The organism is Streptomyces sp. NPDC033174 (assembly GCF_055577795.1).
This window is the reverse complement of sequence record NZ_JBVIPQ010000014.1, coordinates 53,828-110,269: the sequence shown is the minus strand read 5'-3', so window position 1 is coordinate 110,269 and position 56,442 is coordinate 53,828. Positions and strand designations below refer to the sequence as shown.

At 72.1% G+C, this 56,442-nt stretch carries 50 protein-coding genes, 1 pseudogene and 1 riboswitch (2 of these 52 only partly in view); of the genes and pseudogenes, 19 read left to right on the top strand and 32 right to left on the bottom strand.

Annotation, left to right across the window (positions count from 1 at the left end):
- From hypF to ACZ5VC_RS31670, 14 genes are all read right to left on the bottom strand, one after another.
- Positions 1-1,967, bottom strand: partial view of a carbamoyltransferase HypF gene (hypF, locus tag ACZ5VC_RS31735; protein WP_469123428.1) — the 5' portion only. It extends 418 nt beyond the left edge of the window; the window shows 1,967 of its 2,385 coding nt (coding positions 1-1,967); it begins with the start codon at positions 1,965-1,967; its stop codon lies beyond the left edge, outside the window.
- Positions 1,967-2,773, bottom strand: coding sequence for a hydrogenase nickel incorporation protein HypB (hypB, locus tag ACZ5VC_RS31730; protein ID WP_469123427.1), 807 nt, complete (start codon positions 2,771-2,773; stop codon positions 1,967-1,969). The genes hypF and hypB overlap by 1 nt, the downstream gene beginning before the upstream one ends.
- 2 nt (positions 2,774-2,775) lie before the next feature.
- Entirely contained in the window at positions 2,776-3,171 is a 396-nt protein-coding gene (gene hypA, locus ACZ5VC_RS31725; RefSeq protein WP_469123426.1) for a hydrogenase maturation nickel metallochaperone HypA, read from the bottom strand.
- A gap of 110 nt (positions 3,172-3,281) precedes the next feature.
- Positions 3,282-3,386, bottom strand: coding sequence for a DUF6893 family small protein (locus ACZ5VC_RS31720; RefSeq protein WP_469123425.1), 105 nt, complete (start codon positions 3,384-3,386; stop codon positions 3,282-3,284).
- Positions 3,383-3,919, bottom strand: a complete 537-nt coding sequence (locus ACZ5VC_RS31715) for a hydrogenase maturation protease (protein ID WP_469123424.1) — start codon at positions 3,917-3,919, stop codon at positions 3,383-3,385. The genes ACZ5VC_RS31720 and ACZ5VC_RS31715 overlap by 4 nt, the downstream gene beginning before the upstream one ends.
- The gene (locus tag ACZ5VC_RS31710; RefSeq protein WP_469123423.1) at positions 3,916-5,361 is read right to left on the bottom strand and encodes a hypothetical protein; all 1,446 of its coding nucleotides are present in this window, start codon (positions 5,359-5,361) and stop codon (positions 3,916-3,918) included. Before ACZ5VC_RS31710 ends, ACZ5VC_RS31715 begins: the two co-directional genes overlap by 4 nt.
- Positions 5,358-6,059, bottom strand: a complete 702-nt coding sequence (locus ACZ5VC_RS31705; protein WP_469123422.1) for a DUF6084 family protein — start codon at positions 6,057-6,059, stop codon at positions 5,358-5,360. The genes ACZ5VC_RS31710 and ACZ5VC_RS31705 overlap by 4 nt, the downstream gene beginning before the upstream one ends.
- Complete coding sequence (locus ACZ5VC_RS31700; protein WP_469123421.1) at positions 6,056-6,706, bottom strand: DUF5947 family protein; 651 nt, start codon at positions 6,704-6,706, stop codon at positions 6,056-6,058. Before ACZ5VC_RS31700 ends, ACZ5VC_RS31705 begins: the two co-directional genes overlap by 4 nt.
- Positions 6,703-7,233: a hypothetical protein gene (locus ACZ5VC_RS31695; protein ID WP_469123420.1), complete on the bottom strand. Its 531-nt coding sequence runs from the start codon at positions 7,231-7,233 to the stop codon at positions 6,703-6,705. The genes ACZ5VC_RS31700 and ACZ5VC_RS31695 overlap by 4 nt, the downstream gene beginning before the upstream one ends.
- The gene (locus tag ACZ5VC_RS31690) at positions 7,230-9,014 is read right to left on the bottom strand and encodes a nickel-dependent hydrogenase large subunit (protein ID WP_469123419.1); all 1,785 of its coding nucleotides are present in this window, start codon (positions 9,012-9,014) and stop codon (positions 7,230-7,232) included. Before ACZ5VC_RS31690 ends, ACZ5VC_RS31695 begins: the two co-directional genes overlap by 4 nt.
- A gap of 71 nt (positions 9,015-9,085) precedes the next feature.
- Positions 9,086-10,162: an NADH-quinone oxidoreductase subunit B family protein gene (locus ACZ5VC_RS31685; protein WP_469123418.1), complete on the bottom strand. Its 1,077-nt coding sequence runs from the start codon at positions 10,160-10,162 to the stop codon at positions 9,086-9,088.
- A gap of 127 nt (positions 10,163-10,289) precedes the next feature.
- The gene (locus ACZ5VC_RS31680; RefSeq protein ID WP_469123417.1) at positions 10,290-11,987 is read right to left on the bottom strand and encodes an enoyl-CoA hydratase-related protein; all 1,698 of its coding nucleotides are present in this window, start codon (positions 11,985-11,987) and stop codon (positions 10,290-10,292) included.
- Between the two features lie 371 nt (positions 11,988-12,358).
- Positions 12,359-13,882 carry an acetaldehyde dehydrogenase ExaC gene (exaC, locus tag ACZ5VC_RS31675; RefSeq protein ID WP_469123416.1) on the bottom strand — a complete coding sequence of 508 codons (1,524 nt, stop codon included), beginning with the start codon at positions 13,880-13,882 and terminating at the stop codon, positions 12,359-12,361.
- A 58-nt stretch (positions 13,883-13,940) separates the two neighbouring features.
- A complete protein-coding gene (locus tag ACZ5VC_RS31670) occupies positions 13,941-15,212 on the bottom strand; it encodes a GAF domain-containing protein (protein WP_469123415.1) in 1,272 nt (423 codons plus the stop codon).
- A 120-nt stretch (positions 15,213-15,332) separates the two neighbouring features.
- Positions 15,333-15,432, top strand: a riboswitch (ZMP/ZTP riboswitch).
- A 21-nt stretch (positions 15,433-15,453) separates the two neighbouring features.
- Here ACZ5VC_RS31670 and ACZ5VC_RS31665 point away from each other — a divergent pair.
- Positions 15,454-16,371: a bifunctional 5,10-methylenetetrahydrofolate dehydrogenase/5,10-methenyltetrahydrofolate cyclohydrolase gene (locus ACZ5VC_RS31665; protein WP_469123414.1), complete on the top strand. Its 918-nt coding sequence runs from the start codon at positions 15,454-15,456 to the stop codon at positions 16,369-16,371.
- A 151-nt stretch (positions 16,372-16,522) separates the two neighbouring features.
- Here ACZ5VC_RS31665 and ACZ5VC_RS31660 read toward each other — a convergent pair whose 3' ends face one another.
- Positions 16,523-17,875: an SWIM zinc finger family protein gene (locus ACZ5VC_RS31660; RefSeq protein ID WP_469123413.1), complete on the bottom strand. Its 1,353-nt coding sequence runs from the start codon at positions 17,873-17,875 to the stop codon at positions 16,523-16,525.
- Complete coding sequence (locus tag ACZ5VC_RS31655) at positions 17,872-20,811, bottom strand: DEAD/DEAH box helicase (protein ID WP_469123412.1); 2,940 nt, start codon at positions 20,809-20,811, stop codon at positions 17,872-17,874. Before ACZ5VC_RS31655 ends, ACZ5VC_RS31660 begins: the two co-directional genes overlap by 4 nt.
- A gap of 271 nt (positions 20,812-21,082) precedes the next feature.
- On the opposite strand from ACZ5VC_RS31655, the gene ACZ5VC_RS31650 reads away from it, so the two are divergent.
- The 3 genes from ACZ5VC_RS31650 (at position 21,083) to ACZ5VC_RS31640 (ending at position 23,170) form a co-directional block, all read left to right on the top strand.
- Entirely contained in the window at positions 21,083-22,156 is a 1,074-nt protein-coding gene (locus tag ACZ5VC_RS31650; protein WP_469123411.1) for a fatty acid desaturase family protein, read from the top strand.
- 98 nt (positions 22,157-22,254) lie between these two features.
- Complete coding sequence (locus tag ACZ5VC_RS31645; protein WP_468713370.1) at positions 22,255-22,437, top strand: hypothetical protein; 183 nt, start codon at positions 22,255-22,257, stop codon at positions 22,435-22,437.
- Positions 22,438-22,627: 190 nt separating this feature from the next.
- Positions 22,628-23,170, top strand: coding sequence for an MOSC domain-containing protein (locus ACZ5VC_RS31640; protein ID WP_469123410.1), 543 nt, complete (start codon positions 22,628-22,630; stop codon positions 23,168-23,170).
- A gap of 48 nt (positions 23,171-23,218) precedes the next feature.
- Here ACZ5VC_RS31640 and ACZ5VC_RS31635 read toward each other — a convergent pair whose 3' ends face one another.
- From ACZ5VC_RS31635 to ACZ5VC_RS31625, 3 genes are all read right to left on the bottom strand, one after another.
- On the bottom strand, positions 23,219-24,121 hold the full coding sequence (locus tag ACZ5VC_RS31635; protein WP_469123409.1) for a hypothetical protein: 903 nt from the start codon (positions 24,119-24,121) through the stop codon (positions 23,219-23,221).
- Positions 24,122-24,222: 101 nt separating this feature from the next.
- Complete coding sequence (locus ACZ5VC_RS31630; RefSeq protein ID WP_469123408.1) at positions 24,223-24,525, bottom strand: hypothetical protein; 303 nt, start codon at positions 24,523-24,525, stop codon at positions 24,223-24,225.
- 260 nt (positions 24,526-24,785) lie between these two features.
- On the bottom strand, positions 24,786-25,385 hold the full coding sequence (locus ACZ5VC_RS31625; protein WP_469123407.1) for a class I SAM-dependent methyltransferase: 600 nt from the start codon (positions 25,383-25,385) through the stop codon (positions 24,786-24,788).
- Between the two features lie 150 nt (positions 25,386-25,535).
- Between ACZ5VC_RS31625 and ACZ5VC_RS31620 the strand changes: the two genes are divergently transcribed.
- The 4 genes from ACZ5VC_RS31620 (at position 25,536) to ACZ5VC_RS31605 (ending at position 30,141) form a co-directional block, all read left to right on the top strand.
- Entirely contained in the window at positions 25,536-26,378 is an 843-nt protein-coding gene (locus ACZ5VC_RS31620; protein WP_469123406.1) for an MHYT domain-containing protein, read from the top strand.
- 62 nt (positions 26,379-26,440) lie between these two features.
- Positions 26,441-29,284 (top strand): sensor histidine kinase, encoded by a 2,844-nt coding sequence (locus ACZ5VC_RS31615; RefSeq protein WP_469123405.1) that lies wholly within the window; start codon positions 26,441-26,443, stop codon positions 29,282-29,284.
- Positions 29,281-29,715, top strand: coding sequence for a roadblock/LC7 domain-containing protein (locus ACZ5VC_RS31610; RefSeq protein WP_469123404.1), 435 nt, complete (start codon positions 29,281-29,283; stop codon positions 29,713-29,715). The genes ACZ5VC_RS31615 and ACZ5VC_RS31610 overlap by 4 nt, the downstream gene beginning before the upstream one ends.
- A 12-nt stretch (positions 29,716-29,727) precedes the next feature.
- Positions 29,728-30,141, top strand: coding sequence for a DUF742 domain-containing protein (locus tag ACZ5VC_RS31605; RefSeq protein ID WP_469123403.1), 414 nt, complete (start codon positions 29,728-29,730; stop codon positions 30,139-30,141).
- Positions 30,142-30,165: 24 nt separating this feature from the next.
- Here ACZ5VC_RS31605 and ACZ5VC_RS31600 read toward each other — a convergent pair whose 3' ends face one another.
- The 7 genes and pseudogenes from ACZ5VC_RS31600 to ACZ5VC_RS31570 form a co-directional block, all read right to left on the bottom strand.
- Positions 30,166-32,037, bottom strand: coding sequence for a glycoside hydrolase family 15 protein (locus tag ACZ5VC_RS31600; RefSeq protein WP_469123402.1), 1,872 nt, complete (start codon positions 32,035-32,037; stop codon positions 30,166-30,168).
- A gap of 76 nt (positions 32,038-32,113) precedes the next feature.
- Positions 32,114-32,683, bottom strand: a pseudogene (locus tag ACZ5VC_RS31595) (serine hydrolase domain-containing protein); the annotation flags it as partial.
- 368 nt (positions 32,684-33,051) lie between these two features.
- Positions 33,052-34,224, bottom strand: a complete 1,173-nt coding sequence (locus tag ACZ5VC_RS31590) for a serine hydrolase domain-containing protein (protein ID WP_469123401.1) — start codon at positions 34,222-34,224, stop codon at positions 33,052-33,054.
- Between the two features lie 260 nt (positions 34,225-34,484).
- Positions 34,485-35,381: a hypothetical protein gene (locus ACZ5VC_RS31585; protein WP_469123400.1), complete on the bottom strand. Its 897-nt coding sequence runs from the start codon at positions 35,379-35,381 to the stop codon at positions 34,485-34,487.
- Entirely contained in the window at positions 35,381-36,664 is a 1,284-nt protein-coding gene (locus ACZ5VC_RS31580) for a VWA domain-containing protein (RefSeq protein ID WP_469123399.1), read from the bottom strand. The genes ACZ5VC_RS31585 and ACZ5VC_RS31580 overlap by 1 nt, the downstream gene beginning before the upstream one ends.
- 88 nt (positions 36,665-36,752) lie before the next feature.
- Positions 36,753-38,537, bottom strand: a complete 1,785-nt coding sequence (locus tag ACZ5VC_RS31575; protein ID WP_469123398.1) for a sigma-70 family RNA polymerase sigma factor — start codon at positions 38,535-38,537, stop codon at positions 36,753-36,755.
- Between the two features lie 39 nt (positions 38,538-38,576).
- Entirely contained in the window at positions 38,577-39,491 is a 915-nt protein-coding gene (locus ACZ5VC_RS31570) for a CAP domain-containing protein (protein WP_469123397.1), read from the bottom strand.
- Between the two features lie 762 nt (positions 39,492-40,253).
- Between ACZ5VC_RS31570 and ACZ5VC_RS31565 the strand changes: the two genes are divergently transcribed.
- The 5 genes from ACZ5VC_RS31565 (at position 40,254) to ACZ5VC_RS31545 (ending at position 44,857) form a co-directional block, all read left to right on the top strand.
- The gene (locus ACZ5VC_RS31565) at positions 40,254-40,871 is read left to right on the top strand and encodes a GTP-binding protein (protein WP_469123396.1); all 618 of its coding nucleotides are present in this window, start codon (positions 40,254-40,256) and stop codon (positions 40,869-40,871) included.
- A gap of 115 nt (positions 40,872-40,986) precedes the next feature.
- Entirely contained in the window at positions 40,987-41,574 is a 588-nt protein-coding gene (locus tag ACZ5VC_RS31560) for a TetR/AcrR family transcriptional regulator (RefSeq protein WP_469123395.1), read from the top strand.
- Entirely contained in the window at positions 41,571-43,112 is a 1,542-nt protein-coding gene (locus tag ACZ5VC_RS31555; RefSeq protein ID WP_469123394.1) for an MFS transporter, read from the top strand. Before ACZ5VC_RS31560 ends, ACZ5VC_RS31555 begins: the two co-directional genes overlap by 4 nt.
- Positions 43,113-43,388: 276 nt before the next feature.
- The gene (locus ACZ5VC_RS31550; protein ID WP_469123393.1) at positions 43,389-43,802 is read left to right on the top strand and encodes a roadblock/LC7 domain-containing protein; all 414 of its coding nucleotides are present in this window, start codon (positions 43,389-43,391) and stop codon (positions 43,800-43,802) included.
- 110 nt (positions 43,803-43,912) lie between these two features.
- Complete coding sequence (locus tag ACZ5VC_RS31545) at positions 43,913-44,857, top strand: DUF6397 family protein (protein ID WP_469123392.1); 945 nt, start codon at positions 43,913-43,915, stop codon at positions 44,855-44,857.
- 96 nt (positions 44,858-44,953) lie between these two features.
- On the opposite strand, the gene ACZ5VC_RS31540 is transcribed toward ACZ5VC_RS31545, so the two are convergent.
- On the bottom strand, positions 44,954-45,997 hold the full coding sequence (locus tag ACZ5VC_RS31540; RefSeq protein WP_469123391.1) for a phosphatidylinositol-specific phospholipase C domain-containing protein: 1,044 nt from the start codon (positions 45,995-45,997) through the stop codon (positions 44,954-44,956).
- A 548-nt stretch (positions 45,998-46,545) separates the two neighbouring features.
- Here ACZ5VC_RS31540 and ACZ5VC_RS31535 point away from each other — a divergent pair.
- Complete coding sequence (locus ACZ5VC_RS31535) at positions 46,546-48,099, top strand: ATP-dependent DNA ligase (protein WP_469123390.1); 1,554 nt, start codon at positions 46,546-46,548, stop codon at positions 48,097-48,099.
- Here the strand turns inward: ACZ5VC_RS31535 and ACZ5VC_RS31530 are convergent.
- A complete protein-coding gene (locus ACZ5VC_RS31530) occupies positions 48,084-48,689 on the bottom strand; it encodes a DUF6328 family protein (RefSeq protein ID WP_469123389.1) in 606 nt (201 codons plus the stop codon). The genes ACZ5VC_RS31535 and ACZ5VC_RS31530 overlap by 16 nt on opposite strands.
- Before the next feature lie 183 nt (positions 48,690-48,872).
- Here ACZ5VC_RS31530 and ACZ5VC_RS31525 point away from each other — a divergent pair, with 183 nt between their 5' ends.
- The 4 genes from ACZ5VC_RS31525 to ACZ5VC_RS31510 all read left to right on the top strand — a co-directional run bounded on the left by ACZ5VC_RS31525 (position 48,873) and on the right by ACZ5VC_RS31510 (position 51,599).
- The gene (locus ACZ5VC_RS31525) at positions 48,873-49,277 is read left to right on the top strand and encodes a hypothetical protein (RefSeq protein WP_469123388.1); all 405 of its coding nucleotides are present in this window, start codon (positions 48,873-48,875) and stop codon (positions 49,275-49,277) included.
- A gap of 86 nt (positions 49,278-49,363) precedes the next feature.
- On the top strand, positions 49,364-50,047 hold the full coding sequence (locus ACZ5VC_RS31520; protein ID WP_469123387.1) for a DUF6766 family protein: 684 nt from the start codon (positions 49,364-49,366) through the stop codon (positions 50,045-50,047).
- 207 nt (positions 50,048-50,254) lie between these two features.
- Positions 50,255-50,632, top strand: coding sequence for a hypothetical protein (locus ACZ5VC_RS31515; protein WP_469123386.1), 378 nt, complete (start codon positions 50,255-50,257; stop codon positions 50,630-50,632).
- Between the two features lie 196 nt (positions 50,633-50,828).
- The gene (locus ACZ5VC_RS31510; RefSeq protein ID WP_469123385.1) at positions 50,829-51,599 is read left to right on the top strand and encodes a polysaccharide deacetylase family protein; all 771 of its coding nucleotides are present in this window, start codon (positions 50,829-50,831) and stop codon (positions 51,597-51,599) included.
- Positions 51,600-51,813: 214 nt separating this feature from the next.
- Here the strand turns inward: ACZ5VC_RS31510 and ACZ5VC_RS31505 are convergent, their stop codons facing one another.
- Positions 51,814-52,668, bottom strand: a complete 855-nt coding sequence (locus ACZ5VC_RS31505) for a GNAT family N-acetyltransferase (RefSeq protein WP_469123384.1) — start codon at positions 52,666-52,668, stop codon at positions 51,814-51,816.
- A 299-nt stretch (positions 52,669-52,967) separates the two neighbouring features.
- Here ACZ5VC_RS31505 and ACZ5VC_RS31500 point away from each other — a divergent pair, with 299 nt between their 5' ends.
- Positions 52,968-53,741, top strand: coding sequence for a putative protein N(5)-glutamine methyltransferase (locus ACZ5VC_RS31500; RefSeq protein ID WP_469123383.1), 774 nt, complete (start codon positions 52,968-52,970; stop codon positions 53,739-53,741).
- Positions 53,742-53,952: 211 nt separating this feature from the next.
- On the opposite strand, the gene ACZ5VC_RS31495 is transcribed toward ACZ5VC_RS31500, so the two are convergent.
- The 3 genes from ACZ5VC_RS31495 to ACZ5VC_RS31485 form a co-directional block, all read right to left on the bottom strand.
- Positions 53,953-55,242, bottom strand: coding sequence for an ATP-binding protein (locus ACZ5VC_RS31495; RefSeq protein WP_469123382.1), 1,290 nt, complete (start codon positions 55,240-55,242; stop codon positions 53,953-53,955).
- 196 nt (positions 55,243-55,438) lie between these two features.
- Positions 55,439-56,059 carry a LysE family translocator gene (locus ACZ5VC_RS31490; protein WP_469123381.1) on the bottom strand — a complete coding sequence of 207 codons (621 nt, stop codon included), beginning with the start codon at positions 56,057-56,059 and terminating at the stop codon, positions 55,439-55,441.
- Positions 56,060-56,223: 164 nt separating this feature from the next.
- A protein-coding gene (locus ACZ5VC_RS31485; protein WP_469123380.1) for an amidohydrolase crosses the window boundary here: on the bottom strand, positions 56,224-56,442 show its final stretch. Its footprint extends 1,548 nt past the window's final position; 219 of the gene's 1,767 nt are visible here — the last part of the coding sequence; its start codon lies off the right edge, out of view; its stop codon occupies positions 56,224-56,226.

Genomic DNA, 56,442 nt, shown 5'->3' with positions numbered 1-56,442 from the left:
GCGTAGCCGGAACCCGCGTCCGCCGCTCTGAGCGCGGCGCCCTCGAGCTCGATCGCGGCCTGGGCCTCGTACCCGGACCGGTGGCAGATGCCGGCCAGGGAGGAGACGGCATCGAAGAGGCGGCCCATGCTCGACGTGGGGGCGCAATTCACCCCGCGTTCCAACTGACGCTCGAGGATGACCAGTTCATCGGGAGGGCAGTGGGCCGCGCACGGCAGGTCGGGTGCCCAGGCGATGCCGGCAGAACGCAGATGGGACAGCGCCATGCGGTACGGGCGGTGCACGGCCGCGTCACCGCCCGGCAGCGGGACGTAGGCGAGGTGGGCGAAACGCGCGTACCCGGCGTAGTCGGCGAGGAGGATCTCGCCGCCCCAGACCGCTCCGTCGTCGCCGTAACCCGTGCCGTCGAAGGCGATGCCGATCACCCTCCGCCGGCCGTCCAGGCCGTGTTCGGCCATGGTCGAGGCGATGTGCGCGTGATGGTGCTGGACGGGTACGAGCGGCCGGGCACCGGCACTCCGCCGCGCCCAGTGACCGGATCGGTATCCCGGGTGCCGGTCGCACGAGAGTCGCGCGGGGATGACGCCGGTGATGGACTCCATCTGCTGTTCGGCACGTGCGTACGCATCCTGCGTGGCGAGGTCGTCCATGTCACCGATGTGCGCGGACAGCCAGGCCCGGCGGCCCTCTCCGATACAGAAGGTGTTCTTCAGGTCTCCTCCCACGGCGAGGGTCGCGAGGACCGGCAGGGGCAGGGACACCGGCAGGGGAGCGAGGCCACGGGACCGGCGCAACGTCAGCACCTCGCCGTCGCAGACACGCATCACGGAGTCGTCGCACGGAACATGGATCGGGCGGTCGTGGGTGAGCCAGGCGTCGGCGATCCCGGCCAGCCGCTCCAGCGCCTCGGTGTCGTCGGTGACGATCGGCTCTCCGGACAGGTTGCCACTGGTCATGACGAGCAGCGGTGGGCCAGGGGGATCGCCGGGGAGTCCGAGCAGCAGGTGATGGACGGGCGTGTACGGGAGCATCACACCGAGGTCGGGACAGCGCGGCGCGACCTCCTCGGACGGGCCCGCGGCGGCGATCCGGCGGCGCAGCAGCACGATGGGCCGCACGGGCCCGGTGAGCAGGCTCCGCTCCTCGGGGCCGACATGCACGAGGTGCTCGACCGCGGTGACGTCCCGGGCCATCAGGGCGAAGGGCTTGTCACCCCGCGCCTTGCGGCGGCGCAGCTCCGCCACGGCGCCCGCGTGGGAGGCGTCGCAGGCGAGGTGGTATCCGCCGAGCCCCTTGACCGCCAGGATCTTTCCGGCGGCCAGGAGCCGGCGGGCCTCGGAGACGGGGTCGGCATCCCCCGCCGCACGAGGAGGCAGGGGAGGGCGGCCGACGAGCAGCGTCAGACGCGGACCGCAGTCGGGACAGGCGACCGGCTGCGCGTGGAACCGGCGGTCGCCCGGGTCGGCGTACTCGCGGGCGCAGCGGGGACACATCGGGAACGCGGACATGGTCGTGTGTGCGCGGTCGTACGGCACTGCGGTGACGATGGTGAAGCGGGGACCGCAGTGCGTGCAGGTGATGAAGGGGTGCCGGTGGCGGCGGTCGACGGGGTCCGCCAGCTCGGCGAGGCACGCGGCGCAGGTCGCAACGTCGGGGGAGACCAGCGTCCGGGCGGGGCCACCCGTGCGGGAGGCGACGATGGTGAATCCGGAGCCGCCCGCGACGGGGACCTCGCAGTGGTCGACCGCGTCCACCACGGCCAGCGGGGGAGCGTCGGCCGCGAGCCGGTCGCAGAACTCCGACACCGCTGCGGGCGCTCCCTCGACCTCGGCGACGACGCCGTCCGGCGTGTTCGTGACGTGCCCGGCCAGTCCCAGCCCGATGGCTCGGCCGTAGACGTAGGGCCGGAACCCGACGCCCTGCACCACACCCCGAACGGTGACCCGCCGGCGCTGCACGGCTTCCATCAGGGGGTCTCCGCCGCGGCGGGCTGCGCATGCGGAGCACTGCGTCCGGGACCATGGTCAGGCCGGTGGCCGGCCCTGCTCTCGTGCTGCTGCGAAGCGTGGTGGTGAGCGTTTCCGTGCTGCCGCGTCATGACGGGTACGTGCGTTCCCGCGCCCGTACCGGCTGCCAGTGCCCGGTCGAGAAGGACACCGGCCCCTTCACCCCCGCGTGTCGAGGTGAGGACCACCTCGACGCCCGGATTGACCTGTTGCACGTTCGTGCGGAACGCGGCCTCGTCGAACTCGACGGCCTTCGCGATGTCGGTCTTGGTCACCACGACCAGCTGGGCCAGCCCGAAAGCGGTCGGGTACTTCAGGGGCTTGTCCTCGCCCTCGGTCACCGAGGCGAGGACGACCCTCAGTGACTCCCCGAGGTCGTAGGAGGCCGGGCAGACCAGGTTGCCGACGTTCTCCACGAAGAGGATCCGGGTGCCCTCGGGCAGCCACCCGTCCAGGTGCCGGCCCAGCATCCCCGCCTCCAGGTGGCAGAGCCCGTCGGTGAGCACCTGCTTGACCGGCGCGCCGGAACGGGCGAGCCGTACCGCGTCGTTCTCGGTGGCGAGGTCGGCGGTGAGTGCGGCGACGGCGACGCCCCGTTCGCGGGCGAGGAGCAGTTCCCGCTCCAGCAGCGCCGTCTTTCCGCTGCCGGGGCTGGACAGCAGATTGACGACCGTGACGCCCTGGGCCCCGAGTCCGGCGCGCAGGGCGTCCGCCGCCGCGTCGTTCTTCGCGAGTACCGCCTGTTGCAGGTCGACCACTCGGCACATGTTCAGGCCTCCTCGGAGATCGGTTGGCGAGTGCCCGGGGCAGTGGGGCCGTCTTCCCATTCGGCGCGGACGATCCTCAGCTCACGGCCCGACAGGAGCGTGACGTCGGTGGCGTTTCCACAGCCGGGGCAGCACAGTTCAGGAGGCATTCCGACCGCCCATTCGACGGTGCAGGAGTCGCAGCGGGCACGGGCCTCGACGGACTCGGTGCTGAGCTCCGCGCCTTCCAGGACCGTCCCGGCGCAGGCCAGTTCGAAGCAGAAGGCCAGCGCGTCGGGTACGACACCCGCCAGCTCGCCGACCTGAAGCCGGACGGCGGTGACAGCGGTCGCGCCACTGGCCTCGGCGGCTTCCTCCACCTGGGCCACGACGGCCATGGCGATCGACATCTCGTGCATCGGACTCCGTCCTGCCGCCGCTCATTAGACCGGCGCCGGGAGGGCGCTGCCGTCGGGCACGCCGACGACGGCATGCCCTGTACACCGTTCGGGCCTGACGGGCCGACGGCTCACATCCTGCGGATGCGGAAGTAGCGTCTGATGTCGGGGAGGACCTGTACCAGTACGGCGACGAGTGCGGCGGCGGTCGCCCCTCCGATGACGGTCTTCTTCATGGGACTCTCCTTGGTTCGCGGTGGGGCCGGGCTTCCTCGGAATGGAGGCCGGACGCGCCCTGGAGCAGGTCCAGGACCGTCCGTACGGCCTCCGTAACGGCATCGGCCACTGGTGGGCTCAGGCCGATGCCCTCGTCGACGGACTCCGGTTCGCAGCCGACGACCAGCGTGCGCCGGGGCGGAGTGGAGCCGGTCCCCGCGCACAGCGTGTCGAGCAGGGCGAGGACCGTGTCCGGGGACATCTGGTGGCCGTCGAGAGCGGCTCCACGGGGGGCCGCCGCACCGGGCTCGTCGACCTCGATCAGATAGAGCGTCCCGGGTGCGCCCCCGCGTGCGGTGGCGTCGACCAGGACGAGCGTGTCGTAGCCGTCGAGAAGCTGGTAGGCGAGGTGGACGCCCCGCACCCCGAAGTCGACCACCTCCACCCCCGGGGGCAGGTCATGTGCGGACAGGGCTCGCACGGTCTCCACCCCGAAGCCGTCGTCGCCGAGGAAGACGTTGCCGATGCCGGCGACCAGGATCCTGTCGCTCACGCGTCCTCCAGCGGGCTGACCTCGTCGGGCTGGAAGTACAGGAACCTGCCCTGCTCCCGGCGGATGTCCGCGCCCGGATCGTCCTCCACGGTGACCGCGAGGTGCACGCCGCCGTCGACATCGTGCAGCACGGCCTCGACCTGGGCGGCGCGCCCCTGGAGGAACAGGTCCTGGGCGTCGGTGCGCCTCGGACCGGGGCGCAGGAGGACGCGGCTGCCCACGCCCACGGAGACGCCGTCGACCGTGACCCGGTCACGGGCCGGGTCGGCGGTGTCCGCGCGGGCCGGATCCCACCAGGGGGTGTCCGGCCGAAAGACCGCCTCCTCCCGAGGGAGTTCGCCCAGAGGCCCGGCGAGTTCCGGTGACGGCTCGGACGCCGGGTCCGGACCCGTGACCTCGCGCAGGGCGCGCACCGCGCCGTGGAGCCGCTCCAGCACCTCCGGCGGCATGGAGTCGGCCAGGTCGATCACGGCGGCCGCCCGGGCGTCCGTTCCGCGCGCCTCGCGCTTCTCCTGGTCGGTCAGGGCCGCTGTGCGCAGGGCGAGGATCTCGTCGATCTCGGTCGCGTCATACATCGCCCCGGCGCTCTCGGGTGCGATGGCCGGGTGGTCCTCCAGAATGATCGGGGAGGAGAGCACCACGTCCGCGCGCCCGGGTTCACCGGCAAGCACGGGCCATGTACGCAGGTTGCTGCACGAGGCGACCGCCCCCCTGGCCCACTCGGGCGGATCGGTCATGGACACGAAGGACCCCGAGTCCAGACCCAGCAGAAGGTGCGCGGCGACGAGGGAGCGGGGGAGGGCCGCATCGCGTTCCGTGCTCCGCGGGTTCTCCGTCCCGGGAGTCCACGGGCTGGTGTTCTCCACCACCGCGGTCAGTTTCGACACCCGGTAGGGGCCGGGGACGTCGCCGAGCCGGAGCCGTACGACGCCCTCGACCTCCTCCGTGCGCCGGACGAGCCGGCCGAGGCACCGCCCCTCGGCGTCGACGACCGGCTCGAAGTCCTCGCGAGCACGGCGGGTGAAGGGGTGGGTGACGCCCTCGGCCGCCAACTCGGAGACGGTTGCCTGGATTTCGATCCGCTCCTCGATCCCTTCGTCCCAGGGGACCAGGATCCGGTCCGCCAGGCGCAGTTCGGCGACCTCGGTGAACGTGCCGTCCTCCAGGACCTCTTCGACGGTGCGCCGCTGGGCGTGGAGGAAGCGCAGCTCCACCGTGAGGGTCGCCTCGCCCCTGGGCTCCATCAGGATCTCGGTCTGCAGGGACGAGTGCTCCTCGTGCGCGGGGCCCCAGGCCGGCGGGACCAGGACCCCGAACTGCCAGCGCAGGCGGTTCTTGGCGGCCGACGCGCGATACGGATAGAGCACGTACCCCTCGAAGAGGACGGTGTCGGCCACCTGCCGGGCCGCGGCGAACAACGAAGCCGGCGCGGTCGTCGTCATGGCGCCGTCCCTTCGGTCACCGGGGACCGGACGCCGGCCGGCCGGAACGGGTTCGGTGGCGGCGACGGTGCGGCGCTCACCCCGTCCAGGAGGGCCCGTACTGTCGCCTCCCACGAGGCGAACGCGTGACGCGAGCGGAAGGCGAGCAGCTCGTGCATGGTGTCGCGGGGGAGCCGGAGCCAGCCGCAGCCAGGGAAGTGCTGCTCGACCATCTCGCGCCACACGGTCACCGGCATCCCGAAGACCGCTTCCCGGTCCCAGGGCACCGGCTCCACCCGGAAGCCGCGGTCGCCGGTGAAGGCGGTTCCCGAGAACAGCATCAGCAGCGGCGCCTCTCCCCCGTCGAGGGCGTGGAAGTAGCGAGTGGCCGCGATGTCCATGTCGTACGTGCACGGCACGGGTACGTCCGTCTCGGTCTCGCCGGTGAAGCCGGGCACCATGAGGGAGACCTGGGCGAACTGCACAGGCTGGAGCGTGCTGCCCCATCGGGACCGCTCGCCGAACAGGTCGGCCAGGCCCAGCGCCTCGGCTCGGTCGTAGTCCCGCCGGGCCGGCTCGATGCGGATCTGGCAGCGCAGGGCCATGGCATGCACCGGGGTGCTTCCGGCGGCGGTGATGCGCAGCCGGAAGACGAGGGTCGGCCCGGCGGCGTACGGATCGGCGCGCACACCGGTGCAGGTGAAGGTGAACTCCGTCATGACAGCGGCACCTCCACGACGGGCCGGGCGCGCTTCTCCACATCGTCGAAGAAACTCCGCAGTGCCGCCCGGGCCTCCGCACCTCCGTCGAAGCCCTGCCACAACAGCCGCATCCGCCCCACCAGTCCGTAACAGATGTCGATCGGCACCAGGAAGCACATGGTCCGCCCTTCGGAGCGGTACAGCAGCAGTGCCTCCACGTCGGGTTCGAGCAGGTCCGACAGGCGTCCCGCGCCGAGCACGGTCTGCCAGGTCTGCGGGTCGAGCTCGCATTCGGTGGCTCCCGCAGGGCTGGGGTAGAACCCGACAAGACGGTCGAGGGCGGCGTTGCGGAAGAAGAACGCGACACTGACGGGGATCTGGAGGAGCGCCCAAGCGCTGTCGTCGAGCCGGTGCCCGGGGTCGACGAGACAGCGGTCGGGGACGGCGCGGAACCGTCCTGTCGTCACCCCCGGACGGTCGAAGAGCAGGGCGCAGGCGGTACAGGCGCAGACCAGAGCGCGTTTCTCGGTGTCCACCAGATGGCGGTGGCCGTCCTCGGGCACCACCGTTGCGCACAGTTCGCAGGTCTCGGGCCGCGGCGTGGGTGGACCGGTGAACCGTCGCAGGCCGCGCGGGCCGTCCACTGCCGCGTGGTGCGCGCTCACGTCACCCGCGCCGGGGTGTGCGGACGCGTGCCGATCTGGAGCAGGGGCTTGGGCGGCTCCTCGGCCGGCTCCAGCTGCACGCTTGTCACCTCGGGCGCGAAGCAGGCCAGCACCTCTTCCACGGCCTGCCGTTCGGACGCCGTGTCGCCGCTCCCGGAGCATCCACAGCCCGTCCCGCCGCCGGCGGGCCGCAGCCGCAGGACGCCCGTGGTCTCGTCGAAAGCGATCAGGTGCAGGGGCTGACGTACGGAGGCGAGAGCGCGTTCGATCCGTGTGCGGACGTCCTCGGGGTGCAGACGGTGCAGGGCGAGCAGACCGGCCACCAGGTCGTCGTCGAACAGGGCGGTCGGCGGGGCGTCACCGAAGTGCTCGACGATACGGGCGAGTCCGGCGCCGTAGAAGTCCATCAGGACGCGCACCAGTTCCTCGGCGTCCGCGCAGACCGCCCGGTCACCGGTGGCGGCGAGCCGGTCGAGCACCTCCTCGACCCTGCGCCCCGCCTCCTGGGCGTCGATCGCCGCGCTCATCCGGCCAGTCCGCTCAGACCGGTGGGCACGTGCATCGTCTTCACCGTCTTGCCGCCGCCGACGTACATGTGGACTCCACAGGGCAGGCAGGGGTCGAAACTGCGGACCGTCCGCATGATGTCGATGCCCTTGAAGTTCTCCGGGGAGTTCTCTTCGAAGATCGGGGTGTTCTGCACCGCGTCCTCGTACGGCCCGGGCGTACCGAAGGTGTCACGGGTGCTGGCGTTCCACGGAGTCGGCGGATAGGGATGATAGTTGGCGATCTTGCCGTCCCGGATGACCATGTGGTGCGACAGGACGCCTCGCACGGCTTCGGTGAAGCCGACGCCGATCGACTCGTCCGGCACCTCGAACTTCTCCCAGGTCTGGGTGCGCCCGGCGCGGACCTCCGCCAGCCCCTGCTCGGCGCAGTGCAGCGCGATCGCGGCGGCGTACGCCTGGAAGTACGTGCGGGCGCGGTTGCGCTCCAGGGCGTTGCTCCACTTCGGGATCTTCCACTCGAAGCGGGTCTCGGGCTTGGTCATCGTGCGCGGCAGGTTGATGACGACGCTGTTGCCCGTGGCCTTGACGTAGCCGACGTCGACGAGACCGGACAGGGCGGTGGACCACAGGCGGGCGATGGGGCCGCCGCCGGTGTCGAGAGCGAGGTGCTCCTTGCCGTCGAACCAGCGGGGCGACATCACCCAGCTGTACTTGTCGTCGAAGTTCCGCTTCTGGGGCGCCGGGAGGGTGTGCTGGTTCCACGGGTGACGGGGGTCCACCGGATTGCCGAGCGGGTCGTGCGTGACGAACTGCTCCTGGCCCGCCCAGTCGTCGTAGTACGAGCTGCCCAGCAGGATGCGAATGCCCAAATTGATCTCGGTGAGATCATTGGTGACCAGCTTGCCGTCGACGATCACGCCCGGGGTGACGAACATCTTCCGGCCCCAGTCGCTCATGTTGGCGTAGGTGAAGTCGCAGTGCTCCGGGTCGTTGAGCGCTCCCCAGCAGCCGAGCAGGACCCGCCGCCGGCCGACCTCCTCGTACCCCGGCAGAGCCTCGTAGAAGAAGTCGAAGAGGTCGTCGTGGAGCGGGACGACCCGCTTCATGAACTCGACGTATCGCATCAGGCGGCTCATGTAGTCGGTGAAGAGCTGCACCGAGGCGATGGTGCCGACGCCGCCCGGATACAGCGTGGAGGGGTGCACATGGCGGCCCTCCATCAGGCAGAACATCTCCCGCGTGTAGCGGCTCACTTGGAGGGCCTCGCGGTAGAACTCGCCCTCGAGCGGGTTGAGCGAGCGCATGATGTCGGCGATGGTGCGGTAGCCGTGGTCGCCGGCGTGCGGAGCCTCGGTGCGTTCGGCCAGTTCGAGGACGCCGGGGTTGGTCTCGCGAACCATCTTCTCGCAGTAGTCGACCCCGACCAGGTTCTCCTGGAAGATGTTGTGGTCGAACATGTACTCGGCCGACTCGCCCAGGTTGATGATCCACTCGGCCAGGTGCGGCGGCTTCACCCCGTAGGCCATGTTCTGTGTGTAGACGGAGCAGGTGGCGTGGTTGTCACCGCAGATCCCGCAGATGCGACTGGTGATGAAATGCGCGTCGCGCGGGTCCTTGCCGCGCATGAACACGCTGTACCCGCGGAAGACCGACGAGGTGCTGTAGCACTCCGCCACCCGCTTCTGCTTGAAGTCGATCTTCGTGTGGATTCCGAGACTGCCCACGATCCGGGTGATCGGATCCCAGGCCATCTCGACCAGGCCGCTGCCGTCACCGGCCGCCTTCGTCTTCGGTGCCATCGTGTCTGCCGTGACCCTTCTTCTGAATTGGCGGGCGGGGTTGTGGGTGCGGGCGGGGCCGGGGACGCCGCTCACCAGGGCGGGCGGTAGCCGGTGGTCAGCTGGTCTCCGGTATGGCGCCACTTCGGCTCCTGGTCGACGGTGTGCGCCGTCATCGTCCGGAGCCGGCGGACGACCGCTCCGTACACACCGCTGGCTCTGCTGGAGACCTTGGCGCCGGGAGGTTCGTCCATGAACGGCATGAATTTGTCGGGGAAGCCGGGCATCGTGCAGGCGATGCAGATGCCGCCGACGTTCGGGCACCCGCCGATGCCGTTCATCCAACCGCGCTTGGGTACGTTGCACTTGACGACCGGGCCCCAACAGCCGAGCTTGACGAGGCACTGGGGCGAGTCGTAGGTGCGCGCGAACTGCCCCTGTTCGTAGTAGCCGGCACGATCGCAGCCCTCGTGCACCGTCGCCCCGAAGAGCCATGTCGGGCGCAGCTTGTCGTCCAGCGGAATCATCGGCGCCGAGCCCGCCGCCTGGTAGAGGAGGTAGGTCAGCGTCTCCGCGAAGTTGTCCGGCTGGATCGGGCAGCCCGGTACGCACACGATCGGGATGCCGGCCTGGGACTTCCAGTCCCAGCCCAGGTAGTCGGGCACGCCCATGGCGCCGGTCGGATTGCCCGCCATCGCGTGGATGCCGCCGTACGTGGCGCAGGTTCCGATGGCCACGACGGCCAGCGCCTTGGGGGCCAGCCGGTCGATCCATTCGCTGGTCGTGATCGGCTGACCCGTCTCCGGGTTGTCGCCGAAGCCGCACCAGTAACCCTCGGGTTTGATCGCCTCGTTGGGGACGGAGCCCTCGACGACCAGGACGAAGGGGTCGATCTCCCCGCGCTCGGCCTTGAAGAACCACTCGATGAAGGTGTCGGCGCCCCCCACCGGTCCGCATTCGAAGTCGATCAGCGGCCAGTGGACAGCGATCTTCGGCAGACCGGGCAGCGCGCCGAGCGCGATCTCCTCGATGCTCGGCTGCATCGCGGCGGTCAGGGAGACCGAGTCGCCGTCACAGCTCAGCCCCGCGTTGATCCAGAGAATGTGGATCGGGGACTCGTCCCCGGAGGTGTCGGCTACTTCGGCCGTGGTCTGCGTTGCTGCATCCATCGGGATGCCTCCTAGGGAGGTATGCGGCGATAGGTCGCATATCGACCATCATCCTTCTTGATAACAAGGAGCGGGCCCCTCCGCTACATCACCGTCGACCGATGGGGCGACCGCGACCGTCGCCCTGTCAGGGGGCAGGGGCGAGGTGGGGCGGAGTGCGGTCCGGACGTTCCTTGCGTACGAACGCGCGACGCAGCGCGTGATAGGGCGCCTCCGGGGCGGAGAAGGTGCGCAGCATGTGAACCAGCTCCTCCTCCCGGTAGGCCGCCAGTGGCTTCACGGCCTCCTGCCGCTCCAGCGCGGACTTCTTGGCGACGATGCGTGACTGCACCGCGGGTGACGAGGCCAGGTGTACGGCCATCCGGGCGATCTCGGCGGAGAACTCCTGCGGGTGGCAGTCCACCAGTCGGTCCACCAGGCCGAGTCGCTGCCCGGCCGTCGCACTGACCGGCAGTGCTTCCTCCATGAGGCGATCCGCCGCTGCCGCCCCGGCGCGCCGGGGCAGCGTGTACGTCCAGTACTCGGAGCCGTACAGCCCCATCAGCCGGTAGTGCGGGTTCAGGACCGCGCCCACCCTGCACCAGACCTCGTCGGCGGCCAGGGCCACCATCGCCCCGCCCGCGGCGGCGTTGCCGCCCAGCGCGGAGACCACCAGGCGGTCGGTGGTCCGCAGGACCGCCTCGACCAGGTCGTTCATGGCGTTGATGTTGGCCCAGGATTCCTTCCCGGGGTCCTCCGACGCCTCGATGACGTTCAGGTGGATCCCATTGGAGAAGAAGTCCCGGCAGCCACCGAGCACCAGAACCGAAGTGGGCCGGGAGCAAGCTGTCCTATAGGCCTCCAGCAGGCGGCGGCACTGCGCGGTGCTCATCGCTCCGCCGGGGAACGAGAACGAGAGAAGACCGGCCTGGCCCTTCTCCCGGTAGCGGATGTCGGACCAGGCGTGGCCGAAGTCGTCCGTGATCAGCGGCGCGGGGAGCTCAGGGACCTTCGGCAACTGCCCCGCGAGTGCGGCGACGGCGGGGAGTTTGATCGAGGCCGGCCCTCCAGGTTGCCGCCGGCGGCGCAGCTCGGGGATCCACACGGCGCCGTCGGCTGTGGCCCGGCAGATCGCCCCAGCCCTGGTGGCCAGCAACTCACCCGGTCGACCGCGCAGTCCGAACTCGGGGTGGCCGCCGTGCAGAAACCACTCACCGCCGAGCAGCTCGTCCAGCACGCCGGGCTGCGAGTCGGCGGCGCGCAGCTTGCGCACCACGGTCGCGGTGGAGTCCGATTCCCAGCTGATACGGCGCAATTCCTGAGCGAAGTACGGCCGCGTGCGGGCGGCGGCGACGCCGGTCGCACCCGCCTGGGCCTGCGGGGTGTAGGCACCGGAGGCGAAGCGCTCTACAGCCAGCAGCACTGCGGCCGCCGCCGCGTCGGACACCTCGTTGCGGTACAGATCGCTCTTTCCCACCGGCGGTAGCGTGCAGGCCACCGTCGCCCAGACGTCACCGGCGTCCATCTCCGCATTGGCCTGCAGTACGGTGACACCCCACTGGATCGCGTCCTCGTGGATCGCCCAGTCGAGCGAGGACGGGCCCCGGTCGCCCACGGGCCCCGGGTGGACGACAAGACATGTGTGTGCGGCCCACACGTCCTCGGGGATGGCGCTCTTCAACATGGGCGCCACGACGAGGTCCGGGTCATGCCGGCGCACTGCCGTCAGCAAGGACGCGTCGCCGAGGGCGAGCTCCACCACCACGCTGTGGCCGTGATCTCTCAACTCGGCGTGCACCCGCTGTGTAAGGCTGTTGAACGCGCTTGCCACGAGCAAGATCCGCACCGGCGACCTCCGATTCCCAGCGCCCCAGGCGGGACAGGCGCTGACCCGACGGCCATGTTCGACCACTGGGGAACCGAGCCTGTCCACGCGCTGCCGCAGCGTCCCTCGAACGGGCGCTGCCGAGGGCCACAAGGCGGCTCATCAGTGCGCGGATCGCCCCTGCGCACGGCGCGAACGGACTACACGGGGCGCCGTCCCGGAGCGGGTGGCCGGCGCACGGTTGGTCCGTGACTGGCCCGGAAGCGCTGGTCAGGAAGGGGACGATGGTGGGGAAACTGCTGGCCACGGCAAGAACCGGGCGTCACCATCAAGGGAACACCGGAAGGCGCCTGACGGGTGGAAGCCCAGGTCGGGCGCCCTCTCTCGTGTGTCTAGAAGAAGCCGAGCTTCTTCGGGGAGTACGACACCAGCAGGTTCTTCGTCTGCTGGTAGTGGTCCAGCATCATCTTGTGGGTCTCGCGGCCGATGCCCGACTGCTTGTAGCCGCCGAACGCCGCGTGCGCCGGATACGCGTGGTAGCAGTTCGTCCAGACCCGGCCCGCCTGGATCGCTCGCCCTGCCCGGTAGGCGGTGTTGATGTTCCGGGTCCACACGCCCGCGCCGAGGCCGTACGGCGTGTCGTTGGCCGTGCTGATGGCGTCGTCGAAGTCGGTGAACGAGGTGACCGCCACCACCGGGCCGAAGATCTCCTCCTGGAAGATCCGCATCCGGTTGTCGCCCTCGAAGATGGTCGGCTGGACGTAGTAGCCGCCGGCCAGTTCACCGTCGTACTCGATCCGTAGGCCGCCCGTGAGGATCTTCGCGCCTTCTTGGAGGCCGATGTCCAGATACGAGAGGATTTTCTGCAGCTGGTCGTTGGACGCCTGCGCTCCGATCATCGTGTCCGTGTCCAGGGGGTGGCCAGGCAGGATCTTCTCTGTGCGGGCGACCGCCGCCTCCAGGAACTCGCTGTAGTGGCTGCTCTGGATCAGCGCCCGCGACGGGCAGGTGCACACCTCGCCCTGGTTGAGGGCGAACATGGTGAACCCTTCGAGTGCCTTGTCACGGAAGTCGTCGTCCGCCGCCCAGACGTCGTCGAAGAAGATGTTCGGCGACTTCCCGCCCAGCTCCAGCGTGACCGGCTTGATGTTCTCCGAGGCGTACTGCATGATCAGCCGCCCCGTCGTCGTCTCGCCGGTGAACGCGATCTTGGCGACGCGCGGGCTGGACGCCAGCGGCTTGCCCGCCTCCGCGCCGAAGCCGTTGACGATGTTCACCACGCCGGGCGGCAGAAGGTCGGCGATCAGGCTCATCCAGAAGTGGACCGAGGCCGGGGTCTGTTCGGCGGGCTTCAGTACGACGGCGTTACCCGCGGCCAGCGCGGGAGCCAGCTTCCAGGTCGCCATCAGGATCGGGAAGTTCCACGGGATGATCTGCGCCACCACCCCGAGCGGCTCGTGGAAGTGGTACGCGACGGTGTCTTCGTCGACCTCGCTGAGGGAGCCCTCCTGGCCCCGCAGCGCCCCCGCGAAGTACCGGAAGTGGTCGATGGCGAGCGGGATGTCGGCCGCCAGCGTCTCGCGGACCGGCTTCCCGTTCTCCCAGCTCTCGGCGACCGCCAGCTCCTCCAGATGTGACTCCATCCGGTCGGCGATCCTCAGCAGGACGTGCGCGCGCTCGGCGGGCGCCGTACGGGCCCAGGCGGGCGCCGCGGCGTGCGCCGCGTCCAGGGCACGCTCGACGTCCTCGGCGGTCCCGCGGGCCATCTCGGTGAAGGGACGGCCGTCGACCGGGCTCGGGTTCTCGAAGTACCGGCCTCGGGCCGGGGCGACGTACTCCCCACCGATCCAGTGGTCGTAGCGGGAAAGGTACGACATGATCGCGTCGTCGGTACCCGGCGCTGCGTAGCGGGTCATCGTGCACGGCCTCCCTCGGACGGCGGCCGGCCGCCCTCGGCCGGCGCTCACGGCGAGGCTAGGAACCGGGACGTTGCAACCCCGTTGCGCCGGCGGACAGTTCCCTGTCCAGTGCGCGCAGCCGGGCCACCACCGGCGGCCGGGCGCTCGCCGGCACCGCCGCCGCCAGCGCCCTCCACACGACCGGGTCGTCCTCGCCCCACGGGCTGTACGCCCAGTCGGCGAGCAGCCCCGGGTCGCCCCGGTCTACCAGCGCGGCGCGCAGCTGACCTGCCAGCCGCTCGCGCAGCCGCACGACGGCCGGTGCCGAGGAGCCGGGCAGCAGCGGACCCGCGTAGCAGCCGAGCGCGGCGGACAGCGCACCCGAGGCGAGCCGGCGCGCCACCGTGTCGAAGTCCGCGTCCAGGACTCCCGCCAGCCGGTACGGCCGCGAACGCAACAGATCCGCGCCGAGGATCGCGCGCAGCCGCGACAGCTCGGCCCGCAGCGTCACCGGGGTGACCGACTCGTCCTCGTACAGCAGCGTCAGCAGCTCCTCACCGCCCACACCTTCCGGACGCCGGGTCAGCACGGCCACGATCTCGCTGTGGCGGCGGCTCAGCCGGATGCTGCGCCCGCCGGCGACCAGCAGCGCCTCGTTCCGGCCGAGGGCCGTCAGCCGCATACGGTCGTCGGACGGCACCGGGGCCAGCAGGGCCAGCTGGGACTCGGCCGCGCGCGCCACCGCCTGCACGAACGCCAGGCTGTGCGGATGCGCGAGCCGGTCCCCGCCCGTGATGTCGACGGCGCCGAGCAGCCGCCCGCTGTGCGGATCGTGCACCGGCGCCGCGGCACACGTCCACGCCTGCACAGGCCGCCGGAAGTGCTCGGCGGAGAAGACCTGAACCGGCCGGTCCAGGGCGATCGCGGTGCCCGGCGCGTTCGTCCCCGCGACCGACTCGGTCCAGCGGGCGCCGGCGACGAAGTTCATCGGACCGGCCCGGCGCAGGGTCGCCGCGTGCCCCTCGACCCACAGCAGCCGCCCCGACGCGTCGCACACGGCCACCAGATGTTCCCCGTCGGTCGCGTACGCGCCCATCAGCTCCCGGACCACCGGCATCGCGGCGGCCAGGGGGTGGCCCTCGCGGTAAGCGGCGAGGTCGTCGTCGGCGAGCTCCACACAGGCGGCGCCGTCCGGGCTCACCAGGGCCCGTGCCGAGCGCCGCCACGACTCGGCCACCAGCGCCCGTACGGAAGGTCTCGGCATCTCCCCGCCGGAGGTGAACGCGTCGTGAGCCCGCCGCAACGCGCCGGCGTCCGGCCCCGCGGCCGCCCATGCGTCGATGCCCAACTCGGCCTCCCCGGTGAGGGTTTCGGTCCCGTGGGGCTCATCGTGGTACCGGCGCGGACCGCCGACAACCGGGCGCGCGCCACCCTGTCCGGTCTTCGCTCCCAAGCCTCCCGTACAGTGGGCCCGGGCCGTGACTGGCGCGTGAGGTGGAGTACCACCGGGGAGCGGCCCGACGGACTCCGACCGGACCCCGTCACTGCCGTGCGCCTGGGCGATCAGCATCGATGCTCAGGAGTCGCCCATGTCCACCGTCCCCACCGCCCGCCTCATCGACGGCACCGCGCTCGCCCGCCGCACCGTCGAGGAGACCGCGGCCCGCGCCGCCGAGATCACCCGGCGCACCGGCACCGCCCCCTGCCTCGCCACCGTCCTCGTCGGCGAGGACCCCGCGTCCGTGACGTACGTCCGGATGAAGCGCGCCCGCTGCGAGAAGGCCGGAATCCGCTCCCGCCACATAGAGCTGCCCGCCACCACCACGACCGAGGAACTCGTCGCCACCCTCACGGACCTCTCCCAGGACCCCGAGGTCAACGGCATCCTGCTCCAGCACCCGGTCGGCCCGCACATCGACGAGCGCGCCGCCTTCGAGGCCATCGCCCCGGAGAAGGACGTCGACGGCGTCACCATGACCTCCTTCGCCGCGATGAGCTTCGGCCTGCCCGGCTTCGTGTCCTGCACGCCCGGCGGCATCATGCGGCTCCTCGACGCCTACGACGTGGACCCCACCGGCAAGCGCGCCGTCGTGGTCGGCCGCAGCGCCATCCTCGGCAAGCCGGCCGGGATGCTCCTCCTGGCCCGGGACGCCACGGTCACCTACTGCCACTCGCGCACCACCGATCTCTCCTCGATCGTCCGCGAGGCCGACATCCTGGTGGCGGCCGTCGGCCGCCCGCGCTTCATCCGCGGCGAGGACATCAAGCCCGGCGCTGTCGTCATCGACGCCGGCTACAACCCCGGAAACGTCGGCGACGTCGACTTCGAGCCCGCGGCCAGGCGGGCCGGCCTGATCACGCCCGTTCCCGGCGGCGTCGGCCCGATGACCATCGCGGTACTCCTGGCCCAGACGGTGGAGGCGGCCGAGCGTCAGCTGGGCCTGCGGACCGGCACCCGGGCGGGGGCGGATGGCCCAGGGGGTGTGGGCGCGGCCGATGGCCGGTGACAGGCCCCTTGGCCTCTGTCCGCGACCCGCCCCGGCCCGGGCGCGCTCCCGGCTCCCGAGGACAGGCCCGGCCTGCCTCAACGGCGACCAGGGCGCGCCCTGTTCCTCCCCGTCCCCGTCCAGCCCGGCCCGTCTCGGCCGCCCCCACCGCTCAGGCGGAGCCTTCCAGGAACCCTGCCAGTGCCGTCGCCGGGTCCTGGTCCGCCGGGCCCGCGGGTGCCCACCGTCCGCTCTCCTTCCGGTAGGGCCACCACCGGCCGTCCTGCCCCAGGCGCAGCTGTACGTCCTCGCCCACCACCGTCCAGCGGGCCGCGCCGCTCACCGGCCGCAGGTGCGGGCGCTCGCCCGCCTCCCACGCCTCGGCGAGCCGGGCCGCCGCGCGCTCCAGGGCCTCGGGCGTGGGCGTCCACTCCTCCTCCAGTACGGCCAGAGCGGCCGGGCCCCCGACACGCCACGCGCGCGTGGCCAGGTCCAGGGCGGCGCGCTGCCGTCCCGTCCCGGCGGCCAGCCGTGTCACGATCCCAGGGGCGGGGGCCGCCGCGGCCAGTCGTACCGCGTCCTGGTCCAGGTTCAACGGGGGCTCGACCGGGTGGCCTTCATGGCCCGGAGCCAGGGCCTCCGCCAGCATCCGACATGCCCGCGCCGCCGCGTCGGCCGCCAGGAACTCCAGGGCGGCCGGGTCCAGACCCGGGGCGGGTCCCGCCTCGGTGTCCAGGGCCGGGGGTTCGCCGACGGCCGTGGGCAGCGGCGGGGGAGGGGGCAGCGGAGGCAGGATGTCCCGTGCGGCGAACGCCTCCGCGGCCGGCACCCCGGCCGGCGACCCCGCCGGTTCCCCGCCCCAGGCCGGCTCCCGGTGCTCCCGCGCCGCCCGTGCGACGCTGCGGACCTGAAGCGCGTCGAGCAGCCGCCGCTCTCCGCGCCCCCGCATCAACAGCAGCACGAAGGGATCCTGGTCGAGAAGGCGCGCCACCTGATAGCAGAGCGCCGCCGTGTGCGCGCAGTGGTCCCACGCCTCGCAGCCGCACTCGGGCTCCAGATCGCCGATCCCGGGCAGCAGGTCGAGACCCGCGGCCGCCGCGTCCTCCACCAGGTGCGGCGGCATCTCGCGGTCCAGCAGGGCCGCGATGTGGCCGGCGCTCTCGGCGGCCAGATCCAGCAATCGCTCCCACTCCCCGTCGGAGAATTCGCGGAGCAGCACATCACTGCGGTGCCCCGTGCCGTCCCGGTCCTTGACGACGGCGGTGAGCCGCCCCGGCCGCACCGAGACCGCGCCGACCGCCCCCTCGCGCGCGTTCCTCCTCCCCTTCTTGAGCTGCTCGCCGTCCAGGACGGTGTCCTCCAGCGCCTTCAGCCAGGCCCGCCCCCACCAGCTCCGCGCGAAGCCGCCGCCGCTCACCGGCGCCGGCGCGGCGAAGGTCCGCTCGTCCTCGCCGCCGAACCGGCCCCCGCCCTTCCCGTCCTCGTCGCGGCCGTCGTCGTCGTACGTGTCCCGCGTGTCTCTCATCGGCCGCTCCCTCGCAGCTCCACCAGATCCGCCAGCTCGGCGTCGGTCAGTTCGGTCAGCGCTGCCTCGCCGGAGCCCAGAACCGTGTCCGCCAAGGCCTGTTTGCGCGCCAGCATCCCGGCGATCCGGTCCTCGATCGTGCCCTCCGCGACCAGTCGGTGGACCTGCACCGGCTGGGTCTGGCCGATCCGGTAGGCGCGGTCGGTGGCCTGCGCCTCCACGGCCGGATTCCACCAGCGGTCGTAGTGCACGACATGACCGGCACGGGTCAGGTTGAGCCCGGTGCCCGCCGCCTTCAACGACAGCAGGAAGACCGGCACTTGGCCCTCCTGGAAGCGGTTCACCATCGCCTCCCGCTGGGCGACCGGTGTGCCGCCGTGCAGGAACTGCGTCACCACCCCGCGGTCCGCCAGATGCCGTTCCAGGAGCCGTGCCATGGTGACGTACTGGGTGAAGACCAGCACGCTCGCGCCCTCGGCGAGGATGGTGTCGAGAAGCTCGTCGAGGAGTTCCAGCTTCCCGGAGCGGTCCGCGATCCTCGGCGCCTCCTCCTTCAGGTACTGCGCCGGGTGGTTGCAGATCTGCTTCAGGCTCGTCAGCAGCTTCACCACCAGGCCGCGCCGCGCCATGCCGTCGGCCTCGGCGATCGCCGCCAGCGTCTCCCGTACCACCGCCTCGTACAACCCGGCCTGTTCCCTGGTGAGGGACACCGTGTGGTCGGTCTCGGTCTTCGGCGGCAGCTCGGGCGCGATGCCCGGGTCCGACTTGCGGCGCCGGAGCAGGAAGGGGCGGACCAGCGCGGCGAGGCGCTCGGCGGTGGCGGGGTCGTCGCCGCCCTCCACGGCCTGCGCGTACTGACTGCGGAAGGTTCCGAGGCGCCCCAGCAGCCCGGGCGTCGTCCAGTCCAGGATCGCCCACAGCTCGGTGAGGTTGTTCTCCACGGGGGTGCCGGTCAGGGCCACCCGGGCCCTGGTCTCGATCGTGCGCAGCTGCTTGGCCGTGGCGGCGTACGGGTTCTTGACGTGCTGGGCCTCGTCGGCGACGACGAGACCCCAGGCCGGCCGCGCCAGTCGTTCGGTGTCGAGCCGCATCGTGCCGTAGGTGGTGAGGACGAACTCCCCGTCCGCCAGCCCTTCGAGGCTGCGCGCGGATCCGTGGAAGCGGCGTACGGGCGTGCCCGGCGCGAACTTCTCGATCTCGCGCTGCCAGTTGCCCATCAGCGAGGTCGGACAGACGACGAGCGTGGGGCCGGCGGCCGCCGGGTCGGTCTGCCGGTGCAGATGGAGGGCGATGAGGGTGATGGTCTTGCCGAGGCCCATGTCGTCGGCGAGGCAGCCACCGAGACCGAGGGACGTCATGCGGTGCAGCCAGTTCAGTCCGCGCAGCTGGTAGTCGCGCAGTGTGGCAGCGAGGGCGGCGGGCTGGGCGATCTCCTGTCGACCGCCCTCCGGGTCCGCCAGTCGCTCACGCAGCCGCGCGAGCGGGCCGGTCGCCTCGACGGCGACGCGCCGGCCGTCGACCTCGGCCGTGCCGGTCAGTACGGCGCCGAGCGCGTCGATCGGGGTGACCTTGCGGTCCTGGCTCTCCCGGGCGCGCCGGACCTCCTCCGGGTCGATGAGCACCCACTGGTCGCGCAGGCGCACGACGGGCCGTCCGGCCTCGGCCAGGCGGTCGAGCTCGGCGCGGGTGAGGTCGTCGCCCCCGAGGGCGAAGCGCCAGTCGAAGGAGAGCAGGGCGTCGGCGGAGAGGAACGACGGCAGACCGGAGGTGTTCCGGCCACCGGCCCCGTCGGCTCCGTCGCTCCCCTCGGCACGTCCGGCGCTTCCGGCGCTTCCGGCGTTTCCGTCCGCGGTAGCGTCGCTGTCCGCCGGTGGTCCGATCACGGCGCGCGCGGTCAGCTCACGCGTCAACTCCCGGGGCCAGTGCACCTGGACGCCCGTCGCCGCGAGCGCCCGCGCGGCCTCGCCGAGCAGCTCGGTGACCTCCTCGTCGGCCAGATCCACGGCGTCCGGCACCGCGGCCGACAGCAGCGGGGTCAGCGGCGCCCAGGCGCGGGCGGCGCGGCGCAGCGCGAGCAGGGCGTCCATCCGCGCCCGGGGCCCGAACGCGCCGCCGGCCGGGCCCGCTCCGGTCCAGACCTCCGCCGCGTCCGCCACCAGCGCCGGGTCACTGACGCTGTGCAGCTGCGGCACGGCCCGGAAGGCGGGGGCCAGTTCGTCGGTCAGTCCCGGCAACTCGACGCGCAGGGAGACGCGTACACCCGCGTCGTACCCGGCAGCCACGTCCGACGCCCAGCCGCGATGGCCGGGCAGATACTGCGGCTCGTCGGCCGCGTAGGCGGGGCCACCGGCCGCGAGCGGCGCGGCGGGCGTCCGGGGCAGCGTGTCCGCCACCGCGTCCAGAAAGGCACGCAACAGGCCCTCCTGCTCGGGCAACAGGACCTCCTTCTTCCTCCCCTCGCCGTCCTCCGCCGCCGCGAGGGGGACGGCGTGGGCGTCCGGCGGCATCGAGGCGGCGAGCGTGCGGACGCGCTCCAGATCTTCCGGGGACATCGGCCCGATGCGCCAGGCGTCATGGTCCGTGGCGGTGAGACCGGGCAACAGCAGCCCTCGCGCGACAAGTTGGAGGCCCAGCAGGGCCGCCGCGCCCCAGAACGCGCTCGCCGGTGAGGCGTCGGGAGACATCCGTGCCCGGGTGAGAACGGGCAGCGCGTCCCGTACGGGCAGCACCAGCGCCGGGACGACGCGGGGCCGGGCGTCGTCCGCGACGACGACGTGGTCCTCGACCCCGGCGCCAGGGGCGGCGGGTGGCACCTCACCGTCGGGCGACCAGAAGGCGATCCGTCCCCGGCGGGCGGGATCGGCGGGCAGGAAGACGGCGGAGCAGGCGACGAGTGGGGAGAGCTGGGGGAGGGTTGCCGCGGGAAGTCTCTGCACAGCGAAGACGCATTCCTCAAATTTGACTACTGCGGGACCGGAGCCGCCGAGGGTACCGGATCGGCCGCCGGACCGGGAGCACGGACGAGGTGACCCGGCTCACATGAGAGCCCCCGAGCAAAGGGGTGGGTGTAGCCAGCACCACCCGGCCCCCCGGGCGGGCCCCCCGGAAACCAGGGGGATGGCGCCATGGCCCGGAACGATCTCTCCTTCGTACGTTTCTGGGGGCCGGCGCAGTCGGCGCACAGACCCACGGACACGGGAGACCGCCATGCCACAGGCCACCGCAACGCTCACGGCGCCCACCGCCGCACCCCCGGCGCCGCCCCGGAACCCCGGCAGCGAATTCTCACCGCTGCTGCGCACCGTCAACGAGGAGGGGCTACTGGAGCGCCGCCCCGGCTGGTACGCCCGGGGCATGGCCGTCAACTTCCTCGGCCTGGCAGCCGTCGTGGCCGGCCTCGTCCTCTTCGGCCACTCCTGGTGGACGCTGCTGCTCGCCGTACCGCTGGCCCTGCTCTCCGCGCGGGTGGCCTTCGTCGGACACGACGCCGGCCACTCCCAGATCGCCGCCGACCGCCGCACCAACCGCCTCATCCAGCTCGTCCACGCCAATCTGCTGCTCGGCATGAGCCAGGAGTGGTGGAACGACAAGCACAACCGGCATCACGCCAACCCCAACCACCTCGACAAGGACCCCGACGTCGCCGCCGACATCCTCGTCTTCGCCCAGCACCAGGCAGAGGGGCGCACCGGCTTCCGCGGCTGGCTCACCCGCCACCAGGCATGGCTGTTCTTCCCGCTGACGACCCTGGAGGGCATGGCACTGAAGGTGTACGGCTTCCAGGCGCTGTTCTCCAAGGACAGCCCCTGCCGGACCCGGCGCGACCGCCTCGTCGAGGGCGCTCTGCTGTTCGCGCACGTCGCCGGCTACGCGGCGCTGCTGCTCGCCACCCTCCCGCTCGGCCACGCGGTCCTCTTCGCCCTCCTGCACCAGATGCTGCTCGGACTGCACCTCGGCATGGCGTTCGCGCCCAACCACAAGGGCATGGAGATCCCCGTCGCGGACGGTGAGCGCTGGGGCCATCTGCGCCGGCAGGTACTGACCTCCCGGAACATCCGGGGCTCCTTCCTCACCGACTGGTTCCTGGGCGGACTGAACTACCAGATCGAGCACCACCTCTTCCCGAACATGCCGCGCCCCCACCTGCGCCTCGCCCAGCCCGCCGTCCGCGCCCACTGCCGCTCGCTGGGCATCCCCTACACGGAGACCGGGCTCGTGGACTCCTACCGGCAGGCACTCGGGTACCTCCACGAGGTGGGCGAGCCGCTCCGTGCGGTCTGACGGATGGGCGGACCGGGGCCGGCGGGAGGGAACCGTCGGCCCCCGCCGGGCGTTCAAGGGAACAAGAAGCGCGGCCAGGGCCGCGAAGGAGGCACACGATGTCGACAAACGCGAAGATCGCGATCGGAGGAGTGGCCATCGGGCTGCTCCTGATCCCTCTGATCGGATTCTGGCTCTCGCTCCTGGTGGTCCTCGGCGTTCCCGCCGTGGCCTATCTGGCGCTGGACCCGAGCCAGCGCAGGCGGCTGCGCAGGGTCTCCCGCAAGCAGATCGGCCGCTGACGCGCCGCCCGCTGACGCGCCGCCCGCTGACGCGCCGCCCGCACCGACCACTGACGCGCCCGCGCCGATCGCGCTGTCCGCTTTCGCCGACGGCCGGACCTCTGGGGACGGGTCCGGTCGCCGATGCCGGTGGAGTGGCCACGGGTAGGGTCGGGGTGATCACCGGTACGGGAGAGGGGAGCTCCGCGGAATGAGCGCGAGAGTCACGACGGTCAGCAGTAACGGCACCTACAGCTTCAGCAAGCCCCATCGGGACGGCATCACGCTGCTGGCCGGGCTCGGGGTGGAAGGGGACGTCCACGCGGGCGTCACCGTGAAGCACCGCTCGCGGGTGGCCAAGGACCCCACCGCCTTGAACCTCCGGCAGGTGCACCTCATCCACGAGGAGCTGTTCGACGAGCTCGCCCTTGCCGGCTTCACCGTCAGGCCGGGTGACCTCGGAGAGAACATTTCCACGCGCGACATCGACCTCCTCGGCCTGCCGACCGGGACCATGCTGCACCTCGGAGACGAGGCAGTCGTCGAGGTCACCGGCCTGCGCAACCCGTGCGCGCAGATCGACAACTTCCAGCACGGGCTGCTCAAGCAGGTCCTCGGCCGGGACGCGTCCGGCCGGATCGTGCGCAAGGCCGGGATCATGACGATCGTGAAGACGGGCGGAGTCGTACGGCCCGGCGACGCCATCGGCATCGAGCTGCCGACCGGGCCGCACCGGCCCCTCGAAATGGTCTGAGCCCCAGCGGGCCCCGGCCCCGGTCCCGGCCGTATCGCGGTGTGCCTGTCAGGACGGGCGCACAGCGATCTCGTCCAGTGACGTGAGCAGGGCCGGCAGCCTGGGGCCCCGGGCCACCGGGAGGACCTCCCGCGGCTCGTCGTCGAGCAGGACGAACGCCATGTCGTCGGTACGGGCCACCAGGGACCAGCCGGGACCGTCGGCCCGGAGCATCCGCGCGCCGTCCGGGGCGAAGGTGGACCGCACCCGCCCGACCGGCGGCGGCTCCTCCAGATAGCCGCGCAGTTCCTTCAGTGCGCGCCGCACCCCGTCGTACGGATCCGTCCCCGCCGGCGCCGCACCGTCGTCCTGCGAGTCCGTGGCCGCCTCGGAGCCCGGACCCGAGTCCGCCTCGGCGCCGTCGTCCGTGACCTGCGCGTCGTCCGGCTCCTCGTCGAACTGGGCCCGCCACGCCGTCCACTGCAACGCGATCTCGTCCGCGCCCAGCCGCCGCTGCGCGGGCCCCCACTCACCGCCGTCCACCGGCCTGAGCAGCGGTGGATCGCCCTCCTCGGGCTCCGGGTCGTGCGGGGCCGGCAGGTCCGGCGCGGCGGTCGCCACCGCCAGGGGCCAGCCGGGCATCCCCGCCACCACGGAGCGCTCGTCGGGAGACAGGTCGTACGCCATCCCGCAGTCCCACGAGGCGATCGCCACGGCGACCAGCGACACGTCGTCGACCACGACCGTCCACCGCGCCCCGTCGCCGTCCTGGCCGAGGACCAGGCCGTAGCCCTGGGCGTACGGCTCGAGGCCCAGCGCCGCGCACGCCGCCGGATAGTCGTCGCCGAGCACGCTCGGGAACTGCGCGGGCGTCAGCAGCACGGCCGTCAGCACATACAGCGCGTCGTCCGTGCCGCCCGCGGTGTCGGCGCCGTCGTCGACGACAGCGCCGACGTCATCCGTCCCGGCCACGGCAGCCTCCCCATCCCGATCGTTCGTCGGCGCACCATAACCAGTGGGTAACCCGCACGTCGAGAGGTGGCCGGGGGGAAAGTGGTGCGCGCCGTTCCGGGTCAGGCCGCCGGCAGCCCGAGCAGGCTCCGGGCCACCTCCTGCGGGGACTGGTCGCGCTCCCGGGCGAGGGCGATGACCGCCCGGCAGGCCAGCTCGCTCACTCCGAAGGAGAGCGCCTCGGGCGACACCCACGTCACGGCCTCGTCCATCCGCTCCTGATCGTCCTCCGCGCATCCGGCGACATAGGTCGCGGCCGCTTCGAAGAGGTTGTGCTGCCGGGAGCCTTCGGCGCGCCCGGAGCCCTCCCGTCGCTCGAGGATCTTCTTCCCGTACGCGCGGAGCCCGCGCAACGTGTCGAGCATTGCGGCCCACCTTCCCCACGGGCGGCGCGCTCACCGCCGGTTCTCCCACGCTTCACCCTCCAACGTAGGGCCGGACGTCCCGGGGCAGAAGAGGGCCGGTGCGGGCGGGGCTCGGGCCGCCTGTGTCCGTCGTCGCCGTGCGCGCGAGCACGGAGCCCCGAACGCGCTCGGAACCGGCGGGTGCCCCGAGGTCGGCGAAGTCCTCGGGGAGGGGTGGCCCCTTGAAACGGCTCACGAGCCAGGACGCCGGCGCGGTACGGTCACCCCTCCCGCACGGCCACCGCGAGGAACCGGCTGTCCTCGTCAACGTACGACTCCGTCCGCCAGCCCGAACGCTCCAGCAGCGGACGGAGGTTGGCCTCCGCGCGCAGATCGTCGTCGGTGATCTGCCGGCCCTGGCGCGCGGCGAGCGCGGCGCGGCCGATGGGGTGGAAGAGCGCGAGCAGTCCGCCCGGGCGCACCACCCGGGCCAGCTCGCGCAGATTCTCCTCGGGGTGCGGCAGATGGGAGATCAGGCCCGCGCCGAACACCGCGTCCAGGGACTCCTCGCGCAGCGGCAGCCGGGCGACATCGGCGAGGAGCAGGAATCCGTGGTCGGCGCGCCCGGCCCGGACGGCCGCTTCCAGCATCGCGGGGGTCAGGTCCGCGCCGAGCACCGTGCCTTCCGGTCCCACGGCCTCGCGCAGCGCGGGCAGCGCGCGTCCGGTGCCGCATCCCGCGTCCAGTACGACGGCACCCGGGCGCAGCCCGAGCCCGGCGACGGCGGCGGCGTAGGCCGGTCCGTCGTCCGGGAAGCGGCTGTCCCAGTCCCCCGCCCGGGCACCGAAGAACTCCTGCACATGCGTGTGATCATCGGTCATGCGCCCATGATCTCTCAGGGACGGGACGGGCGTACGGTGCACACGTTCGAGCGCGGCACGATCGTTCAGGAACATTTCTTCGTCATATTCCAACAGCTTTCGAAATGCGCCCCTCGAGCGCGCCCCCATCGGGTCTAGCGTCCCTGAGCCATGGGACACCTGGACCACGCCACCTTCGGCTGGCTGACACCCGCGCTGTCGTACGCGATGGCCTGCATCGGCGCCGCCCTCGGGCTGCGCTGCACCCTGCGCGCGGTGGAGGCCACCGGCCGCTCGCGGCGCAACTGGCTGCTCACCGCCGCCTCCGCGCTCGGCACCGGGATCTGGACCATGCACTTCGTGGCCATGCTCGGCTTCGGCGTGACCGGCACAGACATCCACTACGACGTGCCCGTGACCATCCTCAGCCTGCTGGTCGCGATGCTCGTCGTCGGCGTGGGTGTCTTCGCCGTCGGATACGGCCGCGACCGGGTAAGGGCGCTGCTGCTCGGCGGGCTCACCACCGGCCTCGGCGTGGCCAGCATGCACTACCTCGGCATGGCGGCTCTGCGGCTGCACGGCCACGTGCGGTACGACCTGCTGCTCGTCGCGCTCTCGGTCGCCATCGCCGTCGTCGCGGCGACCGCCGCGCTGTGGGCCGCGCTCAACATCAAGTCGCCCGTCGCGGTCGCCGTCGCCTCGCTCGTCATGGGCGCGGCGGTCAGCAGCATGCACTACACGGGGATGTTCGCCGTCGAGGTGGAAGTGACGCCGGCCGCGGGCGCACTGCCCGGGGCCACGGCGATGCAATTCATCTTCCCCCTCGCCGTGGGCCTCGGGTCCTACCTCTTCCTCACCTCAGCGTTCGTCGCCCTGTCGCCGACGGCGGGGGAGCGCGCGGCGTACGCGTCGGCGGAACGCGACGACGAGACCCCCGAGCCCGCGGAGCCCACGGGCCCGACCGGGACGCCCGGGCCCGCCGGGGCGGTCACCGGCTCCACGGGTATCGCCTAGCGCCCCATCCCCGCGCCCACCCGCCGCCGCGTCGGCAGTCCCGCATCCGGAACGAGGAGGCCATGCGAACTCCCCGCAAGACCAGAGCCACCGGCGCACCGCCGCCGCCCTCCCAGGCGGCCACACGCGGGCGGCGCGCCCACGCCGGGCCGCCTGCCGACGAACCACGCAGCCCGGACCGGAACCGGAAGCGGACACCGGACCGGAGTTCCGAGCCGGACGTGGACCGGGGCTCCGTCGGGCGCCGACCGGCCGACGGAGGCGGACGACCACACCCGGACCCCGCCGCACCCGGACGCCCCATCTCCGGGCCCCGGCCGGCACGGTGGAGCGTGCGTCCACGCACCGTCCGCGCCAAGATCGTCTCGCTCCTGATGGTGCCTGTCGTGTCGCTGCTGGCCCTGTGGGGCTTCGCCACCGTCACCACCGCACAGGACGTGGCCCGCCTCCGGCAGCTCCAGCGCGTCGACGCCCAGATCCGCGAACCGGTGGCCGCCGCCGTCACTGCCCTCCAGGCCGAACGGCGCGCCGCCGTGCGCCAGGTCGCCGCACCCAGTTCCGGGCGCGCCGCCGAAGTCCAGCAGCAGGGTCGCCGCACCGACGCCGCCGTCGCGAGACTGGGCCTCGACAGCGGGCACACCGTCGCCGACGCGGGCGATCTGCCCAAGGAAGTGGCGGACCGCATCAGGGAATTCGTCGACCGGAGCCGGAAACTGCCGGTTCTGCGCACCTCCGTCGTCGGCGGCGGGGCCGACTGGGACACCGTCTACGACCAGTACACCGCCACCCTCACCAGCGCCTTCGGCGTGGGCGGCGCCCTCACCGGCATCCAGGACACGCAGCCCGGATCCGACGCCCGTGTGCTTCTCGAATTCTCCCGGGCCACCGAAATGCTCGCCCGCGAGGACGCCCTCCTCACCTCCGCCCATCTGGCCTCGGAGATGACCGCCGCACGCCAACGCGCGTTCACCGGGGCCGTGGAGACCCGCCGCCACCTCACCGAAAGTGCCACGGCCGACCTCCGGGGACCCGAACGCGCCGCCTGGCGCTCCCTCACCGCACAGCGCGGCTACCGCCTGCTCACCGACGCCGAGGACCGGGTCCGCACCGCAACGCCGGGCCGCAAGGCCGCCCAGAGCGTCCCGGCCAACACCTGGGACGACGCCCAGTCGACCGTACGAGGAGCCCTGCTCACCCTCGAGACGGGCGCCCGGCGCGCCGCCGCCGACCGGGCCGACCCGTTCGCGGGGGGCCTCGTCACCGCCGCGGGCGCTGCCGTACTGTGCGGTCTCGCCGCCGTCGCGGCCTCGCTCGTCATCTCCGTTCGGATCGGACGCGCCCTCGTCGTCGAACTCGTCACCCTTCGCAACACCGCCCTGGAAATCGCCCGGCACAAGCTGCCGCACGCGATGCGGCGGCTGCGCGCCGGTGAGGAGATCGACGTCCACTCGGAGGCGCCGCCCGGGTTCCCGGAGCAGGACGAGATCGGGCAGGTCGGCGAGGCGCTCACGACCGTCCACCGGGCGGCGCTCAGCGCAGCCGTCGAACGCGCCGAGCTGGCCAGCGGCATTTCCGGGGTCTTCGTCAACCTCGCCCGCCGCAGCCAGGTCCTGGTCCACCGCCAGCTCACCCTCCTCGACAGCATGGAGCGCCGCGCGGACGACCCGAACGAACTCGGCGACCTCTTCCGCCTCGACCATCTGACGACGCGGATGCGCCGCCACGCGGAGAGCCTGATCATCCTCTCCGGCGCCGCACCCGGCCGGGCCTGGCGGATGCCCGTGCCCCTGACCAATGTCGTACGCGCCGCCGTGTCCGAGATCGAGGACTATGCGCGCGTGGAGGTGCGCCACCTGCCCGAGACCGCCGTCATCGGCGCCGCCGTCGCCGACCTCACGCATCTGCTGGCCGAACTCGTCGAGAACGCGGCGCAGTTCTCCCCGCCACACACCAAGGTGCGCGTCAGCGGCGAACCCGTCGGCAACGGCTACGCCCTGGAGATCGAGGACCGGGGGCTCGGCATGGGCAGGGAAACCCTCGCCGACGCGAACCGCCGCATCGAGCAGTCGGAGGCGCTGGACCTCTTCGACAGCGACCGGCTGGGACTGTTCGTGGTCAGCAGGCTCTCCTCCCGGCACGACATCAAGGTCCACCTGCGCACCTCCCCGTACGGCGGCACCACCGCGGTCGTCCTGCTGCCGACGGCCCTGCTGCAGACCGCGCTCCCGGCGGGCCCCGGCAGGCCCGGCCGACCGGGTGAACTGCCCGGCGGACACCGGGGCGACGGCACTGTCCGTACGGAACGGACGCGGGCCCCCGCGCCCCCGGCAGGCCCCCGCCCCGTACGACCCCGGAGCGCGAGCCCCGCACCCACGGCCACCCATCCCGCCCTGGAGGCCCTCGCGGCCCCGGAGCCCCACGAGACCCCTGAGCCCCCGGGGCGGCAGCCCGCCCCCGTCACCAGCCTGCGCACGGGCGGCCGCGCCTCCCAGGACGACGGCCGCGGCCCGAGCGGCCCGAGCGCACCGAGCGCACCGAGCGCGCCGCGCGGCACGGACCGCCCGGACGGGCCCGTCGGACCGGATCCCCGTATCCCGGGCGGCTCGTCCGACGACACCGGAAGCCTGCCGCGCCGCGTGCGCCAGTCCCACCTCGTACCGCAGCTGCGCCAGGCCCCGGCGCCCCAACCGGCGGTGTACGAGCCGCCCGCCGACGACGTCGGGCGCACACCGGAACAGGCCAGGGACCGAATGAGGGCCTACCGCGACGGCTGGGCGCGGGGCGGCGGAGCGGCCCCCGGCGGGCACCGCGCCCGCTTCCGGCCGACCGGCGCCGGCGACGAACGCGGCCACCGACCCAGCAACGAGACCGGCAGCGCACCCCGCAGCGAAGGAGACGACGCATGATCGAGCACGAGAGGACCGCTCCCCACCGGTCGGGCGAACTCGACTGGCTGCTGGACGATCTCGTCCTGCGCGTCCGCGAGGTGCGTCACACGGTCGTGCTGTCCAACGACGGTCTCGCCGTGGGCGCCTCCAGCGCGCTCACCCGCGAGGACGCCGAGCACCTGGCAGCGGTGGCCTCCGGGTTCCACAGCCTCGCCAAGGGCGCGGGCCGCCACTTCCACGCCGGGGGCGTACGCCAGACGATGGTCGAGATGGACGAGGGGTTCCTGTTCGTCGCGGCCGCCGGCGACGGATCCTGCCTCGCCGTACTCAGCTCGGCCGGCGCCGACATCGGCCTCATCGCCTACGAGATGGCCCGCCTCGTCAAGCGGGTCGGCGAGCACCTGTACGCGCCGCCCCGCGTCACCACCACCCCGCCGGCCGCCGGCTGACCGGAGGCACCCATGAACGAGGACATCGGCGGCGCACCCGACCTGCCGGGCAGCCAGTGGTACGACGCCGAGGCGGGGCCGCTGGTCCGCCCGTACGCGATGACCGGCGGCCGCACCAAGCCGGGGCCCAGCAACGTACGGTTCGACCTCATCGCCCTGGTCGTCGTGGACGACAACCCGCCCGGCAGCGCCGAGGAATCGCTCCTCGGCCCGGAACACCGCGCCCTGCTGACGCTGTGCCGCGCCGAAACCCAGTCCGTGGCGGAACTCGCCGCCGACGCCGATCTGCCCGTGGGAGTCGTCCGGGTTCTGCTCGGGGACCTCCTGGAATCCGGGTACGTCAAGGTCAGCCGTCCCGTACCGCCCGCGCAACTGCCCGACGAGAAGATCCTGAGGGAGGTGATCGACGGCCTCAGAGCGCTGTGACGGGTCAGTTTGGCGCTCTACGGATCAGTCCGCCGTTCCCGACTCCGCCCGGTCCAGCTCCTCGTCGAGGGCCATCGCGGCGGTGATGAGCGCCACATGCGTGAACGCCTGCGGGAAGTTGCCCAGTTGCTCTCCGGTGGGGCCGATCTCCTCGGCGAACAGCCCGACGTGGTTGGCGTAGGTGAGCATCTTGTCGAAGGCGTAACGGGCCGCCTCCAGGCGGCCGGCCCGGGCCAGCGCCCCCACGTACAGAAAGCTGCAGAAGGAGAAGGTGCCCTCGTCACCCCGCAGCCCGTCGGACGACGCGGCCGGGTCGTAACGGTGCACAAGGCTGTCCGAGACCAGTTCGGCCTCCATGGCGTCCAGCGTCGACAGCCAGCGGCGGTCCTTCGGCGAGAGGAACCCGACCGTCGGCATGAGCAGCAGCGAGGCGTCCAGGACCTCGCTCCCGTAGTGCTGGACGAACGCCTCGCGCCGGGTGCTGTACCCCCGCTCCATCACCTGGTGGAAGATCGCGTCCCGCGCCGCGGTCCAGCCGGCGACGTCGGCCGGGCGGGCCAGTTCCATGGCCAGCCGGATGCCCCGGTCGAAGGCCGTCCAGCACATCAGCCGGCTGTACGTGAAGTCCTGACGGCCGCCGCGGGTCTCCCAGATTCCCTCGTCGGGCCGGTCCCATGTGAGGGCGAGCCAGTCGAGCAGGGCGCTCAGGTTCTGCCAGCCGTCGTATCCGGCCACCTGGGCGAGGTCGCGCGCATGGGTGAGGGCGAAGACCACTTCGCCATAGATGTCGAGCTGCAACTGGTCGGCGGCGTCATTGCCGAGCCGCACGGGCGCCGAACCGCGGTACCCCTCCAGATGGCCGAGGACCTCCTCGGCGAGGTGCGGGTCGCCGTCCACCCGGTACATGATCTGCAGGGGCTCGCCCGTCACCGTCCGCCCCGCCTGCACCCGCGCACCGAGCCACCGCCGGAAGGCGGCCGCCTCCTCGTGGAACCCCAGGTCGAGCAGCGCCTTCACCGAAAGGGAGGCGTCCCGCAACCAGGTATAGCGGTAGTCCCAGTTGCGTTCACCGCCGACCTGCTCCGGCAGGCCCATGGTGACGGCGGCCACGGGGGCGCCCGTGGGCGCGTAGGTCATCAGCTTGAGGGTGATCGCCGAGCGGTTGACCATCTGTTGCCAGCGCCCCCGGTACCGGCTCTGGCGCAGCCACCGGTGCCAGTAGCCGTAGGTGGAGCGGAACTCCCGGCGGATGCCGGCCTCGGTGAGCGGCGCGGGTGGCTCGGATGGTTCGGCTCCGGCTTCGTACACAGTGAGGACGGCCGCCGCCAGCTCCCCCTGGCCGAGTCGCACGGTGGCCTCGACGTCCTTCCCGTCACGTTGCAACGTCACCGGTCCGCCCACCTGGAGGACGGCGGTGCGTCCCGGCCCCGCGAAGTGTGCCGCGTCCTGCTCCAGTACGAGCTGGTGTGTGCCGCGCCCGTAGTCGAACCGGGGCCGGCAGGCGAGCCGGAAGCCGACCGTGCCACGGGTCACGCGCATGACGCGGACGACGCGCACGGCGTGGGGCCGTTCCGCGGGCGCTTCGGCGTCACCCGACGGCATGGCGTCGCCCAGCGGCATGAAGTCGACGACCTCGCCGACTCCCTCGTCCGTCATGAAGCGCGTGACCAGGACGGCGGTGTCTGCCAGGTACAGCTGCCGTGTGGTGGCGTCGGGCGCCTGTGGCGTGATCGCGAAGTGACCGCCCCGGTCGTGGTCGAGCAGCCCGGCGAACAGGCTGGGGGAGTCGAACCGGGGAGCGCAGAGCCAGTTGAGCACGCCCTCCGAGGTGACCAGGGCCGCGGTGTGCAGATCGCCGATGAGCCCGTGGTCCGCGATCGGTGGATGGCGACGCATGGGGTCCCTTCACACTGTGACGCCACTTGCCCGCGCTCCCTGCCCGCCGTTCGGTCCGTTCGGTCCGTACGGCGACTCAGGGGCGCAGCAGGGCGCAGACGAAGTCCTCCTGGACGCTCCGTACCTTCGCCAGCAGCTCCGGCTTGAGGGTCTGGTTCACCTGAGTGGTCAGCGAGAACGTCAGGGAGCGCCGGCCGTCCGGCGTCGGCCACCGCGAGCTGCGTGTGTAGCCGGGCGTGTTACCGGTGTGTCCGTACACGACCCCGCACCGGGTGGTGTAGCGGAACAGCGCCAGGCCCACGGCGTTGCTTCCGGGACCGGCGGGCTCGGAGGCCCCGGCGATCCACGTCCGCTGCTGCTGCCGGGTATGCGGCGACAGCAGCGTGCCGCCCGCGTACGCGCGGATGAAGGACGTCAGGTCCCTCGCGGTGGAGACCACTCCGCCGGACGCCCACACACCCGACATGCCCACCGCCGTGCTGACGTCCTCCGGCGGCTCGCCCGGCTCGGTGGCATAGCCGTGCAGATACGGCTCGGGGAGCCGGAAGCCCTGCGGCAGGCTCGTGTTCCGCAGCCCCAGCGGGCGGTACACCATGGTCCGCAGCAGCTCCTCGTACGGGCGGCCCGTCGCCGCGGCCAGCAGGGCGCCGGTGAACATCCGAAGCCGACGCGTACGGGAGAGGGAGCGCGGGACACGATGACGGAGCATGCGGGTGTTCCTCCTGAGGACTTCGCCGCGAGCCGGGCCGGGGGGCCGGGCCCACGCTCAGCATCAGGCGCCCGCGACGCCCGCGCCCGCCGGGTGCACCATCCGGCCGACGGGCACGCGGGGCGCCGACGGCACGACGGAAGAGCCGGCGGGCACGCCGAGACTCGGCGGGGGCGCCGAGAGTGGACGGGCGCGCCGAGCGCCGGCGGGCGCGCCGGGGGAGGGGGACCCGGCGGCTGAGGGACCCGCGCCTCGCGCGGAGTGAGCAGTGGGCGGGGTTCGGCGCGGTACCCGCGGCATCGCGGCTACAGCGCCCCGTACACCGCCTCCACCAGCGCCATCTTGCGCGGGTCGTCGGCGATGCGCGGGCCCATGCGGTTCATCACATAGCCCAGAGCCACTCCCGCGTCCGGGTCCGCCAGACCGCAGGACCCCCCGAAGCCGTCGTGGCCGAAGGCGCGCGGGTTTGAGCCGTACGAGCAGTTCGGGCCGCTCAGCCACAGGCCGAGGGCGCACTCGGTGTCATGGGCGAAGCCCGCGCCCAGGACCAGGTCCCGGCAGGCGCCCTGGCCCTCGCGGGCGCGTTCGACGGCCTCGGGCGAGAGGACGCGGCGGCCGGCGCACAGGCCACGGTCGGCGAAAACGCCGTACAGCGCGGCCACCGCGCGGGCCGTGCCGTGACCGTTGGCCGCCGGCAGGTGGGCGGCCCGCCACCGCGGGGTGTTGGCCTGGGCGGCGCCGACGAGCGGGTTGGCCAGGGCCGCCTGAGCAGCGGGTGCCATTTGGGCGAAGACGGCCGCTCGTTGGCCCGGCGTCGCGGCGGGCGGGTGGACGAGCTCGGCGGCGCGGTCCGCGTCCTTCTCCGGCAGTCCGATGCTGAAGTCGATCCCGAGCGGCCCGGTGATCTCCTGGTTCAGGAAGTCGCCGGGCAGCCGGCCGGTGATCCGCCGGATCACCTCGCCGACCAGGAAGCCGTACGTCATCGCGTGATAGCCGGAGCGGGTCCCGGGCTCCCACCACGGCTCCATCCCCGCCAGCCGCGCGGTCGTCGCCTCCCAGTCGTACAGCTCCGCCAGGGTGAGCGGCTCCCGAAGCCCGCTCAGGCCCGCGCGGTGCGAAAGGAGATGGCGTACCGGGAGCGACTCCTTGCCCGCCGCCGCGAACTCCGGCCAGTACGAGGCGACGGGCGCGTCCAGGTCGAGCAGCCCCCGGTCCGCGAGCAGATGGGCGCACAGAGCGGTAACACCCTTGGTCGTGGACCAGACGTTGACGACGGTGTCGCGTTCCCACGGGCGGGTGCGCGCGCCGTCCGCCCAGCCGCCCCACAGGTCGACCACGGTCTCTCCGCCCAACTGGACCGTCACCGCGGCGCCCAGTTCGTCCCGCTCCCGGAAGTTGGCCTCGAACGCCTCGCGTACGGCGGTGAAACGGCCGTCGCAGTGCCCCTCGATCCGGGGACCCGGTACGGACTCGGTCATGGGTTCTCCTCCACGGCGCAGGTGTCGATGGGTGCCGTAAGTGCGGTGGGTGTCGCCTTGGGACGCCTCGGGACGCCGCGTGGCGGCGACTGACACGCAACGTACCGACTGGTCGGACCGGAGGGAAGAAGGCAGGCCGGGTCCGGTTCGGACCTGTGCGGCCGACAATGAGGGGCGGCCACGGCTTCGGGCCGCGGCCGCCCCCGGTGCGGACCTCCGTCACTCAGGGGCCGTTCGGACCCCCGGCGACAGGGGCGCGGTCAGACGCCCGGCGGCACCCGTCCCGGCCGTCCGGATCCCCGGGTGAGGCAGTAGCCCCCGATGGCCGCGAGGGCGGCGAGCACCCCTCCGACCCCGGTCCAGACCCAGCGGTCGGACCACCAGCCGGAGGACCAGCCGTCCTGCGGCGCACCGACCCCCGACGCCTCGTCCGAGCTCTCGTCCGACTTCTCGTCCGACTTCTCGTCCGAATTCTGGGCCGAGGCGTTGGACGTCCCCTGCGGCGACGTGCTCCCGCCGGCGGCGCCCGGCGCCCGGACCAGCGCGCCCGGCACCAGCGGGGTGGAGAGGGAGCCGTCCACCGCACGGGCGCCACCCGCGTCCTTCGACACGGCTTCCAACGCCACCCGGACCGGCAGACCCAGGTCCTCCTTCGGCAGGTCCACGACCGTCAGCCGGACGTAGTAGCTGCCCGGCAGTGGATCGTTCGCCCACGGCTCGGCCCACGAGCGGACCGCCCGCAGCGTGCAGGACAGCTCGGCCGTGGCGGCCTCCTTGGCCGCCACCCTGGTCTGCATTCCGTACACGCAGGCCTGGCGGCGGCGCAGCCCGTCGTACACGTCGAGCTGCCAGGTCGAAGCCCCGTGCCGGGCCGCGGACTCGGGGAGTGTGACGCTCGCCCTCACCGTCACCCGCTGCCCCGCATCCACGGGCACCACCCAGTAGAGGTAGTCACCGGCCGAGGCGCCGGCGGTGGCCTTCTGGCCCTGCTGGAGACCGGTCGCGGTTCGGAAGGTGGTTCCCGCCTCGGTCGGGGCGGCACCCTCCTTGCCCGGAGACGGGCTCGCCGAAGGGCTGTCCGCCGAGGACGGTCCGGCCACTGCGAGGAGGGCGGCGCCCGCCAGCAGTGCGGTGGTCAGTATGCGTACGGTACGCATCAGTTGGTCCTCCAGACGGAGATGCGCCAGCGCGAGATCCAGCCCCACAGCAGACCGGCCACGAAGCCCGTCAGCACCAGCACACCGAGGAGCCACCAGCCGCGGCCGAGGCCGAAGGAGGCGACGTCGGACGCCTCGTCGGGCCCGTCGACGACGTCGATGGTCAGCTCGACGGGAAGGCCCGGGGTGGTCTTGACCGAGGCCGGAGCCGAGAAGGAGTTGCTGACCTGCAGGCAGACCGTCTCGGCCACCGGCTTCTCGTCGCCGTCGCCGTCCGTACCCTCGCGCGGCGCCTTCGGGTAGCGCAGGCCCGCCGAGATCACATCGGTGCGGCCGTTGCCCGCCTCCGAGCCCCGGACGATCTCCCGGCCGTGCACGGTCACCGCGCGCAGCAGGACACCGTAGTCGTCGTTGACGGCACGGTCGGCCGCGACGCTGACCGAAGCGCGCAGCTCCTGGCCGGGCAGTACGTCCACGCGGTACCAGCGGTGCTCGCCGAACGACTCGCGGTCGCTGTACAGACCCGCCCCGAGCTGCGGGGCCTTAGCGCACTCCTTCGCCCCCTGGGTGGCCACCGGCGTCACCACCGGGTCGGCCGCGCGGTCGACCAACTGCCTTACGCGTCCGGAGAGTTGATCCGTATGCTGCACGGAGGTGTAGGTCCCGCCGGTGGCCTCGGCGATACAACTCAGCTGATCACGGGTCTTGGCATCGGGGACCAGGCCCAGTGTGTCGATGACCAGATGGATCCCCTGGGCGGCGATGTCACGCGCCACCTCGCACGGGTCGAGCGGGGCGCAGGTGTCCTCGCCGTCCGTGATGAGCACGATCCGCCGGGTCGCCTCACCCCCCTTGAGGTCCTCGGCCGCCCCCAGCAGCGCCGGCCCGATCGGCGTCCAGCCCGTGGGAGCCAGGGTGGCGACGGCGGTCTTCGCCTCCACCCGGTCGAGCGGCCCGACCGGATAGAGCTGCTTGGTGTCCTTGCAGCCGAGCTTCTTGTCCTGCCCGGCGTAGGTGGCGCCGAGGGTGCGTATGCCCAGCTGCACCTCGTCGGGCACCGCGTCCAGCACCTCGTTGAACGCCTGCTTCGCCGCGGCCATGCGTGTCTTGCCGTCGATGTCGCGTGCCCGCATCGATCCGCTGACGTCGAGCACCAACTCGACCTTGGGGGAGGGCTCGGCCGCGCGCCCGTCGTCGGCGGCGGCGCTGCCCGGGACGAGCCCGACAGCCAGTACGGCGAACAGGGCGCAGGCCCCGGCCGCCAGCCGTTTTCTTGTGATCATCGCCGGATCGTAGTGATGATCTCCCGGCAATCCAAAACGAGCCCGGGACAACGGCGTTCACGGCGCCCGGCGACGCCGTGACGCGGCCTCAGTGAGCGGCGAAGTCCTGGGTCCACCAGGGCCCGCCCGCTCCGCTGGTGAAACCCAGTCCCATGTGAGTGAAGCGGCAGTTGAGGATGTTGTCGCGATGACCGGCGTCGCCCATCCAGCCGTCCACGGCGGCGTCGGCGGTCTTCGGGCCCCGGTGGATGTTCTCGGCCCAGGCACTCCACTTGTACCCCGCGGCCGAGATCCGCTCGCCCGGTCCGACCCCCTCGGGACTGGTGTGCTCGTCATAGCCGCGTGTGGCCATGTCGTCCGCGTGCCGCTGGGCGGCCCGGTGGAGCTGCGAGTCGGTGCGCACCGGACCGCACCCCGCTCGCCTCCGCTCGGCGTTGACCAGGTCGAGAACCTGCTGCTCGACACTCGGTCGCTCCCGGGCGGCCGACCGCGAAGGCGCCGCCGGGGTGGGCGACTTCTTCGACGCCGAGGCAGACGCCGTGGAGGTCTCCGCGCTCGAGGTCGGTGGCACCTGCGGCGCGGACGGTACGGAGCTGGGCGCGGGAGCCGTCGGCTGAGGCCCGCCGTCCCCCGGGCGCTGAGCCCTGGGGCCCGCGCCGGGCTCCCAGGGGCGCAGCACGATGGCGGTGGCCGCCGCCAGAAGCGCCGCCACGGCGACGACGGCCGAGGTACGGGGCCGGCGGCCCGGCCGCGCCCGCGAGCCTCGTGGCGCGGCGTGCGAAGGGCCGGGCAGAGGGCCGGTGTCCTCGGCGGCCATGGGCGAAGGGCCGTCCGCGACGTTGGTGGGGGCGTACTCGGGAACGTACGACCGGGACGCGTCGGGAACGGCCTGTCCGGAGCCGTACGGCGAGGGCGCGCTGCTGTCGAAGGTGTACCGCTCGGAGGGCGCGCTGCTGTCGAAGGCGTACGGCTGCGAGGGCGCGGCGCTTTCCGGGACGGGCGGCCCGGCCGGGTCCGTCGCGGTGCCTGCCGTCAGGTGGAGCAGCTCGGACCCGTCCGGCTCGGGCAAGGACAGGGCGAACGGGACCGGCACCAGGCTCAGGCGGGCCAGCAGCCCCTCGGCGGGCACCAGATCCTCCGAGCGCCCCGAACACTCGGCACACCCACGGACGTGCCGCGCCATGCGTTTGCGCCACAGCGCGGACGGCGCCCCGTCCCACAGCGTGGTGAGCGTGGTCAGATCGGGGCAGCCCGGCAGTGCGGCGAGCGCGCGCACGACCAGCCGTCCGGCCTCCAGCCGCTCCTTCATCCGCTGGACGCGGACGGCGGCATGGGCGGGGGCGATACCGAGGGCGTCGGCCAGTTCGGGCCGGGTGATCTCGCCCGCCGCCTCCAGCCACCACAGGGCCAGCAGCTCCCGGTCCTCGGCGTCGAGCCAGCGGGTGGCCTCCGCCACCTCCCGGCGCTGTCCCGACAGTCCGAGGCGCAGGATCGTGAGCTCCACGAAGTCGGCGCGGGGGTCCGCGACTTCCCGCGCGGCGTCGAGGCCGTCGACCGGCGGCCAGGCGCCGGCCGACCAGTGGCGGCGGACCTGGTTCATCGCTATGGCGATCAGCCAGGACCTGAACGCCCCCGGGTCGCGCAGGTCGTCGAGACCGCGCAGGGCGCGCACCATGGTCTCCTGCACGACGTCGTCCACGTCGGCGTGCCCGCCGAGCGCGCGGCCGACAACGTTGTAGACCAGTGGCAGGTGGGCAGCGAGTACTTGCTCCCGGGCGGCCGTGTCCCCGGCCACGGCAGCCGCCACCTTCACGGCCTCTGCATCGTTCTCCACGCCCACCCGCCCCACGCCGAACCGTTTCTGCCTGTCCACCGGCTCACGCCCTCCCCGCGCCCCTGACCATGGGAGGCCTCAGGAGGAGGCACCGAAGTTCTGGGTCCACCAGGGACCGTTCGCACTCAGGTTGATGCCGACGCCGATCTCTTTGAAGGCGCAGTTGAGGATGTTGTCACGGTGCCCGGGGCTCTTCATCCACCCGGCCATCGCGGTACGGGCGTTCTTGGGGCTCTTGAAGATGTTTTCGCCGTATGTGCGCCAGTGATATCCGGCGGCGGTGATGCGGTCGCCCGGTCCGACGCCCTCCGGAGTGGAGTGGGCGTAGAAGTTCCGGGCCGCCATGTCGTCGGAGTGCCGCTGGGCGGCGGTCCGGAGCCTGGCGTTGGGGGCGACGGGGGAGCAGCCGTGCTTGGCGCGCTCATCGTTGACCATGTCGATGACCTGTTGGGCGAGCCGCCTGGTGGTCCCGCCCTCCTGGTCGTTCACGACCGGGGCCTTACGGGTCTCCCCGGAGCCGGAGCCGGAGCCGGAGCCGGGCCCGGAGCCGGGCCCGGAGCTGCGGGTGCTGCCGGAAGCGTCGGCCGCGTGGCTGCGGCGGGTGTTCGCGGTGGGTGTCCTCGCCGGTGCCGTGCGCGCCGCGCCGGTGGGTGCTGTGGAGGGCGTCGCCTTCGGGCTCGCGCCACGCGTGGCCGTGGGCGAAGCGGACCCGGTGGCTCCGTCGGACGGGCCGGCGGACGGCAGGCCGCCGGGTGGGAGCGCACCCGGAGCGGGAGGGGCCTCGGCGACCGTACGAGCCTCGCCGCCGGAATCCGGCAGGGACTGGACGACGCCGTAGCCGCCACCCGCGACGGCTATCAGCGCCACCGCGCCGCCCGCGACCGCCGCGCGCCGGGGCGGACGGTTGCGGTGCGCGCCGCGCCGACGGGCACGCCGGGCGGGCGCGGCGGCGGGGGTGGACACGTACGGCGACGGCTTGGCTTCCTCGTTCATGTTGCTCAACTTTCCGGTGCGGGGGGTCGATGAGTGCTGGTCCACACTCAGGAGACCTGCCGGCCGGACGCCGATAACAGAAACTCGTGGACGATCTTCCAGCCATCGACGATCGGCCACACGCCGACCGCGCCCGCCCGTCCGCCCACCGGCCGGCTGTCCTGCCTCTGGGCACTGACAGCCGAGCTCGCGCAGGAACGGTGCTGACGGGCGGCGAAGGCCCGGCGGCCGCGTTCGACGTGCTGGCTCGAGCGTACGTACGGCGCTGGAGAACGGCCTGGCCGTCAGACGTGTGCCTGGTTCGTTCTGGCCCACGAAATACCTTGTGCGCCACAGGAGTTCGACGATTTTGCCGGGGCTGGAGTGGCATGACTCCAAGTGAGTGAACGGCATCCGGCAGTGCGCTCCGCCCCCGGGATACGCGGGGCCCCGGCCGACATTGGTACGGACATCTGGCGACCGATGAACGCCCCGTCGCCCGAACGGAGTTCGGGCCGCTGCCTCACCTCCGCACGACCGGAGTCCGGTCCCGAAGGTCGAGCGGAGTTTCGAAAAGCGCCCTCATACGGGCAGGTTGCGCGCCAGAACAGTCACATCACTTAAAGAACGAAGCCAGCACCCGGGCGGGTTGCCGCGTTGCCATACTGCTGGCCTCGCACAGAACAGACGTGCTCCTTCCGTGCTCCCCCTGTACTCCCGCCGTTCGTACGCAGACCCACCCCTCCCACGCCCGTTGACGCCTACTCCTGAGAGAAGTGATCGATGGCCTCCGAGCGCTCTGACACCACGGCCGGGAGCGGCGGTGGGGAAACCGCCGCCCTGGCGCTGAAGATCCTGGTCGCCGGTGGTTTCGGCGTCGGCAAGACGACGCTGGTGGGCTCGGTCAGCGAGATCCGGCCGCTGCGGACCGAGGAACTGCTCAGCGAGGCGGGGCAGTCCGTCGACGACACCGGGGGAGTGGACCAGAAGACCACGACGACCGTCGCCATGGACTTCGGCCGCATCACGATCCGCTCGGGCCTCTCCCTTTACTTGTTCGGCACCCCTGGACAGGACCGCTTCTGGTTCCTGTGGGACGAGCTGTCCCAGGGGTCGCTCGGGGCGGTCGTGCTGGCCGACACCCGCCGCTTGGAGGACTGTTTTCCCGCCGTCGACTACTTCGAGCACCGCGGGATCCCCTTCGTCGTCGCCGTCAACTGCTTCCCGGGCGCCCGTTCCTACGGCGCGCACGACGTGTCGCGCGCACTCGATCTCGACCGGGGCACGCCCGTCGTGCTGTGCGACGCACGGGACCGGGACTCGGGCAAGGAGGTCCTGATCCGGCTCGTCGAGTACGCGGGCCGGATGCATACGGCGCGTCTGCTCAACTCCGTGAGTTAGGGCGCCGCCCCGCCGCGTCGGCGAACGGGCCCGGGGGCTGGCCGGTCGGCTGAGGGCGGTTCGGTAGACGGCCTCTCTAGTAGACACTGTCTACTATCTCTGGTAGACAGTGTCTATGAATGATCAGGACAGCGGTCTCCGGTCCCGGCTCGTGCGGGTCGGCGTCGAGTTGGTGGCCGAGCACGGCGGACAGGCCTTGTCCCTGCGGGAGATCGCTCGCGCTGCCGGGGTCTCGCACGGAGCTCCCCGGCGCTACTTCCCCACCCATGTCGACCTGTTGTCCGCCATCGCCCGCGAGGGCTTCGCGGACCTGGCCGGGCGTGTCGCCGACGCGCTCGCCGACACGCAGGCCGCTCCCCGCGACCAGCTCATGACACTCGGGCGGATCTATCTCGACTTCGCGCTGTCCCAGCGCGGCATGTATGAACTCATGTTCCGCCACGACCTGCTGGAGAGCGGGCGACTGGGTCTGCGTGACACGAGCCTGCCGCTCTTCGCGGTTCTCGGGGAACTGATCGAACGGGCGGGGCCCCGGCCCGGCGCGGAACCGGCGGTCGTCGCCGGGGCGCTGTGGGCGAACCTGCATGGCATCGCCCAGCTGTGGGGATGGGGAAGCCTTCAGCTCGCGACGGGAGCCGAGGCCGTCGATCCGCTGCTCGCCGCGGCGCTGGACGCGCACCTGGGACGGGACACCGCCCGATGACTTCCGGGACCAGCACACCCTCCGAGACCTCCGGGTCCTCCCGGGCCTCCGCGCGCCCGCCCCGCCGCGCGGCCTCCGCCCGGGCATCCACCGCCTCCGAGGACTCTCCCATCTCCGTGCGTCAGCGGCGCCTCACCCTTGCCGGCAGCATCACCGGCGCCGTGATCGTCGCTCTCGACGGCACCGTACTGACCCTCGCCCAGCCGGCCATGCAGCGCGACCTCCACGCCTCGTTCGTCCAGGTCCAGTGGACCAGTACGGGATATCTGATCGCCGTGGCGACTCTGCTCGTCTTCGCCGGACGGCTCGGCGACCGGTACGGGCACCAACGGATCTTCGCCATCGGTGTACTGGGCTTCGCCGCCGCGTCGGCCGGCATCGGCCTGGCGCCCGGCATCGCCTGGGTGATCGCTCTGAGGGTCGTCCAGGGCGTGTTCGGCGCGCTGCTGCAACCGGCGACCCTCGGAACGCTCCGCGCGGCCTATCCGGGCGACCGGCTCGCCATGCCCCTGGCCCTGCGCACCAGCGCCATCGGGCTCTCGGCCGCGGCCGGCCCGCTCATCGGCGGCGCGCTCGCCGCCCACTTCGGCTGGCGGGCCGTCTTCTTCATCGGCGTGGCGCCCGCGCTCGCCGTCGGTGTGCCGGCCCTCGTCGTCAGGCTTCCGGCGCCGAGGAATGCCTCGGAGATCAGGCTCGACCTGCCCGGGGCCTGCCTCCTCGGTCTGGCGCTGGTGTGTCTCGTCCACACCCTGGTCTCCGTGGCGGAGTCGGGCTGGACGGTATCCACCGGGATGGGGCTGGCCGGTGCAACGGCCGCCGGGGGCGCCTTCGCCCGGCACGAGAGGCGCACCGCGAACCCGCTGATCCCACCGAGTGTGCTGCGCTCGGCCACCGTCGGACACGCGCTCGGCGTCCTGGTGACGGCCTCGGCGGCGATGTTCGGGGCGCTGTTCCTCGGCACGTACTTCCTTCAGGACGTCCTCGCGCTGGATCCACTGCGCAGCAGCCTGCGAGTGCTGCCGCTGGCCGTGATGATGGTCCTCGCCGCGCCGCTGTCCGCCATGGTGCAGCGCAGGCAGGGCCCACGTCGGACCACCACGGCGGGCGCGCTCCTCGTCGTCCTCGGCGCCCTTCTCCTGTCCCGGCTGGATCAGGGGGCGAGCTTCTGGGCGATCGGCGGAGGCTTCCTCGTCCTGGGCGCCGGTTTCGGCGCGGTCATGGTCACGGCGACGGCCGCGATCGTGCGACACGCGTCCGTCGAGAACGCCGGAGTGGCCGGAGGGCTCCAGCAGACGGCGATGAACATCGGCCCGGCGCTCGGTGTGGCCGTGGCCACGATGCTCATGACCCTCTTCACCCCGGAACCGGCCGTGGCACACGCTTCGGGCAGCGTCACGCGCTGGAGCGGCGACGCGTTCCTCGACGCGATGGGGCCCACGCTCGTGGTCCTCGCGGGCATCGCGCTCATGGGCGCGGCCCTCGCGGCGCGGCTGCCTCGCGTGTCTCCTCAGCCCCATGAGCCCGGTCAGCCCCGCTAGTCCGGTCCACTGCGTCAGCCGTGCCGGTCTCCCGGACCAAACGGCCCCCGCGCGCGACGCCACAGTGCGCCGCCGCGCGCCCCCAACGCCTCCGCCCGCTCCGCAGCTCGTGCCGACTTCTTGCCCTGCACACGTCAGTGCGTAAGGCTTGCGCGCACATGGGGACCGAGGGAGACCGCCCGGGTCCCACGGGAACCGCGACCACCGCAAACGGCGACTAATTACCGACTACTTGCACGGGATCACGGGGAACGCGTAAACGGGGAAGGACCGAAAATGGCGCTGGACAAGGGACTCGACTGGCTTTTGGACGACCTGACCAAGAGGGTCGAGTACATACGGCACGCCTTGGTGCTGTCCAACGACGGTCTGGTGACGGGAGCGAGCACAGGACTGGCACGTGAGGACGCGGAGCATCTCGCCGCCGTCTCCTCGGGGCTGCACAGCCTCGCACGGGGCTCGGGACGGCATTTCAGGGCGGGCAGGGCCAGGCAGACGATGGTGGAATTCGACGACGCGATGCTCTTTGTCACCGCCGCCGGTGAAGGCAGTTGCCTGTGCGTACTGAGCACGGCCGAGGCCGACGTCGGCCAGGTCGCCTACGAGATGACACTGCTGGTGAACCGCGTCGGCGAACACCTCGGCGTGGCTGCCCGCCAGCCCGGCCACGCGACCACCGGAGGCTTCTGACCTGCCACTTCGTGCCTCGCCGCGAAGTTGTCCACAGGCCGGGCGAGGAAGGGCCCGTCAGCGCTACGGTCGTCACCCAGAGTATTCACGACTCACGGGGGAGAACCGTCATGACGGTGGGGGAAGCCGTACGCACACTTTCGCCCGGCAGCGCGGCACAGCGACTTGAGCTCAAAAAAGCCGAGTTCGAGCTGGCCGTTCAGCTGGGCCACATTCGCACCGTGCCGCCAGGAACCCCGGGCGCACCGCGCAGAGTCACCCAGCAGGAGATCGAGCGGCTGCGCGCCGCCCCCGACTTCCCCGAGGGGATGCGCGGGCGCGTGCAGACGGTCGGCACGGCGGACGCCGCCGACCTGCTGGGCGTGCCACCGGACCGCTTCACGCGGCTGGCTCGGACGGGACACCTCAGCCCTGTCCGCTTCTACCTCAACCGCTATCGCGCGGTCGTCTGGCTCTATCTCGCCGGTGAGGTGTGCGAGTTCGGCGACGGACATCCGGAGCTGCTGACCGGCAGACTCCCGGCGGACGTCCGCGCCGGGCTGGCGGCCGGACAGGACGTCCGGCCACGGAACTGGCGCAGCCGCCGCCTCGGACTGCTCCTGCGGGCCACGGACGACCCTTGGGAGCAGGCGGCGGCCATCGCGTCGCTGCTCGACCCCGTGCAGGTGGCCGAGGTCGTCGACGATCCGTACGAGCGGTCCTATGTGAACCGGCTGCGCCCGGACGCGCCTCCGGGGCGCCCCGACTCCCTTGCGGCGCGCGAGATCGTGGACCGGCTGATGCTGGCGGACGAGCCGGACGAGATCCTCTGGCACCGGATGAGCCTGGCGATCACCCTCGACAAGGCCAGGACGGCACGGGCCGCGCCCAGGCCCGGGAGCGCCGTGCGCCCTGGCCGGGACACGGCGGTAGGGCCACGAGCCACCGCCCCACCGGTCCCTCCCGCGCCCCCTCTGTCGAGGCACCCGGCGCAGACAGGGCCACCGGGACGGCGCGTCCGCCGGGGACTGCTGAGTCGGCTACGGCTGCGGAAGGAGGCCCGCACAAGGGCGTGAGCGGCGCATCCTTCCCGTCCTTCCGTCCTTCCGTCCTTCCGCCCTTCCGAGCGCGTTCCGCCGCGATGGCTGCCCGCGCCGGCTGCCCGGCCCCGGCTACTGGCCCCGGGGGACCACGGTGGACAGGACGGCGGGCAGCGGATACCAGTCCGCCGAGACCACGCTCGCGAACCGGCCGGCCAGCAGGCCGAGGCGCTCACGGGCCTGTGTCTCCGTCGGATTCGTGCCGTCGATGGCCGGGGCGACCTGATGCGCGTCGGTCATTACGACCAGGTAGTTCTGGCGTCCGTACCAGGAGGTGTCGATCGAACCGTTCGTGTAAGCCGACGCGTCGCCGTCGAAGAGGACGAACCAGGGACGGATGCCGGCGTCCGCGTACCGAGCCCGCGGATCCCCGGCCTGCGCGCCGTGAACGGCCGGGAAGGCGCTCGCGTCGCGCAGCCGTCCGGCCGCCGCCAAGTCCCGGAGGTGCGTGGCGTATTCGCGGTCGGTCCACAGCGAATCGGCCGGGTTGTCCTCCTCGACCGTGCCGGGGATCAGCTCGACGACGAACTTCCCGGCCAGCGCGCCCCGGGCGGGCCAGCCGGCGGCCCGTACGGCGGTGTCGAGATCCGGCTGCCCGCCCGCGAGATCGGCAGGCCGGAACAGCGCGTCGCCGAGCCGGGCCGTCAGGAGAGCGTCCAGTGCCGCGGGCCCCCGGCCGTTCTTGCCCTGGAAGCCGTCCTTCATCTCCACCTTGAGCAGGATGGGGCGGTGGCCGGGGTGGGCGTTGTGCCAGGCCCGCATGTCGGCGAGGCACCCGCCGAGGTCCTGGTTGCGCGACTTGGCCCGCAGCTCGTCCGCGTTCGCCGCGTTCACGCAGTTGTTGTCGTTACCGAAGGGGTTGCTGTGGGAGACCCGCCAGGATCTGCCGAAGACATTGGTCCAGACGTCGAGTTCCAGCATGGCGGCGCCGGAGTCCAGGGCGTCGGCGAAGTAGGGGTACTTGGACTTCTCGTACGCGTTGTGCACACCCACACCGGTCGACGCCGAATAGGCGAGCTGACCGGAATCGACGGCCCGCGCATGCGCCGGCGCGAACGCCACGGCGAGCAGCGCGGCCGCCATCGTGGTCATGGCGGTGCGTAACGGCTTCCTCATGGTCCCCTGCCCTCCGTCGTGGCGCCTCAAGTGGAGGGAACAGTAAGGGAGTTGGGTGACCTACGGGAAGCAGGAGGCCAACGTTCCGGTGACGTACGGGTGCGGCGGAAAGGCCCCCGCGGCGCTGCCGTCGAACGGCGCGGCGTTCCTGGGCCCTGTGGGGGAGCAGTGGGCGGCACGCCGGACGGCCGTGCGGTCCGGACGGCCAGAGCGCCCCGGCGCGGAGCGGAGGGAGCCCCTACAGCTGGGCGGAGCGAGTTGGTGCGTCCGCGCGGCCGCCGACGCACCCAGCGCCCCGGCCCGGCCCGACGCGGCCTGCCCCGGTCCGGCAGGGGCGGGCGTGCGTGCCTTGCCGGGGACCCCGCCGGCCACGGCCCGGCAGGGCGGGCGTGCGTGCGTTGCCCGGGACCCCATCCCGACGCTCCGGACGCCACCGCCCCGCCGCCCGCCGACCGCCACGCGGCCAAGCCCCGTCCCGCCGCTCCAGACCCACCGCGCCCGCCGCCCCCCGGGTGCGGCGCGGCCTTCCCCCGGTGCACGATGGCCGCATGTTGTTGGCCCGTCTCGCGGATGTGTCGCATCGGATCGCCGCCACCTCCGCGCGCTCCGAAAAGATCGCCGCGCTCGCCGCCCTGTTCTCCGACGCCCGTCCCGAGGAGAGCCCGCTGGCCATCGCCTACCTCGCCGGGCAGCTCCCGCAGGGCCGCATCGGTGTGGGGTGGAGCGTTCTCAAGGAGGCGGTGCCGCCGGCCGTGCCGCCCGCCGACGAGGAGACCCTCACGCTCGCCGACACCGACGCCGCGCTGACCGTTCTCTCCCAGGTCTCGGGCCCCGGGTCGCTGGCCGAGCGCAAGCGGCTCGTACGGGAACTGATGGCGGCCGCCACCGCCACCGAGCAGCCGTTCCTGCTGCGGCTGCTCACCGGCGAGGTGCGTCAGGGCGCGCTGGACGCGATCGCGCTGGAGGGCGTGGCCAAGGCGGCGGGCGTGCCGGCGACCGACGTACGGCGTGCCGTGATGCTGGAGGGTTCGCTGCCCCGGGTCGCCCAGGCGCTGCTGGCCGAAGGACCGGACGCTCTCTTGGCCTTCGGCCTGACCGTGGGCCGCCCGGTGCAGCCGATGCTCGCCCACACCGCGGCGTCGGTCACGGAGGCGGTCGGCACGCTCGGACCCTGCGTCGTGGAGGAGAAGCTCGACGGCATCCGCATCCAGGTGCACCGCTCCGGCGACGAGGTCCGGGTCTACACCCGGTCCCTCGACGACATCACCGGCCGGCTCCCGGAAGTCGTCGCGGTGGCGCGCAGCGTGCCGGCGGACCGGTTCATCCTCGACGGGGAAGTGATCGCGCTGGACCCGGCGGGGCGGCCCGTCTCCTTCCAGGACATCGCCTCCCGAGTCGGCTCCCGCCTCGACGTGACGACCGCGCAGGCGACCCTGCCTCTCTCACCCGTCTTCTTCGACGTCCTCGCCGCCGACGGAGACGTACTGATCGACCTGCCCGGGCGCCGCCGGCACGAGGTCCTCTCCCGTCTCCTGCCGCAGAACCTCCGTGTGCGCCGAACGGTCGTCGACGACCCGGCGTCGGCGGCGCAGGTCGAGGCGGCCGAGACGTTCCTCGCCGACACCCTGCGCCGCGGCCACGAAGGAGTACTGGTCAAGGCGCTCGACGCGCCCTACACGGCCGGCCGCCGCGGCCGCTCCTGGCTCAAGGTCAAGCCGGTCCACACCCTCGACCTCGTCGTCCTGGCGGTGGAACGGGGCCACGGCCGTCGTACCGGCCTGCTCTCCAACCTCCACCTCGGAGCCCGCGCGGCCGACGGGACGTTCGTGATGCTCGGCAAGACGTTCAAGGGCCTCACCGACGACATGCTCCGCTGGCAGACCGAGCGCCTGCGGGAACTGGCCGTCGAGGACGACGGATTCACCGTCCGGGTCCGGCCCGAACTCGTCGTGGAGGTGGCCTTCGACGGCCTGCAGCGCTCGACGCGCTACCCGGCCGGAGTGACCCTGCGCTTCGCCCGCGTCGTACGGCACCGCCCAGACAAGCCGGCCCATGAGGCGGACACCGTCGAGCGGCTTCTGGAGAGTCAGTCGTTGGTGTAGCGGTGGCGGACCCACAGGGGCAGGACGTACCAGCAGAGCAGGTACCAGCCCGTCAGACCGGCCACCAGCCACGGTATGAAGCCGCCGTTGCTCGCCACGCGCAGCACGAGGAGCAGGGCGGACGTCAGCGTCGCCAGCAGAAGCAGGAGCCCGATGAAGGTGAGCCGCGAGGCCCACACCACCGCCTGCGGCTTGATGCGCCGGCCGGCCACGAGCCGGTGGAACGACACCGGGCCGATGAGCGCCCCCGTCGCCGCGGCACCCAGTGCCACGGTGACGATGTAGATCGCGCGCTCGCTCTGCGCCAACTGAGGAAATCTCTGCGTGAACACCACTGTGAGCAGGAAGCCGAAAAGGATCTGCACACCCGTCTGGGCCACCCTGATCTCCTGGATCAGCTCCGCCCAGCGACGGTCCGCCCGCTCTTCGGGCGTCTCGTGCCGGCCCTTGATGAGGTGCTTCTCGCCGTCCTCGTCCCCGCCGCCGCGTGCCTGAGGCCTCTCGCGTCCCTGAGGCCTGTCGCGCTCCTCAAGTCCCTCGGGCTTCTCGAGCCCCTCGCGCTTCTCCGCCCCTCGTCCTCGATCGGACATGCGACCTCCCGTGTTCGGCCCTGTCTCGCGGTTGTCCGCAGGCAGGCACCTCAACCCACCGAAGTACTGCACACGAACGAACCGCGCGGGTGTCGCACCGTCGAAGACTGCCGATTCCCTGCCGTCCCCTCCATGCTCGTACGGTCGCCGAGCTGTCGCACGCCCGGCTGAAAGGAGACCGCGTTGCGCACCACTGCCCTGTTCGCGCTCCTCGCCTCGGCGACTGTCGTACTGAGTGGCTGCTCCGTACCCCAGGAGCGCCGGGAGGCCGTCTCCGCGGCGGCCTCGCAGTTCGCCGCCCGGGAAGCCGCGGACGATCTCCGCGGCGCCTGCGCCCTCCTCGCCCCCGCCACCCGCGAAGAGCTGGTCCATACCTCGGGTCCGACCTGCGTGCAGGGGCTCGGGGAGGCGGACCTGCCCAGGGCGGGCGAGGTCCGCACCACCGATGTGTACGGCCGCCAGGCCCGCGTCGAGCTGGACGGCGACACCTACTTCCTCACCTCGTTCCCCGACGGCTGGCACGTCAACGCGGCGGGGTGCATCCCACGCCAGGACAAGCCCTATCGATGTCTTGTGAAGGGGGATTGAGGCCCGGTGCGCACCATGTTCGTGATCTATCTGGTGGGTCTGTTCGGCGGGCTCGCGTACTTCACCGCCGTGGGCGTGATGCACGGATGAGCCGGGTCCGGCGCTTCCTGAAGGACAACGGCATCTCCGTCGTCTTCGGAACCGGCTTCCTTCTCTCGCTCGCCGGACAGGCAATCGCGGGGTGCGCGGAGTACAACGAGGAGCTGCGGGCCGACGGCGGGCACCCGATCGGCTTCCTCCGATACCTGGCCACCTCCCACTTCGCCGTCAACGTCACCGAGAACTGGCAGTCGGAGTACCTGCAGTTCTTCCTGTTCCTCTTCAGTACGGTCTGGCTGTTGCAGCGCGGCTCTCCCGAGTCGAAGGAGCTCCACAAGGCGGGCCTCGAGTCCGACCGGGAGCAGCGCGTCGGCCCGCACGCCGACGAGAAGTCCCCCCGCTGGGCCGCCGCTCGGGGGCTGCGCCTGACCGTGTACTCGCACTCCCTGGGCGCGCTGATGCTCACCGCGTTCCTGTGCTCCTGGTTCGCGCAGTCCGTCGCGGGCGCCGCCGCGTACAGCGAGGAGCAGCTGCGCGGTCTGCGGGAGCCCGTTCCCTGGTCGAGCTATCTGGGCTCGTCCGACTTCTGGGGCCGCACGCTGCAGAACTGGCAGTCCGAACTGCTCGCCGTCGGTTCCATGGCGATCTTCGCGGTGTATCTGCGTCAGCGCGGCTCACCGGAGTCGAAACCGGTCGGAGCGTCGCACGACGCGACAGGCGTCGAAGGCTGACCCGGGGGAACGAGGGAACGGAAGACCGGGGAACGGAAGACCGGAAACGGGGGATCGCAAGAACCCCGGGGTCTGAAGGACCACACGTGCGGCCCTCACGCCCTGCGTCGAGCCCGTGGAGAAGCGATCCTGAAAGGGATCCTGGAGGGGTGAGTGTGAAGCGAGCAGGGTCGGGGAGGCGCTGATTGTCCCCCGGGGCACGAGGAGATGAGCGACGTGGAGGGCAGAAATATCGATACCGATGTCACGGTGCAGCTGAGCCGATGCGGCCGCGAGGACGCGCGGGCCGTCTTCGACGTCCTCGACAAGCTGTACGCCTGTGAAGATCTGACGGTCTCGGGCCCGCCGTCGGGCGGGGGGCCCGAACCGACCGTATGGATGGCGACCTTCGACACGGCCGTGAAGAGCGAGGAAACTCCCCCTTCCGCGAAGATCGACGGCGAGGTCGAGGCCGTCCTGAACGGCGGATACCACGCGGTGGACGAGGTCGAGAAGGCGCTGGCCGGCAGTTTCGACGTCCGGTCCCTGCAATCCGTCTCGGGTGATCAGGAGACGGAGGCGCGGCTGCTGCTCGCGTCCCGCTGACTGTCCTTCTCTGACGACGGCCGCCCTTCGGGGCGGCCGTCGACGTGTTTCCAGGGCCGTCCCCCCATCTCCATGGCCCGCCCCGGTATACACGGCATGTATACACCGAGTGTAGAGTGCGCGGCGTGCTGCCGGACCAGGCCCGTCCCGGGCCTGGTCGGCCTCGTCGGCACTCAACGGGGAAGCGGGTCGGGTCATGCTCGGAAAGAAGCCGGTGAAGCTCCGGAGGTCTGCGATCGCTCTCCTGGCGATGGCCTCCCTGGTGCTCGCGCTCGGCGGCTGCGGGGTCGACCCGGTGGCTCCGGGGGACGTGAGGGACCGGGCCGGCTCCGACGGCAAGAACTCCGCGGGGGCGGTCGACTGCCGCAAGGCGAAGTGCATAGCCCTGACGTTCGACGCGGGCCCCGGCAGGGACACGCCCCGGCTGCTGGACACGCTCAAGGCGGAGAAGGTACCCGCGACCTTCTTCCTGCTCGGCCAGAAGCACGTCGACCGCTATCCCGATGTCGTACGGCGCATCGCGAACGAAGGTCACGAGGTCGCCAACCACACCTGGACCCACCGGATCCTCACCGAGATCGACGAGGCCGAGGTCCGCGACGAACTCTCGCGCACCCAGAAGGCCATAGAGAAGCTGACGGGACGCAAGCCCACCCTGATGCGCCCGCCGCAGGGCCGTACCGACGGGACGGTCTCGGACGTCAGCCGGGAGCTCGGCCTCGCGCAGGTGCTCTGGAGCGTGACGGCCAAGGACTACTCGACGACCGACTCGGCGCTCATCCGGCAGCGTGTACTCGACGGTGCCCAGCCCGACGGGATCATCCTGCTGCACGACATCTACGACGGCACGGTGCCCGCCGTGCCGGGCATCATCGCCGAGCTGAAGGAGCGCGGCTTCACATTCGTGACCGTGCCCCAGTTGCTGGCGCCGGGCAAGGCGGAGCCGGGAGAGGTGTACCGGCCCTAGATGGCCGCCGGATGACCAGGCCGGTGAGGTGACTCACACCGGTTACTCCGGATTCAGGGGAACGCCGAGTGATGGTTTATCGTTCATACATGTGTGACTGCGAAGGGATCGGTTCCCGGCCTTCCCGGTCACGACGAACGGCCCCGGTTGGAATCCCCCGTCCAGCCGGGGCTCCGTCGTATCCCGCACGAGCACTCGCCCCCGACGCCGCCCGTCAGGTCGGGTTGTCCGGCGCGGGCTCGGCGATGAGCGCGGTGGCGACACGGCGGAAGCCGAGCCGGCCGTAGAGCCGGGCCACATCCTCATCGCCCGCCGAGAGGAACACCGTCGAGACCCCGCGCGCCCGGGCGTCCCCGACCAGCGCGCCGGTGACGGCGAGCCCGAGGCCGCGCCGGCGCGCGCTGGGCAGTGTTCCTACCCCCACGACCTCGCTGACGGTCCCCACGGGCTGATGCTGGCCCGAGCACAACGCCACACCGTCCGAGACGGCTGCCGCGACCACCGCCAGACCCGCCCGGATCCGCGCGGCCGTCCGCTCGACCGAACCGTCGCCCTCCATCGCCTCCACCGTCTTGACCAGGTCCTCGACGCCAGCCGCGCCGACACCGGTCCCGGGTTCCGAGAAGGCGAGGTGAGGCAGGGCCAGCGCGCTCGCCAGCTCCGGGTCGTCCGGGCCCAGTACGCGCGCGGGCGCCCCGCCGGACGGTCCATCGGCGGAGGGCGTGGCGGCATCCGGGTCGAGCACCATCAGAGGGTGCTCGTGCACGACGAGCCCCGAAGCCTCGACGGCGGCCCGCAGATGCGGTGAGGTCTCGGCGACCCACTCGAAACTCTCCGGAACCCCCAACTCCCGTTGCCTCGCGCGCACGCGCGCCACGTCGTTCGCCCGCACGGGGCCCGAGTGGTCGACGGTGGGGCGCGCGTAATAGGGCCAGCCATTGCCCTCCTGGACGAACAGCGTCAGCGGGCCGAAGTCCTCGGTCCGGGCGCTGCTGCGTGGCACGGCGTCGTAGTACCGCTCGAGTCGGTCCAGCAGGCCGGGGACATCGTCAGGATCCGTAGAAGTCACGGGCGCATCGAACCACCGGGGAGTCCGGCTCCACCACTGTTTTACGCGCGGGCACACGTCTGCCGACGAGCCCTGCCGGCGTGCCTCGTTCGGGAAAACCAGGGCTTGCGCCGGGGCGTTATGGATCATGTATGGTTGCGGCCTCAGCAGCGCACGACCGAGGAGGTGGGACCCATTTTCGCCAGTTCAGGCTGGGTGCTCTCGCCTCACGAAACTGCGGTCTGACCGACACGGTCGGCCGAGGGAGCGCCCTTAGGCATCCCGGAAGGCCCCTCTTGTCTCTCACTGTTCCCCCTCGCGTGCTCTCCTCCCTCGTCACCCGGCTGCGTACCGCCGGTTGCGTATTCGCCGAGGACGAGGCGGAGTTGCTGATCTCCGCCGCCCGCACCCCCGAAGAGCTCGACGCCATGGCGGGCCGCCGTGTCGACGGCCTTCCCCTTGAACACGTCCTCGGCTGGGCCGAGTTCTACGGTCTGCGCGTGTTCGTGGACCCGGGGGTGTTCGTCCCGCGCCGCCGTACCGAGTTCCTTGTCGAGCAGGCCGTCGCACTCGCCCGCTCGGGAGCGGTCGTCGTCGACCTGTGCTGCGGATCGGGCGCGGTGGGTACGGCCGTCGGCAGGACCGCCGGCGGCGTCGAACTGCACGCGGCCGACATCGAACCCGCCGCGGTGCGCTGTGCCCGCCGCAATGTGGCCACCGTCGGGGGGCGGGCGTACGAGGGCGATCTCTACGAACCGCTTCCCGTCGCCCTGCGGGGGCGCGTCGACGTCCTGGTCGCCAACGCCCCGTACGTACCGACCGAAGCGATCGGCTTCCTGCCGCCCGAGGCCCGTGACCACGAGCCGCTGGTCGCGCTCGACGGCGGCGCGGACGGCCTCGATGTGCAGCGGCGGGTGACCGAATCGGCGGCGCGCTGGCTGGCGCCGGGCGGCCATCTGCTGATCGAGACGAGCGAGCGGCAGGCCCCGCACACCGCCGCCGCCATGGCCGCGTACGGGCTCGTGCCGCGCGTGATGACCTGCGACGACCTCGACGCGACCGTCGTCATCGGCGCCCGCCCCACCGCGGACTAGCGCCCGGGCGCGCAGGGCCCGATCGCCGCCCGGGCCCTGACGGCCGGTCGGCCGCACCCGCCGGCCGGCGCGCGGACATTCGTGGAACGTCCGTCGGCCCCGGCTTCGGCCCCCGCCCTTCGCACGTGGGAGGGGGCGCCTCCCTTCCCTGTACGGGAGGCGGCCTCGGGGCACCGCCCCTCAAAGCCGGCCCTCTCCGCGCCCCGCCCCCTCACACCCGGGCGTGGGTGGTGATGTCCGACTCGAATTGAGTGATCATCGCGGGTGTCACCGTCGGACGGCACTGGGTGATCGCCGCCAGGTAGTCCTGGGTACTCGCTCCGTACGCCCGCTCCTCGCCGAGCCGGGCGCCGACCGCCACCAGGTCGCGCTCGAACGAGCTCTGCGCCGCGATCCGGGCCGCGTGCTCGATGTCGGCCGGGGTGAAGAGCTCGCTCGCCGCCACCAGCTCCGACACGTCCACATCGGGGCGGCCGTCGGTGTACCGCGACCAGATCGCGGCACGCGCCGCCTGGTCCGGTGTGCCGATCGGAATCAGATAGTCGAACCTGCCGGGCCGCAGGAACGCCGGGTCCAGGGAGCGGATCGAGTTCGTGGCGCACACCAGCAGCCGCTCGTCGCGCTCCCGGAAGCCGGGTATCAGCTTGAGCAGCTCGTTGGTCACTCCGTGCATACCGCCGGGCTGCGCCGGCTCGGTACGGACCGGGGCGATCTCCTCGACCTCGTCGATGAAGACGAGGACCCGCTCCAGCTCGCCGATCCGGGCGAACGCGCTGCGCAGGGCGGCCGAGAGGTTCCCCTCGTCGGCGAGCCGTGACGGCAGGAGTTCGACGAACGGCCAGCCGAGCCGGGAGGCGATGCCCCGGGCGAAGGTGGTCTTGCCGGTTCCGGGCGGCCCGAAGAGGGCGATGGCACGCGGGGGCCGCACGCCGTGGCGCGCCGCACGCTCCGGCTCGGCCAGCGGCAGGACGACGCGCCGCTCGATCAGGTCCTTCTCCGCCTCCATACCGGCGACCTTGGCCCACAGGTCGTTGGGCAGGAACCGGCCGCCGAGGTCCTCAAGAAGGCTGGCCGCGGGTCCGTGGAGCGGCTCGACCTTCTCGAAGTACGCGACGGCCGGCTGGCGGGTGTAGCCCGCGTTGAGGAGCCCCTCGCCGAGGAGTTCCTCCTCGGGCAGCACGTAGGCGATCCGGCCGACCCGTGCCGCGACCAGCCGGCGCTCCAGCTCCACCAGCAGCGCACTGGCCAGGCCCCGCCCGCGCCAGGCGGACGAGATGGCGATCCGCATCACCCAGGCGCGCTCGCCCGCCACGCAGGCGAGCGCGGCCCCGATGGGGACGCCCTGGTGGACGGCGACCACGGCGGGCTGCCGGGAGGTGAGTGCGCCGATGCATTCGGCGAGCGAGAAGACCGACTCCTGGCCGAGCTCGGCCGTGGTGTCGATGAGGTGGACGACGGCCGCGAGATCGCTCTCGCGGTAGTCGTGGATGAGCCAGTTCACCGGTACCGCCCCTCGTTCGTACTGTTCCGGTGAGGCTAGGGGCGGGGGCGCGCCGGGGCTCCTGCCACCGTGCACAATCGGCGGCCGGAAACTCTACGTTCCGGCTCTAGGCAGACGAGGGACGTCCCCGGCTCGGGCGGCTGCTCAGCTCTCCGGGGCAGCTCTCCAGATCTGCTCTTCGGGCCGGCTGTCCAGGTCAGCTCTCCAGGGCCATCCGGACGCCGAGGAGCAGCAGGACGCCGCCCGAGATCTGTTCCAGCCGCTTGCGGACGTTCGCGCGGGAGATGAGCGCCTTCATTCGTCCGACAAACCAGACATAAAGGCCGTAATAGCCGATCTCAAAGACGGCCCAGACCGCCGCGAGACCGATCATCGCCGGCAGCTGGGACGACCCGGTCGGCACGAACTGCGGAAGGAACGACATCGCGAACACCGCGGCCTTGGGGTTGGCGAGGTTCAGCAGCAGACCCGAGCGGTACGACGACCAGCCCGAACGCGCTACCGCCTCCTCGGCGGTCACCCGTGCCTCCGAACCGCGCCGCGCCGCAAGCAGGGTCTGTACGCCGAAGACGATCAGGACGGCCGCCCCCACGATCCGCATGACGTCGTACGCGAGCTGGGAGGCGGCGAGCAGCGCGGTCAGCCCGAGCGCCGCGACCACGCCCCAGACGAACACCCCCGTCTCATTGCCGAGTACGGTCAGGAAACCGGCCCGTCTGCTGTGCAGCGACTGCCTGATGATCAGTACCGTGCTCGGGCCCGGCGACGCGGCGATCAGAGCGCAGGCCCCGAGAAAGGGAAGAAGGGTGCTCGGCATGTGCCCATCGTGGTCCGCGTTCTCCGAGCATGTCCACCGTGTTTGCCGGTCGGAGGGGCTCGCGGGCCCACGTGCTCGCGGGTCCACGGCTCGCGGGCCCACGTCGCCGGCCGGCTCGACCGTGCTGGGTCCGCCCCGGTCGGCCGGGGCGGACCCGCCCCGGCTCAGCCGCGGTGTACGACCTCCCCGCCCACCACCGCGATCTCGGTGACCGTGCCGGGGATGTCCTCGGGTGCGGAGCTCAGGATGTCCCGGGACAGCACCACGAAGTCGGCGAGTTTGCCCACGGTCAGCGAACCGCGTTCGCTCTCCAGGAAGTTGGCGTAGGCGGAGCCCATCGTGTAGGCGCGCACGGCCGTCTCCACATCCACCGTCTCGGCGGG

Bases quoted from the DNA above. Each gene is read 5' to 3' on its own strand.
- ACZ5VC_RS31710 (WP_469123423.1), bottom strand. From the start codon at position 5,361: ATGACGACGACCGCGCCGGCTTCGTTGTTCGCCGCGGCCCGGCAGGTG.
- ACZ5VC_RS31515 (WP_469123386.1), top strand. From the start codon at position 50,255: ATGAGCGACGTGGAGGGCAGAAATATCGATACCGATGTCACGGTGCAG.
- ACZ5VC_RS31570 (WP_469123397.1), bottom strand. From the start codon at position 39,491: ATGAACGAGGAAGCCAAGCCGTCGCCGTACGTGTCCACCCCCGCCGCC.
- ACZ5VC_RS31545 (WP_469123392.1), top strand. From the start codon at position 43,913: ATGACGGTGGGGGAAGCCGTACGCACACTTTCGCCCGGCAGCGCGGCA.
- hypB (WP_469123427.1), bottom strand. From the start codon at position 2,773: ATGTGCCGAGTGGTCGACCTGCAACAGGCGGTACTCGCGAAGAACGAC.
- ACZ5VC_RS31650 (WP_469123411.1), top strand. From the start codon at position 21,083: ATGCCACAGGCCACCGCAACGCTCACGGCGCCCACCGCCGCACCCCCG.
- ACZ5VC_RS31695 (WP_469123420.1), bottom strand. From the start codon at position 7,233: ATGAGCGCGGCGATCGACGCCCAGGAGGCGGGGCGCAGGGTCGAGGAG.
- ACZ5VC_RS31535 (WP_469123390.1), top strand. From the start codon at position 46,546: ATGTTGTTGGCCCGTCTCGCGGATGTGTCGCATCGGATCGCCGCCACC.
- ACZ5VC_RS31610 (WP_469123404.1), top strand. From the start codon at position 29,281: ATGATCGAGCACGAGAGGACCGCTCCCCACCGGTCGGGCGAACTCGAC.
- ACZ5VC_RS31490 (WP_469123381.1), bottom strand. From the start codon at position 56,059: ATGCCGAGCACCCTTCTTCCCTTTCTCGGGGCCTGCGCTCTGATCGCC.
- ACZ5VC_RS31600 (WP_469123402.1), bottom strand. From the start codon at position 32,037: ATGCGTCGCCATCCACCGATCGCGGACCACGGGCTCATCGGCGATCTG.
- ACZ5VC_RS31625 (WP_469123407.1), bottom strand. From the start codon at position 25,385: ATGACCGATGATCACACGCATGTGCAGGAGTTCTTCGGTGCCCGGGCG.
- ACZ5VC_RS31555 (WP_469123394.1), top strand. From the start codon at position 41,571: ATGACTTCCGGGACCAGCACACCCTCCGAGACCTCCGGGTCCTCCCGG.
- ACZ5VC_RS31510 (WP_469123385.1), top strand. From the start codon at position 50,829: ATGCTCGGAAAGAAGCCGGTGAAGCTCCGGAGGTCTGCGATCGCTCTC.
- ACZ5VC_RS31605 (WP_469123403.1), top strand. From the start codon at position 29,728: ATGAACGAGGACATCGGCGGCGCACCCGACCTGCCGGGCAGCCAGTGG.
- ACZ5VC_RS31550 (WP_469123393.1), top strand. From the start codon at position 43,389: ATGGCGCTGGACAAGGGACTCGACTGGCTTTTGGACGACCTGACCAAG.
- exaC (WP_469123416.1), bottom strand. From the start codon at position 13,882: ATGACCCGCTACGCAGCGCCGGGTACCGACGACGCGATCATGTCGTAC.
- ACZ5VC_RS31540 (WP_469123391.1), bottom strand. From the start codon at position 45,997: ATGAGGAAGCCGTTACGCACCGCCATGACCACGATGGCGGCCGCGCTG.
- ACZ5VC_RS31580 (WP_469123399.1), bottom strand. From the start codon at position 36,664: ATGATCACAAGAAAACGGCTGGCGGCCGGGGCCTGCGCCCTGTTCGCC.
- ACZ5VC_RS31690 (WP_469123419.1), bottom strand. From the start codon at position 9,014: ATGGCACCGAAGACGAAGGCGGCCGGTGACGGCAGCGGCCTGGTCGAG.
- ACZ5VC_RS31665 (WP_469123414.1), top strand. From the start codon at position 15,454: ATGTCCACCGTCCCCACCGCCCGCCTCATCGACGGCACCGCGCTCGCC.
- ACZ5VC_RS31720 (WP_469123425.1), bottom strand. From the start codon at position 3,386: ATGAAGAAGACCGTCATCGGAGGGGCGACCGCCGCCGCACTCGTCGCC.
- ACZ5VC_RS31705 (WP_469123422.1), bottom strand. From the start codon at position 6,059: ATGACGGAGTTCACCTTCACCTGCACCGGTGTGCGCGCCGATCCGTAC.
- ACZ5VC_RS31685 (WP_469123418.1), bottom strand. From the start codon at position 10,162: ATGGATGCAGCAACGCAGACCACGGCCGAAGTAGCCGACACCTCCGGG.
- ACZ5VC_RS31620 (WP_469123406.1), top strand. From the start codon at position 25,536: ATGGGACACCTGGACCACGCCACCTTCGGCTGGCTGACACCCGCGCTG.
- ACZ5VC_RS31640 (WP_469123410.1), top strand. From the start codon at position 22,628: ATGAGCGCGAGAGTCACGACGGTCAGCAGTAACGGCACCTACAGCTTC.
- ACZ5VC_RS31660 (WP_469123413.1), bottom strand. From the start codon at position 17,875: ATGAGAGACACGCGGGACACGTACGACGACGACGGCCGCGACGAGGAC.
- ACZ5VC_RS31530 (WP_469123389.1), bottom strand. From the start codon at position 48,689: ATGTCCGATCGAGGACGAGGGGCGGAGAAGCGCGAGGGGCTCGAGAAG.
- ACZ5VC_RS31520 (WP_469123387.1), top strand. From the start codon at position 49,364: ATGAGCCGGGTCCGGCGCTTCCTGAAGGACAACGGCATCTCCGTCGTC.
- ACZ5VC_RS31630 (WP_469123408.1), bottom strand. From the start codon at position 24,525: ATGCTCGACACGTTGCGCGGGCTCCGCGCGTACGGGAAGAAGATCCTC.
- ACZ5VC_RS31615 (WP_469123405.1), top strand. From the start codon at position 26,441: ATGCGAACTCCCCGCAAGACCAGAGCCACCGGCGCACCGCCGCCGCCC.
- ACZ5VC_RS31645 (WP_468713370.1), top strand. From the start codon at position 22,255: ATGTCGACAAACGCGAAGATCGCGATCGGAGGAGTGGCCATCGGGCTG.
- ACZ5VC_RS31585 (WP_469123400.1), bottom strand. From the start codon at position 35,381: ATGCGTACCGTACGCATACTGACCACCGCACTGCTGGCGGGCGCCGCC.
- ACZ5VC_RS31565 (WP_469123396.1), top strand. From the start codon at position 40,254: ATGGCCTCCGAGCGCTCTGACACCACGGCCGGGAGCGGCGGTGGGGAA.
- ACZ5VC_RS31590 (WP_469123401.1), bottom strand. From the start codon at position 34,224: ATGACCGAGTCCGTACCGGGTCCCCGGATCGAGGGGCACTGCGACGGC.
- hypA (WP_469123426.1), bottom strand. From the start codon at position 3,171: ATGCACGAGATGTCGATCGCCATGGCCGTCGTGGCCCAGGTGGAGGAA.
- ACZ5VC_RS31560 (WP_469123395.1), top strand. From the start codon at position 40,987: ATGAATGATCAGGACAGCGGTCTCCGGTCCCGGCTCGTGCGGGTCGGC.